This window comes from Thioclava marina (assembly GCF_002020135.1).
In the GTDB taxonomy this organism is placed as follows: domain Bacteria; phylum Pseudomonadota; class Alphaproteobacteria; order Rhodobacterales; family Rhodobacteraceae; genus Thioclava; species Thioclava marina.
The window spans coordinates 1,621,273-1,675,957 of sequence record NZ_MPZS01000001.1; the positions used below are offsets into that span (position 1 = coordinate 1,621,273).

The 54,685-nt window shown below is 64.4% G+C and carries 59 protein-coding genes (2 of these 59 running past the window's edge); 27 read left to right on the forward strand and 32 right to left on the reverse strand.

The genetic code is table 11. The features are described from left to right. A protein-coding gene (locus BMG00_RS07800; protein WP_078526145.1) for a Hint domain-containing protein crosses the window boundary here: on the forward strand, positions 1-165 show its 3' portion. Its footprint begins 936 nt before the window's first position; 165 of the gene's 1,101 nt are visible here — the last part of the coding sequence; its start codon lies beyond the left edge, outside the window; its stop codon occupies positions 163-165. Here the strand turns inward: BMG00_RS07800 and BMG00_RS07805 are convergent. Next, positions 162-920, reverse strand: a complete 759-nt coding sequence (locus BMG00_RS07805) for a sulfite exporter TauE/SafE family protein (RefSeq protein WP_078573841.1) — start codon at positions 918-920, stop codon at positions 162-164. The genes BMG00_RS07800 and BMG00_RS07805 overlap by 4 nt on opposite strands. 192 nt (positions 921-1,112) lie before the next feature. Here BMG00_RS07805 and BMG00_RS07810 point away from each other — a divergent pair, with 192 nt between their 5' ends. The 3 genes from BMG00_RS07810 to BMG00_RS07820 all read left to right on the forward strand — a co-directional run bounded on the left by BMG00_RS07810 (position 1,113) and on the right by BMG00_RS07820 (position 4,728). Further along, positions 1,113-2,777: an acyl-CoA dehydrogenase family protein gene (locus BMG00_RS07810; protein WP_078573842.1), complete on the forward strand. Its 1,665-nt coding sequence runs from the start codon at positions 1,113-1,115 to the stop codon at positions 2,775-2,777. Between the two features lie 395 nt (positions 2,778-3,172). Next, on the forward strand, positions 3,173-4,171 hold the full coding sequence (locus BMG00_RS07815) for an NAD-dependent epimerase/dehydratase family protein (RefSeq protein WP_078573844.1): 999 nt from the start codon (positions 3,173-3,175) through the stop codon (positions 4,169-4,171). Positions 4,172-4,224: 53 nt separating this feature from the next. Beyond that, the gene (locus BMG00_RS07820) at positions 4,225-4,728 is read left to right on the forward strand and encodes a GNAT family N-acetyltransferase (protein ID WP_078574275.1); all 504 of its coding nucleotides are present in this window, start codon (positions 4,225-4,227) and stop codon (positions 4,726-4,728) included. 251 nt (positions 4,729-4,979) lie between these two features. Here BMG00_RS07820 and recO read toward each other — a convergent pair whose 3' ends face one another. Further along, positions 4,980-5,705, reverse strand: coding sequence for a DNA repair protein RecO (gene recO / locus BMG00_RS07825; RefSeq protein ID WP_078526155.1), 726 nt, complete (start codon positions 5,703-5,705; stop codon positions 4,980-4,982). 85 nt (positions 5,706-5,790) lie between these two features. Here recO and BMG00_RS07830 point away from each other — a divergent pair, with 85 nt between their 5' ends. After that, positions 5,791-6,414 (forward strand): Pr6Pr family membrane protein, encoded by a 624-nt coding sequence (locus tag BMG00_RS07830; protein ID WP_078573846.1) that lies wholly within the window; start codon positions 5,791-5,793, stop codon positions 6,412-6,414. Here the strand turns inward: BMG00_RS07830 and BMG00_RS07835 are convergent. From BMG00_RS07835 to BMG00_RS07885, 11 genes are all read right to left on the reverse strand, one after another. Continuing rightward, positions 6,404-6,742, reverse strand: coding sequence for a DUF1491 family protein (locus BMG00_RS07835; RefSeq protein WP_078573847.1), 339 nt, complete (start codon positions 6,740-6,742; stop codon positions 6,404-6,406). The genes BMG00_RS07830 and BMG00_RS07835 overlap by 11 nt on opposite strands. After that, positions 6,742-7,647 (reverse strand): GTPase Era, encoded by a 906-nt coding sequence (era, locus tag BMG00_RS07840; RefSeq protein ID WP_078573848.1) that lies wholly within the window; start codon positions 7,645-7,647, stop codon positions 6,742-6,744. Before era ends, BMG00_RS07835 begins: the two co-directional genes overlap by 1 nt. A 255-nt stretch (positions 7,648-7,902) precedes the next feature. After that, positions 7,903-8,583, reverse strand: a complete 681-nt coding sequence (rnc, locus tag BMG00_RS07845) for a ribonuclease III (protein ID WP_078526163.1) — start codon at positions 8,581-8,583, stop codon at positions 7,903-7,905. Next, complete coding sequence (gene lepB / locus BMG00_RS07850) at positions 8,580-9,365, reverse strand: signal peptidase I (RefSeq protein ID WP_038075136.1); 786 nt, start codon at positions 9,363-9,365, stop codon at positions 8,580-8,582. The genes rnc and lepB overlap by 4 nt, the downstream gene beginning before the upstream one ends. 56 nt (positions 9,366-9,421) lie before the next feature. Beyond that, entirely contained in the window at positions 9,422-9,823 is a 402-nt protein-coding gene (gene acpS / locus BMG00_RS07855; RefSeq protein ID WP_038075140.1) for a holo-ACP synthase, read from the reverse strand. Continuing rightward, positions 9,820-10,275, reverse strand: a complete 456-nt coding sequence (locus tag BMG00_RS07860) for a hypothetical protein (RefSeq protein ID WP_078526165.1) — start codon at positions 10,273-10,275, stop codon at positions 9,820-9,822. The genes acpS and BMG00_RS07860 overlap by 4 nt, the downstream gene beginning before the upstream one ends. 4 nt (positions 10,276-10,279) lie before the next feature. Further along, positions 10,280-10,732 carry an ABZJ_00895 family protein gene (locus BMG00_RS07865; RefSeq protein WP_146642583.1) on the reverse strand — a complete coding sequence of 151 codons (453 nt, stop codon included), beginning with the start codon at positions 10,730-10,732 and terminating at the stop codon, positions 10,280-10,282. A gap of 4 nt (positions 10,733-10,736) precedes the next feature. Next, positions 10,737-11,480: a pyridoxine 5'-phosphate synthase gene (locus BMG00_RS07870; RefSeq protein WP_078526169.1), complete on the reverse strand. Its 744-nt coding sequence runs from the start codon at positions 11,478-11,480 to the stop codon at positions 10,737-10,739. A gap of 75 nt (positions 11,481-11,555) precedes the next feature. After that, positions 11,556-12,203, reverse strand: coding sequence for an RluA family pseudouridine synthase (locus tag BMG00_RS07875; protein ID WP_078526171.1), 648 nt, complete (start codon positions 12,201-12,203; stop codon positions 11,556-11,558). Positions 12,204-12,239: 36 nt separating this feature from the next. After that, positions 12,240-12,692 (reverse strand): GAF domain-containing protein, encoded by a 453-nt coding sequence (locus BMG00_RS07880; protein ID WP_078526173.1) that lies wholly within the window; start codon positions 12,690-12,692, stop codon positions 12,240-12,242. After that, positions 12,689-13,867: a thiolase family protein gene (locus BMG00_RS07885; RefSeq protein ID WP_078573850.1), complete on the reverse strand. Its 1,179-nt coding sequence runs from the start codon at positions 13,865-13,867 to the stop codon at positions 12,689-12,691. The genes BMG00_RS07880 and BMG00_RS07885 overlap by 4 nt, the downstream gene beginning before the upstream one ends. 90 nt (positions 13,868-13,957) lie before the next feature. On the opposite strand from BMG00_RS07885, the gene BMG00_RS07890 reads away from it, so the two are divergent. Both BMG00_RS07890 and BMG00_RS07895 read left to right on the forward strand, forming a co-directional pair. After that, positions 13,958-14,302 carry an STAS domain-containing protein gene (locus BMG00_RS07890; protein WP_078527214.1) on the forward strand — a complete coding sequence of 115 codons (345 nt, stop codon included), beginning with the start codon at positions 13,958-13,960 and terminating at the stop codon, positions 14,300-14,302. Beyond that, positions 14,295-14,798 carry an ATP-binding protein gene (locus BMG00_RS07895; protein ID WP_158521698.1) on the forward strand — a complete coding sequence of 168 codons (504 nt, stop codon included), beginning with the start codon at positions 14,295-14,297 and terminating at the stop codon, positions 14,796-14,798. The genes BMG00_RS07890 and BMG00_RS07895 overlap by 8 nt, the downstream gene beginning before the upstream one ends. 159 nt (positions 14,799-14,957) lie before the next feature. Here the strand turns inward: BMG00_RS07895 and hspQ are convergent, their stop codons facing one another. Beyond that, the gene (gene hspQ, locus BMG00_RS07900) at positions 14,958-15,284 is read right to left on the reverse strand and encodes a heat shock protein HspQ (RefSeq protein WP_078526177.1); all 327 of its coding nucleotides are present in this window, start codon (positions 15,282-15,284) and stop codon (positions 14,958-14,960) included. 192 nt (positions 15,285-15,476) lie between these two features. On the opposite strand from hspQ, the gene BMG00_RS07905 reads away from it, so the two are divergent. Next, positions 15,477-16,055, forward strand: coding sequence for a transglycosylase SLT domain-containing protein (locus tag BMG00_RS07905; protein ID WP_078526179.1), 579 nt, complete (start codon positions 15,477-15,479; stop codon positions 16,053-16,055). Here BMG00_RS07905 and BMG00_RS07910 read toward each other — a convergent pair whose 3' ends face one another. From BMG00_RS07910 to BMG00_RS07925, 4 genes are all read right to left on the reverse strand, one after another. After that, complete coding sequence (locus BMG00_RS07910) at positions 16,056-16,652, reverse strand: LolA family protein (RefSeq protein ID WP_078527216.1); 597 nt, start codon at positions 16,650-16,652, stop codon at positions 16,056-16,058. It abuts the gene before it with no gap. A gap of 200 nt (positions 16,653-16,852) precedes the next feature. Beyond that, positions 16,853-20,017: a DNA translocase FtsK gene (locus tag BMG00_RS07915; protein ID WP_078573853.1), complete on the reverse strand. Its 3,165-nt coding sequence runs from the start codon at positions 20,015-20,017 to the stop codon at positions 16,853-16,855. A gap of 12 nt (positions 20,018-20,029) precedes the next feature. Further along, complete coding sequence (locus tag BMG00_RS07920; protein WP_078573855.1) at positions 20,030-21,208, reverse strand: aminotransferase class I/II-fold pyridoxal phosphate-dependent enzyme; 1,179 nt, start codon at positions 21,206-21,208, stop codon at positions 20,030-20,032. 121 nt (positions 21,209-21,329) lie between these two features. Beyond that, positions 21,330-22,646: an amidase gene (locus tag BMG00_RS07925; protein ID WP_078573856.1), complete on the reverse strand. Its 1,317-nt coding sequence runs from the start codon at positions 22,644-22,646 to the stop codon at positions 21,330-21,332. 82 nt (positions 22,647-22,728) lie between these two features. Between BMG00_RS07925 and BMG00_RS07930 the strand changes: the two genes are divergently transcribed. Continuing rightward, positions 22,729-23,955, forward strand: a complete 1,227-nt coding sequence (locus BMG00_RS07930; RefSeq protein ID WP_078573858.1) for a UbiH/UbiF/VisC/COQ6 family ubiquinone biosynthesis hydroxylase — start codon at positions 22,729-22,731, stop codon at positions 23,953-23,955. Here the strand turns inward: BMG00_RS07930 and BMG00_RS07935 are convergent. The 5 genes from BMG00_RS07935 to BMG00_RS07955 all read right to left on the reverse strand — a co-directional run bounded on the left by BMG00_RS07935 (position 23,952) and on the right by BMG00_RS07955 (position 28,175). Beyond that, entirely contained in the window at positions 23,952-24,152 is a 201-nt protein-coding gene (locus tag BMG00_RS07935; protein ID WP_078526189.1) for a Trm112 family protein, read from the reverse strand. The two genes, BMG00_RS07930 and BMG00_RS07935, sit on opposite strands and share 4 nt — an antisense overlap. After that, on the reverse strand, positions 24,149-24,787 hold the full coding sequence (locus BMG00_RS07940) for an LON peptidase substrate-binding domain-containing protein (RefSeq protein ID WP_078526191.1): 639 nt from the start codon (positions 24,785-24,787) through the stop codon (positions 24,149-24,151). The genes BMG00_RS07935 and BMG00_RS07940 overlap by 4 nt, the downstream gene beginning before the upstream one ends. A gap of 27 nt (positions 24,788-24,814) precedes the next feature. Then, the gene (locus BMG00_RS07945; protein WP_078526193.1) at positions 24,815-25,732 is read right to left on the reverse strand and encodes a thioredoxin family protein; all 918 of its coding nucleotides are present in this window, start codon (positions 25,730-25,732) and stop codon (positions 24,815-24,817) included. 94 nt (positions 25,733-25,826) lie between these two features. Next, a complete protein-coding gene (locus tag BMG00_RS07950; RefSeq protein WP_078527218.1) occupies positions 25,827-26,615 on the reverse strand; it encodes an exodeoxyribonuclease III in 789 nt (262 codons plus the stop codon). Between the two features lie 123 nt (positions 26,616-26,738). Further along, positions 26,739-28,175, reverse strand: coding sequence for an aldehyde dehydrogenase family protein (locus tag BMG00_RS07955; protein ID WP_078526195.1), 1,437 nt, complete (start codon positions 28,173-28,175; stop codon positions 26,739-26,741). A 164-nt stretch (positions 28,176-28,339) separates the two neighbouring features. On the opposite strand from BMG00_RS07955, the gene BMG00_RS07960 reads away from it, so the two are divergent. The 3 genes from BMG00_RS07960 (at position 28,340) to BMG00_RS07970 (ending at position 30,851) form a co-directional block, all read left to right on the forward strand. Continuing rightward, on the forward strand, positions 28,340-28,993 hold the full coding sequence (locus tag BMG00_RS07960; protein WP_078526197.1) for a peroxiredoxin: 654 nt from the start codon (positions 28,340-28,342) through the stop codon (positions 28,991-28,993). Between the two features lie 81 nt (positions 28,994-29,074). Beyond that, on the forward strand, positions 29,075-30,082 hold the full coding sequence (locus BMG00_RS07965; protein ID WP_078526199.1) for a polysaccharide pyruvyl transferase family protein: 1,008 nt from the start codon (positions 29,075-29,077) through the stop codon (positions 30,080-30,082). Between the two features lie 142 nt (positions 30,083-30,224). Then, positions 30,225-30,851 (forward strand): O-methyltransferase, encoded by a 627-nt coding sequence (locus BMG00_RS07970; RefSeq protein ID WP_245794967.1) that lies wholly within the window; start codon positions 30,225-30,227, stop codon positions 30,849-30,851. A 57-nt stretch (positions 30,852-30,908) separates the two neighbouring features. Here the strand turns inward: BMG00_RS07970 and pnp are convergent, their stop codons facing one another. Next, on the reverse strand, positions 30,909-33,053 hold the full coding sequence (gene pnp, locus BMG00_RS07975) for a polyribonucleotide nucleotidyltransferase (protein ID WP_078526201.1): 2,145 nt from the start codon (positions 33,051-33,053) through the stop codon (positions 30,909-30,911). Between the two features lie 260 nt (positions 33,054-33,313). Between pnp and BMG00_RS07980 the strand changes: the two genes are divergently transcribed. Then, complete coding sequence (locus tag BMG00_RS07980; RefSeq protein ID WP_078573860.1) at positions 33,314-34,030, forward strand: NYN domain-containing protein; 717 nt, start codon at positions 33,314-33,316, stop codon at positions 34,028-34,030. A 79-nt stretch (positions 34,031-34,109) separates the two neighbouring features. On the opposite strand, the gene rpsO is transcribed toward BMG00_RS07980, so the two are convergent. The 6 genes from rpsO to rbfA all read right to left on the reverse strand — a co-directional run bounded on the left by rpsO (position 34,110) and on the right by rbfA (position 38,353). Further along, positions 34,110-34,379: a 30S ribosomal protein S15 gene (gene rpsO / locus BMG00_RS07985; protein ID WP_038075202.1), complete on the reverse strand. Its 270-nt coding sequence runs from the start codon at positions 34,377-34,379 to the stop codon at positions 34,110-34,112. A gap of 120 nt (positions 34,380-34,499) precedes the next feature. Further along, complete coding sequence (locus BMG00_RS07990; RefSeq protein WP_078573861.1) at positions 34,500-35,543, reverse strand: calcium-binding protein; 1,044 nt, start codon at positions 35,541-35,543, stop codon at positions 34,500-34,502. 94 nt (positions 35,544-35,637) lie between these two features. Next, on the reverse strand, positions 35,638-36,162 hold the full coding sequence (locus tag BMG00_RS07995) for a DUF1643 domain-containing protein (RefSeq protein WP_078573862.1): 525 nt from the start codon (positions 36,160-36,162) through the stop codon (positions 35,638-35,640). 83 nt (positions 36,163-36,245) lie between these two features. After that, on the reverse strand, positions 36,246-37,148 hold the full coding sequence (gene truB / locus BMG00_RS08000; RefSeq protein ID WP_078573863.1) for a tRNA pseudouridine(55) synthase TruB: 903 nt from the start codon (positions 37,146-37,148) through the stop codon (positions 36,246-36,248). A 52-nt stretch (positions 37,149-37,200) separates the two neighbouring features. Then, on the reverse strand, positions 37,201-37,950 hold the full coding sequence (locus BMG00_RS08005) for a phosphodiester glycosidase family protein (RefSeq protein WP_078573865.1): 750 nt from the start codon (positions 37,948-37,950) through the stop codon (positions 37,201-37,203). Beyond that, on the reverse strand, positions 37,931-38,353 hold the full coding sequence (gene rbfA, locus BMG00_RS08010; RefSeq protein ID WP_078573866.1) for a 30S ribosome-binding factor RbfA: 423 nt from the start codon (positions 38,351-38,353) through the stop codon (positions 37,931-37,933). Before rbfA ends, BMG00_RS08005 begins: the two co-directional genes overlap by 20 nt. Before the next feature lie 98 nt (positions 38,354-38,451). Here rbfA and dapB point away from each other — a divergent pair, with 98 nt between their 5' ends. Beyond that, positions 38,452-39,261: a 4-hydroxy-tetrahydrodipicolinate reductase gene (dapB, locus tag BMG00_RS08015; protein WP_078526215.1), complete on the forward strand. Its 810-nt coding sequence runs from the start codon at positions 38,452-38,454 to the stop codon at positions 39,259-39,261. A 195-nt stretch (positions 39,262-39,456) separates the two neighbouring features. Here dapB and BMG00_RS08020 read toward each other — a convergent pair whose 3' ends face one another. After that, a complete protein-coding gene (locus BMG00_RS08020; RefSeq protein WP_078573867.1) occupies positions 39,457-39,642 on the reverse strand; it encodes a DUF1674 domain-containing protein in 186 nt (61 codons plus the stop codon). Positions 39,643-39,723: 81 nt separating this feature from the next. On the opposite strand from BMG00_RS08020, the gene BMG00_RS08025 reads away from it, so the two are divergent. From BMG00_RS08025 to BMG00_RS08080, 12 genes are all read left to right on the forward strand, one after another. Continuing rightward, complete coding sequence (locus BMG00_RS08025) at positions 39,724-40,995, forward strand: RsmB/NOP family class I SAM-dependent RNA methyltransferase (protein WP_078573868.1); 1,272 nt, start codon at positions 39,724-39,726, stop codon at positions 40,993-40,995. Between the two features lie 89 nt (positions 40,996-41,084). Then, positions 41,085-42,806, forward strand: a complete 1,722-nt coding sequence (locus BMG00_RS08030) for a heparinase II/III family protein (RefSeq protein ID WP_078573870.1) — start codon at positions 41,085-41,087, stop codon at positions 42,804-42,806. A gap of 66 nt (positions 42,807-42,872) precedes the next feature. Further along, on the forward strand, positions 42,873-44,459 hold the full coding sequence (gene purH / locus BMG00_RS08035) for a bifunctional phosphoribosylaminoimidazolecarboxamide formyltransferase/IMP cyclohydrolase (RefSeq protein WP_078573871.1): 1,587 nt from the start codon (positions 42,873-42,875) through the stop codon (positions 44,457-44,459). Between the two features lie 82 nt (positions 44,460-44,541). After that, a complete protein-coding gene (gene lspA, locus BMG00_RS08040) occupies positions 44,542-45,021 on the forward strand; it encodes a signal peptidase II (protein WP_078526226.1) in 480 nt (159 codons plus the stop codon). Positions 45,022-45,093: 72 nt separating this feature from the next. Beyond that, positions 45,094-45,645, forward strand: a complete 552-nt coding sequence (locus BMG00_RS08045) for a DUF3035 domain-containing protein (RefSeq protein WP_078526228.1) — start codon at positions 45,094-45,096, stop codon at positions 45,643-45,645. A gap of 120 nt (positions 45,646-45,765) precedes the next feature. Beyond that, positions 45,766-47,118, forward strand: coding sequence for a M16 family metallopeptidase (locus tag BMG00_RS08050; RefSeq protein ID WP_078574277.1), 1,353 nt, complete (start codon positions 45,766-45,768; stop codon positions 47,116-47,118). Next, the gene (locus tag BMG00_RS08055) at positions 47,115-48,440 is read left to right on the forward strand and encodes a M16 family metallopeptidase (protein ID WP_078573873.1); all 1,326 of its coding nucleotides are present in this window, start codon (positions 47,115-47,117) and stop codon (positions 48,438-48,440) included. The genes BMG00_RS08050 and BMG00_RS08055 overlap by 4 nt, the downstream gene beginning before the upstream one ends. Before the next feature lie 79 nt (positions 48,441-48,519). Then, positions 48,520-50,388, forward strand: coding sequence for a DNA mismatch repair endonuclease MutL (gene mutL / locus BMG00_RS08060; RefSeq protein WP_078573874.1), 1,869 nt, complete (start codon positions 48,520-48,522; stop codon positions 50,386-50,388). Continuing rightward, positions 50,385-51,563, forward strand: a complete 1,179-nt coding sequence (locus BMG00_RS08065; RefSeq protein ID WP_078573876.1) for a DNA recombination protein RmuC — start codon at positions 50,385-50,387, stop codon at positions 51,561-51,563. Before mutL ends, BMG00_RS08065 begins: the two co-directional genes overlap by 4 nt. 51 nt (positions 51,564-51,614) lie before the next feature. Beyond that, complete coding sequence (locus tag BMG00_RS08070) at positions 51,615-52,727, forward strand: aminodeoxychorismate synthase component I (RefSeq protein ID WP_078573883.1); 1,113 nt, start codon at positions 51,615-51,617, stop codon at positions 52,725-52,727. Next, complete coding sequence (locus BMG00_RS08075) at positions 52,700-53,317, forward strand: aminotransferase class IV family protein (RefSeq protein ID WP_078573890.1); 618 nt, start codon at positions 52,700-52,702, stop codon at positions 53,315-53,317. Before BMG00_RS08070 ends, BMG00_RS08075 begins: the two co-directional genes overlap by 28 nt. A 67-nt stretch (positions 53,318-53,384) precedes the next feature. Then, complete coding sequence (locus tag BMG00_RS08080; protein ID WP_078526241.1) at positions 53,385-53,729, forward strand: DUF3775 domain-containing protein; 345 nt, start codon at positions 53,385-53,387, stop codon at positions 53,727-53,729. A gap of 89 nt (positions 53,730-53,818) precedes the next feature. Here BMG00_RS08080 and BMG00_RS08085 read toward each other — a convergent pair whose 3' ends face one another. Continuing rightward, entirely contained in the window at positions 53,819-54,505 is a 687-nt protein-coding gene (locus tag BMG00_RS08085) for a response regulator transcription factor (protein ID WP_078527222.1), read from the reverse strand. 142 nt (positions 54,506-54,647) lie between these two features. Between BMG00_RS08085 and ribA the strand changes: the two genes are divergently transcribed. After that, on the forward strand, positions 54,648-54,685 hold the start of the coding sequence (ribA, locus tag BMG00_RS08090; RefSeq protein WP_078573891.1) for a GTP cyclohydrolase II. Its footprint extends 1,039 nt past the window's final position; 38 of the gene's 1,077 nt are visible here — the first part of the coding sequence; its start codon is at positions 54,648-54,650; its stop codon lies off the right edge, out of view.

The window sequence follows — 54,685 nt, forward strand, 5'->3', positions numbered from 1 at the left end:
CTCGCCCGCCAGCCGCTTCTGGCTGCAACGACCGCGCTTGCGCCGCTTGCAAAGGAAGGGTGGCTGCCGCTGCATCGCAAGCCAGTGCGCAAGATCGTCCATGGCTATGAGGCGAAGACGCTCGCCTCGGCGCGGCGACAGGGGCTTCGGCCCTTCGTGGCCTAACCCATCAACGCGCGTCGCAGAAGGTTCGCCCCGGCCAGTCCCAGAAGGATCAAGGTCCAGCGCCGGAAGCGCACCGGGTCGAGCCGGTCCTGCGCCTTGAAACCGAGCTTCATCCCGACAAGCGCGGGCAACACCATGAGCAGCGACAAGGGGATCGTCTGCGTGTTCAGCACGCCCGAAACCAGATGCGAGGCGGTCAGGATGATCGCGCCCGTCAGGAATACCACGCCGAGGATCCGAACGGCCTCCTGTTTCGGCGCGTCGATCGAGATCAGATAGATGATCAGCGGCGGTCCCCAGATCCCGGAGATCCCGCCGTAGAGCCCGCCAATGATGCCCAGCAGCGTTTCGGTCACCGCGCGATGGCGGGTCGGCATGATGATCTGGCGCCCCGAGATCTGCCAGATCGCGAAAGCGAGGATGGGCCCGCCAAGAAGCGCATACATCAACGCTTGCGGGATCAGATCGACAAGCGCCGCGCTTACGGGGATGAAGATGACAATCATCGCGATGAACAGCCGGTAGCGGCTGACCGAACCCAGCGCGGCGCGCACGCCCTGCCGGAAAGCCTGCATCACGTTGGTCACCAGCGTTGGCAGGATCAAGAGTGCCAGCGCCTGATGCGGCGGCAGGAAGGAAGCAAAGCTCGACAGCATGATCATCGGCATCGCGAACCCCACCGCGCCCTTCACGAAACCCGCGAAAAGCGTGACGCCCAATGCGAGCGCGATCTGCCAAATTTCCAGTCCGAACATGCGCCCCTCTCCCCTGCATCGCTTTTATCGGGACGCGCAGGGCTCCGCATCCGGAATTTGCGGCCGACAAACGCGCAGATTTCAGGGTGTTGCGACATTTTAAGTCGCACAAATCATATACAGCGAATTTTTATTGCGCTGCGGATGCGAAATAACTAGACAGGCTGCAACCGCAGAATAAGGAGCCGACTCATGGCACATGATGGGGCCGACATGCCGACGACGATCATTCTGGACGACCTTCTCTCGCTGACCGAAGCGAGCCTTCCCGAGCTGGAAACGCTGGTCTCTGATGCAACCGCGAGCCTGCGCGCCGCGACCGAAAAGGACGGCCGCATCTCGGCCGCGCTTCTCGAAGAGAACCAGTACCGCGCTCACGGCCTTGCCTGGCTGACCACCTATCAGCAGTCTCTCAAGCAGCTGCGCGCCTGGGCCGGTCGTCTGGCCGAAGAAGGCAAACTGGGCGAAATGGAGAAACTGATCCTCCAGATCGGTTTCGGTGAATACCTCGCGCAGATCGCGGGCGGCATCCAGATGAACCAGGGCGAAATGGTGCGCCTTGCGGATATGGGCGTCAGCTGGAGCCCGTCGGACGCTGCGGCGACGTTGATCGCAGGCGGCAATTCGAACGCCGCGCGGATGCGCCTCGTGGAGCTGATCCGCGACGTTCAGGGCCGTTCGATCTTCGGGCAGTCGGGCCTCGACGAAGACCTCGAAATGATCCGCGAGCAGTTCTACCGCTATGCCGAAGACCGCGTGAAGCCGAACGCGCATGAATGGCACCTGAAGGACGAACTGATCCCGATGGAGATCATCGAGGAGCTCGCCGAACTCGGCGTCTTCGGCCTGACCATTCCGGAAGAATATGGCGGGCTCGGCCTGTCGAAAGCCTCGATGGTCGTCGTGACCGAGGAGCTGTCGCGCGGCTATATCGGCGTGGGTTCGCTTGGCACGCGCTCGGAAATCGCGGCAGAGCTGATCATCTGCGGCGGCACCGAGGAGCAGAAACAGAAATGGCTGCCGGGTCTGTCCTCGGGTGAAATCCTGTCCACCGCCGTCTTCACCGAACCGAATACCGGCTCGGATCTGGGCAGCTTGCGCACCCGCGCAGTCAGGGATGGCGATGACTGGCTGATCACCGGAAACAAGACCTGGATCACCCATGCGCAGCGCACCCATGTGATGACGCTGCTGGCGCGCACCGATCCCGCGACCGACAATTACAAGGGTCTGTCGATGTTCCTGGCGGAGAAAACGCCGGGCACCGATGACAACCCCTTCCCCACCGAGGGCATGACCGGCGGCGAGATCGAAGTGCTCGGCTATCGCGGCATGAAGGAATACGAACTCGGCTTCGACAATTTCCGCGTGAAGGGCGAGAACCTTCTGGGCGGCGAAGAGGGCAAGGGCTTCAAGCAGCTCATGGAGACGTTCGAATCCGCGCGCATCCAGACCGCCGCCCGCGCCGTGGGCGTGGCGCAATCGGCGCTGGAAATCGGCATGCAATACGCGATCGACCGCAAGCAATTCGGCAAGTCGCTGATCGAATTCCCGCGTGTGGCCAGCAAGCTCGCGATGATGGCGGTGGAAACCATGATCGCGCGCCAGCTGACCTATTTCTCGGCCTGGGAAAAGGATCATGGCCATCGCTGCGATCTGGAAGCCGGCATGGCGAAGCTGCTCGGCGCCCGCGTGGCCTGGGCGGCAGCGGACAACGCGCTGCAGATCCATGGCGGCAACGGCTTCGCGCTGGAATACCAGATCAGCCGTATCCTGTGCGACGCGCGTATCCTCAACATCTTCGAGGGTGCTGCCGAGATTCAGGCGCAGGTCATCGCGCGGCGTCTGCTGGGGTGAGTGCCGTCTCGGAGAGGCTCCAGTGGAGCCTCTCAGCGGCGAACGCGCTGCCCGTGGCAGCGCCGGGCTGGCCGCGACTCAGGCGAAAAACAGAACCTGTCGCCCCGTAGGCGGCAGGTTTTTCATTTCCAGAGGCACCGACATTCCCGGGGTGACTAACCCCGGGCCGCGCCCGACCTCCCCCCGGGAGGGCGCTTTTGCACTGTCGCAAATGGCTCGCACGTGCGGCAGGGTGGAGGGATAAAGCGCTGTATCAGCCCCGTGGCACCGCGCCCACCCAATGTCGGGCGCGGCCCTCATCGCTTCCCCCGAAACCCCTCGCATTCCGTCTCCTATTTGACTTCCCGCTTCGCGCCCCCACCTGAACCAAAAGGCTCAGCCACAAGGGGAGGCGCATGGCCCGCACGATTCTCGTCACCGGCATCACCGGCTTTATCGCGAAACGCATCGCCTACGACCTGCTGGCACAGGGCGAAACGGTGCGCGGCACCCTGCGCAAGGCCAGCCGGGGCGCCGAGGTGAACGCGGCGCTCGCCGAACTCGGCCCCGAAGCGCTCGACCGGATCAGCTTTGTCGAGGCCGACCTTTTGTCCGACGCGGGCTGGGCCGAGGCGATGGAGGGGATCGACGCTGTGATCCACACTGCGTCCCCTTTCCCGATCACCAAGATCAAGGATGAGCGCACGATCATCGCCCCGGCAGTCGAGGGTACACGGCGTGTCCTCTCGGCGGCACAGGCGGCGGGTGTGACGCGCGTGGTGCTTACCTCCTCGATGGAAGCGGTGATGCACGGCGTTACCTCCGATCCGATGACCGAGACTGACTGGTCGAACCCGAAGGCGCCCACTTGCAGCGCCTATACCCGCTCAAAGATCTTCGCCGAGGAAGCCACCTGGGAATTCATCGAGGACCATCACGAGATGGAGCTGACGGTGATCAACCCCGGCCTCGTCTGCGGCACGCCGATGGACCGCCACACCGGATCGTCGGTCGGGGTGATCGAGCGGATCATGGCCGGCAAGGACCCGGCGGTGCCCGAATTCGAACTGCCCGTTGTCGATATCGCGGATGTCTCGGCCTGCCACGTGGCCGCGCTCGACACCCCCGCCAGCATCGGTCAGCGCTATATCTGCGCCGAGAGGTTCCTCTCTTTCCCCGAGATGGCGCGCGGATTGAAAGCCGAGTTTCCCGAGCGCCGGATCGCAACGCGACGCGCGCCGAACTGGCTGATCGGGGCGCTGGCCCTGTTCGATAGCCAGATCGCCCTGATCAAACCGATGCTCGGCAAGACGATGCGGCTCAGCCACGCGGCGGCAACGCGCGATCTGGGCGTGAACTTCGTGCCCGCTGAGGAGGCAATTCTGCGCACCGGGCGGTTCCTCGCCGCGAAATAGCCGTTGCGTAGGGAACGCAAGCGCGCCAAATCTGCCTGAAAAGGGAGATGCCGATGATCCGCGACGCCCGCCCCGAAGATGCCGAGGCCATCACCGAGATCTACAATGATGCGGTGCGCAACACGACCGCGATCTGGAACGAGATCGAGGTCGATGCCGAGAACCGCCGCGCCTGGATCGCGGAGAGGCAGGGCGCGGGCTATCCGCTGCTGGTCTGGGACGAAGGCGGGCGCGCCGTGGGCTATGCGAGCTTCGGCCCCTTCCGCCCCCATGACGGCTATCGGCTGAGTGTCGAGCATTCCGTTTATGTGCACCGCGATCACCGCTCGGGCGGCAAGGGCGCGCAGATGATGGAGGCGCTGATCGAACGCGCCCGCGCGGACGGGTATCACGTCATGGTCGGCGCAATCGACGCTGCCAACGCCGTGTCGATCCGGCTGCATGAACGATTGGGCTTTGCCCATGTCGGACTGATGCCGCAGGTCGGCAAGAAGTTCGGGCGCTGGCTCGATCTGGCGCTGTTGACGCTGCTGCTGGATGATCGCGAAAGGCCATGAGCGCTTGGCAATGAGGGCCGCGCCCGAGCCTTGGGTGGGCGTTTTGATCCGCTGTGGTCTGCGGGCCATCTCAAAAGCCCGCATGTCGCTTGAACCCGCGAGCCATCGCCAATGCGCCCTCCCGGGGGGGAGGGGTTAGCCGGGATTGAGCGTCCTTCCAGTGGAAGGACGTCCCGGCGAACGCCTGAGCTTCGCGAAGGCCGGACGGGCGCGGCCCGGGGCTGGTCGCGCCCCGCGCCGAGCTCTATGACCTACCGCGCACTCCGCCCCAGCAAATCCACGAACCGCTGGCGCGCTTCCGGCAAGGGGCGGTCCCCCAGATCCGGCGCCATCCGCTCGCCAAGGAAAAACCCGGTCAACCGGAGCCCCTGCACGATCTCGGCCAAGCTCGCAGGCCCCTGCCCCAAAAGGCACAGCGGCAGCGGCAGAAGTTTCGGAGCCCACTCGCCTGCCCCCGCGCGGCTGACAGCACGACCCGAACGCGGGCTGACATAGGCCAGATCATCGCGCGAGCCGGTCACCGCGCAGGAGGACAGATCGAGCCCGTAGCCCATCTCCTCCAGCAGCCCCAATTCCCAGCGCAAATAGAGCGGCACCCAGTCACCGCCTTCGGCCATCGCGTCGAACAACGCCTCGGACGCGGCGAATAGCGCGTCATGCGGCTCGCGCTCGGGCAGGGTGAAGCGCAACAGCGCCGTCGCCGCGTTCAGCCCCGCCAGCGCCTGCCGGTCCGACAGGATCACGGCACGGCTTTGCAGCGGCTCGAGCGTAAAGCTGCCCAGATGATCTTCCAGTCGCGCCCGCCATGTCGCCATGACCCGGTTTCCCGGCTGCAACATCCCGGCCATCTTGCGCGAAGCCCCGCCCCGAACCACCCCCGCATGACGCCCATGCGCGGACGCGAACAGCTCGACGATCATCGAGCTTTCCCCATGCGGGCGCGCAGAGAGGATCGTGCCGTAGTCTTGCCAGTCCATGCGCGCGACTATCCGCGCCGTAACGTTGCGGCGCAAGCAGCTTCGTGAGTTGCGCGCGCGCCCCGCTCGGCTCTAGCGTCTCGCCATGACACGCGCATCCTATCTTCTAGCGGCCCTGATCGCGCTGATCGAGTTGACTGCTTTCGGGGCGAGCTTCGCCAATAACCTCACGGTGCATCCGAACGCGAAGGTGCCGCTGGGCGTACTGTGGCTGATGTTTCGCTATTTCACGATCTGGACGAATACGCTGGTAGGATTGGCTTTCGCCTGGATGTCGTGGAAGAAGTGCTACCTCTCGCGGCCCTTCCTTGCGGCGCTGGTGCTCTGGATCCTGATCGTGGGCGTGGTCTATCACCTGCTGCTGGCGGGCAATGCGCAGCTTTACGGGCTCGATTACCTGTCGAACCTGCTCTACCACACGATCGCGCCGGTGCTGGTGCCGATCTGGTGGCTGGCGCTGGCCCCGAAAGGGTCGCTGAACTGGCCCCATGCCGCGCTCTGGCTGCTCTGGCCGCTTGCCTATCTGGTCTATGCGGTCATCCGGGGGCTCGAGACCGGCTCATACCCCTATTTCTTCCTCGACCTCGACAAGCTCGGCTGGGGCGGGCTCGCGCTCTGGTGCGTGAAGTTCCTCGTGGCCTTCTGGATCGGTGGATTGCTGATCGTCGCGCTCGGGCGCGGGTTGAAGAGGCTCGGCCTCAGCCGCTGAGCCCTTCTTCGTCGAGAAGCGTACGGCCCTCGCGGCTTTCGATCTCAATCACCCAGAGATCGGGATCGAAGCTGCGTTGCTTGCGGATGCTGGCGTCCACTTCGGCCTCGGGCCCGTCATGCAAGAGCATCCATGCACTTTTGCCTGTCATAAGGTCCGCGCGCCGCTCGTAGCTTTGCGCGGTCCCGTCGAGACGCGCGCATTTCACCATCACGGCGCCCGAGGACGCCTGCCCATGCGCGGTCACATACGCCGGGATATTGGCGAGCTCCAACCGCTTGAGATAGGCGCGGACCCAGAAATCCGTGGTCAGCCGCGCCTCGCTCATCACTTCGAGTCCTTGAAATCGAGCCCCATCTCGGAATAGCGCTCGGCCTCCTCCAGCCAGTTCGGACGCACCTTCACCTGCAGGAACAGGTGCACGGGGCGGTCGAGAAATTCGATCAGCTCCTCACGGGCAGCTTTCGAGATCGCCTTGATCGTCTCGCCGCCCTTGCCGAGGATGATCCCCTTGTGACCGTCGCGCGCGACATAGATAATCTGGTCGATCCGGGCCGAGCCGTCCTTGCGCTCTTCCCATTTCTCGGTCTCGACGGTGAGCTGATAGGGCAATTCCTCATGCAGGCGCAGCGTCAGCTTCTCGCGGGTGATCTCGGCGGCGATCATGCGCAGCGGCAGGTCGGCGATCTGGTCTTCCGGGTAGAGCCACGGCCCCTCGGGCATCTCCCCCGCGAGCCATTCCTTGAGGTCCTGCACGCCATAGCCGCGCTCGGCCGAAATCATGAAGGTCTTGGCGAAGTCGAACGCCTCGTTGAGCTTCGCGGTCAGGCCCAGAAGCTCCTCGGATTTCACCTTGTCGATCTTGTTGATCGCAAGCGCCACCGGCTGCGTGCCTTCACGCCCTCGCAGGGCTTCGAGAATGCTCTCCACTCCCGGCGTCAGCCCGCGATGCGCCTCGACCAGCAGCACGATCAGATCCGCATCGGCCGCCCCGCCCCAGGCGGCGTTGACCATCGCGCGGTCCAGACGACGGCGCGGGCGGAAGATGCCGGGCGTGTCGACGAAGACGATCTGGCTTTGCCCTTCCATCGCGACACCGCGGATGCGCGCGCGGGTGGTCTGCACCTTATGGGTGACGATCGAGACCTTCGCGCCAACCATCGCGTTGAGCAGCGTGGATTTGCCCGCATTGGGCTCTCCGATCAGGGCGACGAAACCGGCGCGTGTGGTCATGGGCATTCCTTCTTGGCGATACGGGCGCGGGGGTAGCGTATTACGCCGCGTGATGCCAGTCATCATGTTGTTGCGGGTTGAGCGAGAAGGTCAGCGCCCGGGCCTTTGCTGGGCGCGACGTTCCGCTTGTGGTCATCGCTTAATCTCGAAATCCCGCGGGTCGCTTGAACCCGCGATATCATCGCCAACGCGCCCTCCCCCTGGGGGAGGCGGGCGTGGCCCGCGGCTGGTCGCCCCCGGGCCATGATGGGCCCTTCAGCCTTCGAGACGTTTCAACAGCGCCTTCGCGGCGGCCATCTCGCCCTGACGCTTCGAGCCGGCCTTGGCGGTCTCGCGCGCGCCATTCTCGAGCGTCACCTCGATCGTGAAATTCGGAGCGTGATCGGGACCGTCGCGATGGGTGATCTCGTAACGCGGTGGCGGCAAGCCGCGCGCCTGAGCCCATTCCTGAAGCGCGGTCTTGGGGTCGCGCGCATCTTCCTCGACGCTCTCCAGACGATCCTGCCAGAGCCGCAGCACAAGGTCGCGCGCCGCCTCGAACCCGGCATCGAGATAGACCGCGGCGATCACCGCCTCCATCGCATCCCCCAAAAGCGCCATCTTGCGCCGCCCGCCGGTCATCATCTCGGACCGGCCAAGCTTCAGCACCGCGCCGAGGTCGATCGCCCGGGCCATATCGGCACAGGCCTCCTTGCGCACCAGCGCGTTGAAGCGCGGGGCGAGCTGGCCCTCGGAAGCGGACTTGTCGGCGAGAAACAGCGCCTCTGCCATCACCAGCCCGAGCACCCGGTCACCCAGAAACTCGAGCCGCTGGTTGTCGGGGCGGGTCGGCGTGGAGATCGAGCTATGCGTGAGCGCGCGCAAAAGCAGCTCGGGCCGTTTGAATGTATGCCCGAGACGCTCTTCGAAAGCCTTGATCTCCGCGCTCAGCTTCAATTGATCGCCTTGAAGAAGCGGTCCGGACGCCAGGTCCAGAAGTAGAAGAGAGAGCGCCCCGCCGAAGAGAACATGATCCGGTCCGCGCGGCCGATCAGGTTCTCGGCCGGGACAAATCCGAGCCCGCCCACCGATTGCGGGAAGCGGCTGTCCTCGGAATTGTCTCGGTTGTCGCCCATGAAGAAATACATCCCCTCCGGCACGGTATAGACCGGGGTGTTGTCCACCGGGCCATTCTCGTTGATCTGGAGGATGTCATGCGTCACGCCATTGGGAAGCGTTTCCTTGAAGCGCTTCTTGAGGCAGGTATCGCCCATGCCCACCGGCGCGTTCGTGCAGCGCGGCAGCAGCCCTTGCGGTCCCTGTCGCTCCATCACCTCCGCGAAATCGGTTTCCGGCTGCATGCCCACGGCCTTGCCGTTGATCTGCAGAACGCCGTCGATCATCTGGATCTGGTCGCCCGGCAGGCCGATCAGACGCTTGATGAAATCGACATTCTTGGTCGGATGACGGAACACCACCACGTCGCCGCGCTCGGGATCGCTGGCAAGGATGCGGCCCGAGATCGGGCAGGCCGAAAAGGGGCAGGAATATTTGGAATAGCCGTAGGCCATCTTGTTCACGAAGAGGAAATCGCCGATCAGCAGCGTGTCCTTCATCGACCCCGAAGGGATCCAGAAGGGCTGGAAGAACAGAGTGCGGAACACGCCCGCAATCACCAGAGCCCAGACGATCGTCTTGACCGTATCGAGGATACCGCCCTCGGAGTTCTTCTTCGCCATGTTGTTCTTACCCTGCCTCAAAAATCCCTGCCTGAATACGCGGCCTCACGCCCGAGTCAAGAAAGCTTGCGGGCCTCGATCACGACGAAGGCCTGCGCCCAAGGGTGGTCATCGGTCAGCGTGACATGGATGATCGCCTCGTAACCCTCTGGCGTCATTTCCTTTAAGCGATCCGCGGCCCAACCCGTGACATGCATCGCCGGCTGCCCGGTTGGCAGATTCGTGACCGCCATGTCGCGCCAGGAAATCCCCATCCTCAAGCCCGTCCCGAGCGCCTTCGAGCAGGCCTCTTTCGCCGCCCAGCGTTTCGCATAGGTTCCGGCCACATCCTTGCGCCGCTCCGCCTTGCGCTGTTCGGTCTCGGTGAAGACCCGGTTGCGGAAGCGATCCCCGAAGCGTTCGAGCGTGCGCTCGATCCGCTCGATATTCGCCAGATCCGTGCCGATGCCGAGGATCACGGCGCCAGCTCCGCCGAGATCGCCCCGCTCGCCTGATTGAGCGTGAAATGCAGGCGACGCGGCTTGGGATTGCCCGTCTCGTCCACCGCCTGAACCGGAAGGGCGAAACTCAACCCCGTCGCCGGGTCGTAGGCCGCCTCGAGCGCCTGGAAATCGACCGAGTAGAAGCCGAAGCCCCGCGCGGGTGAGATCATCCGGCATTGCCGCCCGCCCACCTCGTCGAAAGGGGAAGAAAGAAGCAGGATATGAAAGGCCGCCGCGCCGGGCTCGATCGTATCGAGCAGCGCCACGCGCACCGCGCCATTGGCAAAGGTCCGGCTGTTTTCCTCCCAGGGCTCGACGATGTTCTCCGCACTGGCGCGAAAATCGCACGGCGTGACCTCCTGGGCCGCGCTCGCAACCGGCCCCGATGCAAACCCCGTACAGATCGCGAATGTCAAAAGTCCGCGCATGGCCTCACCCCTTCTCGCGCTGACGCGCGAGGGCCTTGAATTGCGTGCGCGCTCCCAGACCAAAGAAGATCCGGGTCGTGACGAAGAGTACCAGCAGGATCACCGCCATCATCGCGGCGAAAATCGCCAACACGCCCGGGTCCATCATCCCGGCCACCTCGGATTGAAGATCGGGGAAGACCATGAGGAAGCCCGCCGTCAGGACCAGCGTCGCAACCACCAGAAGACCGAAGGCGACAAAGGTGAAGCGCCAGCTCTCGGATTTCTCCGGGACGCGTTCGAAGCGCTTGACGAAACTGATCCCCGAAAGATGGGCCGCGATCATCGCCGGGATGATCGAGACGGCCGAACTGCTTATGTCGAAGCCGGTCACGGCCTCGACCGCCATCAACACGAGTGGCAACCCGATGGTGAGAGCGATGAACCAGGCGAGATAGGTCAGGTAGATCGCGCGCATCCGATCACCCCCGCGCCGCATCCATTAGCTTGCGCATATGCTGGATCGCGGGGCCGAGGCCCACGAAAATCGCCTCGGCGATCAGGAAATGGCCGATATTCAGCTCGCGCACCTGTTTCATCGCGGCGATCGGCTCGACCGTCTCATAGGTCAGACCGTGGCCTGCATGGACCTCGAGCCCGAGACTGTCGGCATAGACAGCCCCGGCCTTGAGCGCTTCGAGCTCGGTATCCCGCGCATCGAATTTGCCTTCGTAATGCAGGTCGCAGTAATGGCCCGTATGCAGCTCCACCACCTGCGCGCCGATCTTGGCCGAGGCCTCGATCTGCGCCGGGTCGTGGCCGATGAACATCGACACGCGGATCCCGGCCTCGACCAGCGGACCCACGAAATCGGTCAGCCGCGAGACATCGCCCGCCACGTCCAGACCGCCCTCGGTCGTCACCTCCTGCCGCTTTTCGGGGACGATGCAGCAGGCATGGGGGATGTGACGCAGCGCGATCGCCTGCATCTCGGGGGTCGCCGCCATCTCGAAATTGAGCGGAACCTTGATCCCCGCCATCAGCGCCTCGATATCGGCGTCGCGGATATGGCGGCGATCTTCGCGCAGGTGTGCCGTGATCCCGTCTGCCCCCGCCTCTTCCGACAGCAGCGCCGCGCGCAGCGGATCGGGATAGGCAGAGCCGCGCGCATTCCGCACGGTCGCGACGTGATCGATATTCACACCAAGGCGCAAGGGTTTGGGCATCGTGGCCTCCGCATCGTTACGCGCCGGAGTATGCCCGCAGCCGTCAGCGGGGGAAAGGGTGCGATTGTATCGGTCTCAGAACGGCACGGGCGCGGTGAAGGTCATGTGCTGTCCGCCGTCCGGATGACGGAACCGCAGGGTCTCGGCATGGAGCATCAGGCGCGGATAGTCTTGCGCTGGCCCTTCGGCGTAAAGCGGATCGCCAAGGATCGGGTGGCCAAGCTCGGCCATATGCACGCGCAGTTGGTGGCTGCGCCCGGTGACCGGCATCAGCCGCACCCGTGTCGTGCCATCCTCAAGGCGCATCACCCGCCAGTCGGTCTGTGCGGGGCGGCCATTCTCGTGATCGACATGCTGGCGCGGACGGTTCGGCCAATCGACGCAGAGCGGCAGATCGACCCGGCCTTCCTTCTCGGCCAGCTCGCCCCAGAGACGCGCCTGATAGGCCTTCTTCGTCTGGCGCTTCTCGAATTGCAGCCCGAGATGGCGCTGCGCATGGGGGGTGAGCGCAAAGACCATCACCCCCGACGTATCGGTATCGAGCCGATGCACCAGCAGAACCTCGGGATAGATGCCCTTGAGGCGCGAGATCAGGCAATCGGCCTTGTCCGGCCCCTTGCCCGGAACGGACAGCAACCCGGCCTGCTTGTCGACCACGAGGATCTCGTGGTCGGCATGAAGGATGCGCGGAGCTTCCTGCGGCGGGTCATAGACATATTCCATGCGCGGGGGATGCACCGCCCCCGCGCGGCGGTCAAGTCAGAGCGCGCCGAATACGTCGCGCAAGATCGCCTCAAGGGCTGCCGCGTCGTCTTCGGTGAAGGCATCGGGCTGGTCGCTGTCGATATCGAGCACGCCAATCACCCCGCGCCTCGCATAGACCGGGATCACCAGCTCCGACCGGGTGGAGCTGGCGCAGGCGATATGGCCGGGGAACGCCTCGACGTCAGGCACGAGCTGCGTGCGCCCCTCGCGCGCCGCCGCCCCGCAGACCCCGCGTGCAAACGGGATCACGAGGCAGCCATGCCCGCCCTGATAGGGACCGATCTTCAGCAGTTCCGGCTCGGTGACGCGGTAGAACCCCGTCCAGTCGAACCGGTCATCCGCGTGATGGATCTCGCAGGCGAGCGTCGCCATCAGCGCGACCTCATCGGTCTCGCCTTCGGTCAGCGCCGCGATGCGCTGCGCGAGATCGTCGTAATCGACCTTCATGGGAGTTCGATCGCGATAGCCGTGCCCTCGCCCCCGCCGATGCAGATCGCGGCTACGCCACGCTTGAGCCCGCGCTTTTCCAAAGCATTGAGCAGCGTCACGACAATCCGCGTCCCCGAGGCCCCGATCGGGTGACCCAGAGCACAGGCGCCACCGTTCACGTTCACCTTCTCATGCGGGATATTCAGCTTGTGCATGAAGGCCATCGGCACGACCGCGAAGGCCTCGTTGACCTCCCACAGATCGACATCCTCGACCGACCAGCCAAGCTTTTTCAGCAGCTTCTCGGCGGCAGGCACCGGGGCGGTCGGGAAATCTGCAGGCGCCTGGGCATGGCTCGCATGGCCCAAAACACGGGCCCGGATCGGCAGGCCCTCCGCCTTGGCTACGGCCTCCGACGCCATCACCAGCGCCGCCGCGCCATCGGAAATGGAGGACGAGTTCGCCGCCGTCACCGTGCCATCCTTGCGGAAAGCGGGCTTGAGCTGCGGGATCTTGTCGGGGCGTGCATTGCCGGGCTGCTCATCCACGGCGACGACAGTCTCGCCCTTGCGGGTCTTCACCGTGACCGGCGTGATCTCGCCCTCGAACGCGCCCGACTTGTCGGCCTCGATCGCCCGGCTGAGCGAGGCCAGCGCATACTCGTCCTGCGCCTCGCGCGTGAACTGGAACGCCTGCGCGCAATCCTCGGCGAAAGTGCCCATCAGGCGGCCCTTGTCATAGGCGTCTTCCAGCCCGTCGAGGAACATGTGGTCGATCACCTGCCCATGGCCCAGCCGCGCGCCTGAGCGCATCTGCGGCAGCATGTAGGGCGCCTTGGTCATGTTCTCCATGCCGCCCGCGATCATCACCCCGGTCTGGCCCAAGGCGATCTGGTCATAGGCCACCATCGCCGTCTTCATCCCCGAGCCGCACATCTTGTTCAGCGTCGTCGCGGGCACCTCTTCGCCAAGGCCGCCTGCGAAGCCCGCCTGCCGCGCGGGCGCCTGACCCTGGCCCGCTGGGAGCACGCAGCCCATGAGCACTTCCTCGATCCGCGAGGGCGCAACACCCGCGCCCTCCAGTGCCGCCTTGATCGCGGCGCCGCCCAGATCGGCCGCGCTCACATCGGCGAATACGCCCTGCATCCCGCCCATCGGCGTACGCGCAGCCCCAACAATCACCACGTTTTCCATCTCGTCCTCCCGAAAATCTGCCCCACGGATACCGAATGGTAAGTATTGGCGTCTAGCCTCGATCTCGAATTCGCTTTGCAGGAGCCCAAGATGAACCTGTCTGCCGAAGCCTGTGAAGGCGCGCTCGTCGTCCATGTCGAGGAGGCGCGTCTGGATGCAGCGATTGCGCTCCTCTTCAAGGAACGCATGCGGGAAGTCACCGCGCAACCGGGTGGGCGTGTCCTACTCGACATGTCAGAGGTCGAATTTCTCGACAGTTCGGGGCTGGGCGCGGTGGTGGCCGTGATGAAATCGCTCGCACCGAACCGGCGGCTCGAATTATGCGGGCTGACAAACAATGTCGACAAGGTGTTTCGTCTGACGCGGATGGATTCGGTCTTCGCGATCCATCCGGATGTGGTCACAGCACTGGAAGAGGGGCGCAAATATGCCTGAACCCGCTTTCTCGCAACATCCGACGCATGGTGAGGCACCGCCGGGCGACCCGCGCATCTTCCATCACAGCTTTCCCGCAACCGCGATGGCCGTGCGCGATGCGCTACGCTCGGCGCTTGCACGATTCATCCGGGTGATGACCGAGGAAGAGGCCGGCACGCTCGAACTCATCCTCGCCGAAGTGCTCAACAATATCGTCGAACACAGCTACCACGACAGCGCAAAGGGTCATGTGACGCTCTCGATCGTGCGCGACAAACGCGGACTGAGCTGCTCGGTCAGCGATGACGGAATCGCGCTGCCGCCTTCCTGTTTCTGTCCCGACGCGCGGGCGAATTGCGACCGGCCAGACCCAGAGAGCCTGCCCGAAGGCGGCTTTGGCTGGTTCCTGATTCGCGATCTGGCCACCGATCTCGGCTATCACCGCCACGAGGGGCGCAACCTGTTCGCCTTCCGGCTTCCCATCGCGCCGCTGCACGAACGCCGGTCGAACTGAAGATGCATGGCGGTAGATAGCGCGGGATCCGGGGACTGCTCTCGCGGCCCCGGCAAACGACAGTTCGAGACGCCAAACCGCCTCTCGGCGCCGCAACTCTTTCTATGCCGGATTTGGCTAGAGCGATCAAAACCCGCTCGGGATCAATTCAGCCGGGAATCAATTCAGCTGGAATTGCAGCGAATAGGTGCCGTTGCCGAATTCGCCGAACAGATCCGGCAGATCGGGATGGCTCACCGGCTCGCCCGACCAGTCGGGAACAAGGTTCTGCTCCGAGACATAGGCTACGTAATAGCTCTCATCATTCTCTGCGAGGAGATGATAGAAAGGCTGGTTCTTGGGCGGGCGCGCATCCTCTGGGATCGCGTCATACCAGTCTTGCGAATTCGAGAAGATCGCATCGACATCAAAGACCACACCCCGAAACGGGTGCTTGCGATGCCGCACCACCTGTCCGATGTGATATTTCGCGCGCGTTGCGTACATGGGCATTCCTCTTTTCTGATTTCTAAATCGTGACCCCGCGGCATGTCCACGATTTCGCCTTATTTTTGCCGGAAACAGATTGTCCGGCTCGGATAGACAGTCACGAATTCCATACCTGTTTGCGGTTTTCGTATCGGCGAAATGCGCTTAAGATGGCCGCAAACAAGGCCGTCAGAGCAAAGTTGAGCAGTAATGAAAAAATTCCTCGCCCTTGGCGTCGTGCTTCTGATTGCCGCCTGCGGAGGCGGCCCATCGAAGCCCCCACGCAACCTTGATGACGCGTGTTCGATCATCAAGCAACGTCCTCAGTATTACGCGGCGATGCGCCGTACCGAAGCCCGGTGGGGCATCCCGGTGGCCGTGCAGATGGCGACGATTCACCAGGAAAGCAAATTCGACGGCAACGCCAAGACGCCGTATCGCTTCGCGCTCGGAATCATCCCGCTTGGCCGCCAGAGCTCGGCCTATGGTTATAGCCAGGCGCTCGACGGCACCTGGGATGAATATCGCGAGGAAACCCGCAGCTTCGGCGCGAGACGCAATCGGATTTCGGACGCGACCGATTTCATGGGCTGGTACATGGATGGCAGCTCCGAGCGGCTCGGGATCTCGAAATCCGACGCCCGGAGCCAGTATCTCGCCTATCACGAGGGCCGTGGCGGCTTCTCGCGCGGCAGCCACAACTCGAAGCCCTGGCTGCTGGCGGTCGCGAACAGGGTCGCGACGCGCGCGCAGATGTACGACATCCAGCTTGAGACCTGTCGGCGCTGATCAGCGCCGCTTGGCCACCTCGGCGTCGATCGAGAACATCAGCTGACTGAAGTTGCCGCCCTTGGTGAGGTTGTTCAGGATCGTCGTGGTCTTCTGGCCGCTCTCATCGGTGATCACCCATTGGCGCAGCTCTGTCGGGTTGTCGGTGAAGACCAGCTGGATCGTGCCGTATTCGGGATGTTCGGGATCCTGGGCAGTGACGATGGTCTTGGTGCCATCCGAGCTATGCCCGACGACCATCCCGCTGCGCGACAGGTCGATATTGCGCCCAAGGATCAGGTTGAGCGGCGTCTTCACCAGCGGATATTGCTCGGGCGGCTGGTTCGATTTCGGATCGAACACCGCAACCCGGTTGGCCGAGGCCAGGACCAGCGTCGCATCGTTGCTGTATTGGAACCGCGCGCGGCCGGGGCGCTTGATGTAGAGCTTGCCGGTCGAGATCGAACCGTCGGAGTTCACCTGCGTGAAATCCGCCGACGCCGATTGCAGCGCGTTGAGATAAGCCGAGATCTCGGAAAGCGAGAGCTTGCCGGCCGAAGCCGGAAGCGCGAACGCCACTGCGAAAACGGCGACAAGCAGGGTGCGGATCAGTTTCATGGCCATAGATTTAGGCACTCCTTGCGAAAGAGGAAGTCCCGCCGTAACGCGCCACTCGGCCAACGGGTCCATAATGGGCGCATTTGTGCCGAAGGGGCGATGTCATGCAATAACAGCCTGCTCGTATCGTCTAGCAGGGATGGAAAACGCCCCGAGGAGATCCCCCGGGCGCTGGTTCCCTGCTCGGTCCGAGCCTGACCTTATTGCTCGGGCACGAGGATCTCGCGTTTGCCGACATGGTTGGCGGCCGAGACGACGCCTTCATCCTCCATCTGCTCCACGAGGCGCGCAGCCTTGTTGTAGCCGATGCCCAGCTTGCGCTGGATGTAGGAGGTCGAGCATTTGCGGTCCTTGATCACGATGCCCACGGCCTGATCATAGAGCGCATCCTCGCCATTGGTGTTGCCGCCCGTGTTGAGGCCGAGCACCTGATCGATATCGGATGCAACCTCGTCGTCAGGCCCGTCCACCACGCCGGACATGTATTCCGGCGGGCCGAAGCTCTTGAGATGGTTGACGATTTCTTCAACTTCCTCATCCGACACGAAGGGGCCGTGACAGCGGGTGATCTTGCCGCCGCCCGCCATGTAGAGCATGTCGCCCATGCCCAGAAGCTGCTCGGCGCCCTGCTCGCCCAGAATGGTGCGGCTGTCGATCTTCGAGGTGACCTGGAAGGAGATCCGGGTCGGGAAGTTCGCCTTGATCGTGCCGGTGATGACGTCGACCGAGGGGCGCTGCGTGGCCATGATCAGATGGATCCCCGAGGCGCGCGCCATCTGCGCGAGACGCTGGATGCAGGCCTCGATTTCTTTCCCTGCGACCATCATCAGGTCGGCCATCTCGTCGACGATGACGACGATATAGGGGAAGGGTCTGGGCTGGAATTCTTCCGTCTCGAAGATCGGCTCGCCGGTTTCCTCATCGAAGCCCGTCTGCACCGTGCGCTTGAACATCTCGCCTTTCGCGAGGCTTTCCTTCACGCGCCCGTTGTAGCCCTCGATGTTGCGCACACCCATCTTGGACATCTTGCGGTAGCGCTCTTCCATCTCCGAGACGACCCACTTCAGCGCCACGACCGCTTTCTTCGGGTCGGTCACAACCGGGCTCAGAAGATGCGGGATGCCGTCATAGACCGACAGTTCCAGCATCTTCGGGTCGATCATGATCAGACGGCACTCTTCCGGCGTCAGACGGTAGAGCAGCGACAGGATCATCGTGTTGATCGCCACCGATTTACCAGAGCCGGTCGTCCCCGCGATCAGCAGGTGAGGCATCTTGGCGAGGTTCGTCACGATCGGCTCGCCGCCGATCGTCTTGCCGAGCGCGAGCGGCAATTTCATGTTCGTGTCGCCGAAATCGCGCGCCGAGAGAATCTCGCGCAGCACAACCTTTTCGCGGTGGTCGTTGGGCAATTCGATCCCGATCACCGAGCGGCCCGGCACGGTCGAGACGCGCGCGGAAAGCGCCGACATCGAGCGCGCGATATCATCGGCCAGACCGATCACGCGCGAGGCTTTCAGACCCGGCGCGGGCTCCAGTTCGTACATCGTGACCACCGGACCGGGGCGGACCGAAACGATCTCGCCCTTCACCCCGTAATCGTCGAGCACGGTTTCGAGCATCCGGGCATTTTCCTCGAGCGCCTCGTCGGAGAGCTGGTGACGCTGGATGGTCATCGGGTTGGTCAGCAGCGAGAGCGGCGGCGGCTCGTAGGGTGCGGCTTTGGGCGTCTCGAAGGAGAGTTTCGGCTGGGCCTCTTCGATCGCACGGCGCGAAGGGGTGATCGGCTTCTTCGCCGGCTGCACGACGCGCTTGGCCTCGCTCGACTGCTTGATGACCTGACGGTCGAGCCCGCGCGCGGCCGCGGGGATCTCGGGAACGGTATCTTCCTCGACCCATTGCGGCGCACCGGTTTCGTCAAAGGAGTCGGGCTCACCGGCATAGAAATGATCGGTGTGCATCTCCAACGGATCGTCCTCGACCCCGTCGAACCCCTGATATTCGGGATGGGTCCAATCCCAGCCGTCATCGTTTTGCGACTCGAGCGCGATCTGCTGCGCAGCAGTCAGCTGCGGCTCTTCGATGCCTTCGAATTGGGTAACATAGGCTTCGGGCATCGGCGCGGGTTCGGGCGCGGAAGCTGTGGCGCGCGGCATGAAGCGGGGCTTGGCATGGAGCGGCGGTTCCGCGCGCAGCTGGGGCTCCGCCCGCAGCGGCGGTTCGTTGTGAACCACTTGCGGCTGGCGCGGCGCGCGCGCGAGGCGCTTGGCCACCGCGGCCAGAACCGAAGCCGGAGCGCGCGGGGCCTCCACTTCGGGCGTGGTAAAGTTCTCGGGCGCATCATACGCGACGAGCGACGGCTCTTCGGGCGCATAGTCGGGCGCGATCGGCGCAGCCTTGCGGCTTTGCACTGCCTGCGCGATTCGGGCGCGAATGCGATCCTCGCTCGGCGTATTCTGCTCGGCCCAGTCGGGTTCGATTTCGAACAGTTCGGGCGTGGGATCATACGCGTCATATTCGGGCTCGAGCGGGCGGCGGATGCGCGACAGGAGCGACGGCCGTGCGCTTGGTGCGGGTTCCACCTCGGGCGCCCAGCCGGCGGCCATCGCCTGCTGCTCTTCCCATGCGGCAAGCTCCGCGGCACGTTCGGCCGCCTCAGCGCGGCGTTGCCGTGCCCGCTCGGCAGCAGCCCTCGCGCCGCTCACCGAGGCCGAGGCCCCCTTGCCCAGAAGGTTCGAAATCCCGACATAGGCCGCGACCGTACCCAGCCACATGAAGCGTGTGATCGCGCGCAACTCGGGCTTGGTGAACCCCAGAACGAAACCCGCCATCGCGAGCATCGCCACAGCGAGCACCAGCGAGAGCAGCTTCAGCCCGACCGTCCCGGAAACCGGCACGATCCCCAGAAGCGTGCCCGCGATCATGTCACCGAAATGCCCGCCAAGACCGAAGGCCTGTCCCCACTGATCGTCTGGCACCAGAAGCGCGGCATAGACAGCCGCGACTGCCACCGCGATCGGGAAGAAGATGATCCGTCCGGCCAGACGCTCCTCGCCGCGATGGGTGATCATCCGCGCGCCCCAGGTCAGAAGGGCCGCAGGCAGAAGCCAGGCTCCGTGCCCGACGATCACGAAGAGCGGCGAAGCGATCCCGGCCCCGATCCGGCCCAGCCAGTTCTGCACCGGCTCGTCGGAGGCGGCCATCCAGCTCGGATCCTCGGGGTGATAGGAAAACAGCATCATCGAGGCGAGAACGCCAAGCAGGACGAGAAGCCCGCCCACCAGCTCCTTGCCACGGCGTTCAAGGACCGCCTGCGTGTCCTGATCGAAAAGCGGGTCGCGCTGTCGTGCCTGATAAGATGCCATAACCTACCGTCCTCAACCGTAAATGCAGTCGCGAAGCTGGATCAGCGCCCGCTGCGTTTCTTCTCTTGGGGCGACCAGGGCCACCCGGATGAATCCCTTGCCGGGATTGTCCCCACTCACCTCACGCGCCAGATAGGCGCCCGGCAGTACCCTGATCCCGGTCTCTTGCCAGAGTTTCAGGGCAGCCGTCTCTCCGTCTTCCACCGGCAGCCACAGGAAGAACCCGCCTTGCGGCAACCGGAAGCTGTTCACACCGGCAAAGATCCGGCCGGCATCTTCGTATTTCTCCGCATAGAGGCGGCGGTTTTCCTCGACATGGGCTTCATCTGCCCAGGCGCGCTCGGCCACGCGTTGCAGCGGCTGGGGCAGCGGCGCGCCGGAATAGGCGCGCAGACGACGGATATGCTTTATGCTTTGCGGCCCTGCGGCCAGAAAACCCGAGCGCAGCCCGGGGAGGTTCGAACGCTTCGAGAGCGAATGGAAGATCACCACGCGCTCCGGGTCGATCCCCTCTTCCTCGGCTACCTGAGCGGCGCCCGGCGGAGGCGCCTCGCGCCAGATCTCGGAATAGCACTCATCCGCGAAGACGACGAAATCGTGCTTCTCGGCCAGATGCAGCAGCTCGGCGAGATACTCGCGCGAGGCAACCGCACCCTGAGGATTCGACGGCGAGCAAAGATAGGCGATCGACACGCGGTCCAGGATCTCGGGCGCAAGGCCCGCGTAATCGGGCAGGAAACCGGTCTCGGCCCCTGCGGGCACGAAAACGGGTTCGGCACCCACGGCAGCGGTGGCCACCGCATAAACCTGATAGAACGGGTTCGGGATCAGGATCACCGGCTTGCGGCCCCGCTTCTCCTCGGGGCTCAGCGCCATCGCGGCATTGTAGAGCCCTTCGCGCGTGCCGTTGAGCGCCATGATCCGCTCCGGCCCGATCTCGACATCGAATCGCCGCCGCAACCAACCCGAGATCGCGTCGAGAAGTTCGGGCGTTCCGTCATTGGCCGGATATTTTGCAAATTCGCCAAGATGTTGAGCGATCACTTCGCCAACGAAACCGGGCATCGCATGGCGCGGCTCGCCGATGGACATCGACAGAACCTCGCCACCCGGTTCATGCGAATCGAGCAACGCCCGCAGCCGCGGGAATGCGTATTCGGGCAGGTTCGAAAACCGCTCGGGAAAGTCCATCTGTGCCTCATCGAATGGGGTCTATTTCGCCCCTTATTGAGAATGAGGTTACAAAAGCCGCGCGGTTTCGTCCAGAAAAAGACTGAGTCCAGAGCGGGTTGACGTCGCAAAATGTGACTTTTCAGGCAAGCGCCCGTTCCGCCGCCATCCCGAGTCGCAGCAGACGATCCTCCTGCATCGGCGCAGCCATCAACGAGATCCCGCAAGATGGCACGCCGGTCGGCAGGGTCAGAACGCAGAGGCCAAGGATGTTGCCGATCCGGGTATTGCGTAGCGCGAGCAGGTTCTCGCTCTCGAAATAGGCCTTGTCGGTGAGCAGGCGCTGCGCGTCGGGCGGCTCGATCGGCGCGGTCGCGACAAGCACAGCGTCATATTCCGCCGTGGCTTCCAGATATTGCGCGCGATACTCGGCCAGCGCATGCCAGCCAGCCACGTATTCCGAGGCCAGCACATCTCGCCCGGTACGAAACCGGTCGCGGATCACCGGATACATCTTCTCGGGCGCGGCCTCGATCACGTGCTTCCACTCGCCATAGGCCTCGGGCGCGAACAGGATGCCAGAGAGCTCCATCGCAGGGCGCACCATCGGCAGACCGCGTCGCTCGATCACCGCACCGGCTTTTGCAAGCCGATCGACGGCGCCCTCGAACCCTTGCACCGGCTTTTCGCGCGCACCCTCGAAGGGCAGCCCTTCGAGCACCAGAAGCCGCGTTCCCGCAAGGCTCGCCTCGCGCAGATCGGGCACCGCGCGCCCCTCGAGCAGGGCCAGCACATGGGCGCAATCTTCGACATTGCGCGCCAGAGGCCCGACCGTGTCGAAAGACCGGCAGAGCGGGACAACACCCTTTGTCGTCACCCGGCCATGCGTCGTCTTGAGCCCCACCAGATCGTTCCAGGCGGAGGGGATGCGCACCGACCCGCCCGTATCCGACCCGACCGCCGCTGCCGCCAGCCCACGCGCGACCGACAGCGCCGCGCCCGAGCTAGAGCCCCCCGGCGCCAGCTTGGGGTCACGGATATTCGGCGGGGTCGCGGTCATCGGATTGATGCCAAGTCCCGAAAAAGCCAGTTCGGTCATATGCGTCTTGCCAAGGCAGACCGCGCCACCCAGCGTCGCCTGTACCAGCACCTCGGCATCGGCGTCGGGCACCCGGCCATGCAGCAACCTCGACCCGGCCTCCGTGGCCACGCCTGCCGTATCGAAAAGATCCTTCCACGACAGCGACACCCCGTCGAGCGATCCGCGGCGTCGCCCCTGTTTGGCCCGCTGATGGGCGGCCATCGCCTCGTCACGGGCGCGTTCCGGCGTCAAGCGCGCATAGATGTCGCCGACGTCCCGCGCGGCCTCGAGATAGGCCTCGGCCAGCTCGACCGGATCAAGCTCGCCCGCCGCAATCGCCCGTCCCTGTTCGGCTGCACCCGCCAGACGCCATTCCATCGCTTACTCCATCGCCGTTTTCGTCACGCTAGCGACAGTCCCGCGCATGGACAATCCCGGTTGCCGCGCCATAGTAGGCGCCATGAAACACGATTCCGATGTCATCATCGCCGGGGGCGGTCTCAATGGCCCCGCTCTGGCCCTCGCGCTGGCCTCGGCCGGGCTCTCCGTCACGCTGGTCGATGCTGCCCCGGCCCGACAGCGAGCCACCGATACGTTCGACGGGCGCGCCTATGCGCTCGCCATCGCCTCGCAGAAACTGCTCGCGGCAATCGGCGTCTGGGAGCCGCTGGCCGACCAGGCCCAGCCGATGATGGAGGTGAAGGCGATGGACGGCCATGCGGGCGAAGGCCCCGCGCTGTTCTTCCTGCATTTCGACTCGCGCGAGCTGGACCAGTCGCCAGTCGGCTACATGTTGGAAGATCGTTTTCTCTATCGCGCCTTCCTCGACGCGATGGAGGCCAGCGACAAGATCACCCTGCTGCATCAGACGCAGGTCGTGGGCCAGGAGGTCCAGCCCGGCGGCGTCCTGGTGACGCTTTCGGACGGCAAGACGCTGTGCGCAAAGCTGCTGGTCGGCGCCGATGGCCGCCGCTCGGGCGTGGCCGAGCGCGCGGGCATCACCCGCGAGGGCTGGGGCTATGGTCAGACCGCGCTTGTCGCCGCGATCGAGCACGAGAAACCGCATGACGGGATCGCCTACCAGTTCTTCATGCCGACCGGCCCGCTGGCGATCCTGCCGCTCAAGGGCAACCGCTCCTCGATCGTATGGAGCGAGACGGACGAAAACGCGAAGACAATCTCGGCCCTGAACGACGAGGATTTCCTCGCCGTTCTGCGCCCGCGCTTCGGGGATTTCCTCGGACCGATCAAACTCGCAGGCCCACGCTTTTCCTACCCGCTGAACCTGACGCTGGCGAAAGCCTATGCCGCAGAGCGCGTGGCGCTGGTGGGCGACGCGGCACATGGCGTGCACCCGATCGCGGGTCAGGGCCTGAACCTCGGATTGCGGGATGTGGCCGCCCTTGCGGAAGTCGTGGTGGAAGCAATGCGACGCGGCGAAGACATTGGCGCGCAGGATGTGCTCGAGCGTTACCAGGGATGGCGACGCTTCGATTCCACTTCGCTCGCGCTTGGCATGGATACGGTCAACAAGCTCTTCTCGAACGACAACCCGCTTTTGAAGGCCGGCCGCGATCTCGGGATGGGTCTGGTTCAGGCGATCCCCGGACTACGCCGGGGCTTCATGCGGCAGGCCGCAGGCCTGTCAGGCCCCCTGCCCCGCCTGCTGCAGGGCCGCGCGCTTTAATCGTCCAGACGCCGCGCCTCATCCACGAGAAGGATCGGTATCCCGCCGCGGATCGGGAAAGCGAGCTTGGCCGGCTGCGAGATCAGCTCCTGCTTTTCGGCGTCGTATTTGAGCACCGCATGGGTGAGCGGGCAGACCAGAGCTTCGAGCATGTGCCGGTCGAACAGTTGCTTTTCCGCCGGAGCCTCGTCACTCATTGCAGCCTCTCCTCTCCGCCGCCATGCAGCGCGTATTCGATCAGTGTCACCAGCGTCTCACGCCGGGTCGCAAGGCACGGCGCCTCCAGAAGCGCCTGCTTGTCCTCGGGTTCGAGCGGCAGCAACATCCCGAGCGAGTTGATCAGCAACTCGTCATCAGCATCCTTGAGCGTCTCCCAATCGGTATCAAGCCCCTGCGCGTGAAAGAACTTCGACAGCAGGTCCAGGAACTGGTCGCGATTGAAGGCAGTGTCGTGCTCGACCGGCCCCAGATCGCGCTCGAACCCGTCCCAGCTCACCTCGGCACGGATATAGGGCGTGAACCCTTCGATCTGCCGCCGCAGACGGAAGCGCGAAATCCCCGAAAGGGTGATCATGTAGCGCCCGTCCTCGGTCTCGGAGAACCCGGTCAGACGGCCCGCACAACCGATCGCATTGAGATGGCTCTGCCCCTCCGGACCCTTGAGCGGCTGGATCATCCCGATCAGCCGCGTCTTGGTCTTCATGCAATCCTCGATCATCTGCAGGTAGCGTGGCTCGAAGATATGCAGGGGCAGCCGCGCCCGGGGCAGCAGCAATGCGCCGGGCAGCGGAAAGAGCGGGATCGTATCTGGCAGGTCGCCTTGCTTCATCATGCGCAAGGAACTAGCGCGTCCCAACGCTCAGGCAAATATCATAGAGGACAGCTTGCGGCGACCTTTTGCCACAACCGGATCGGTCGGCTTGAGCGCATCGAAGATCGTGAAGAGCTGAGTCTTCGCCGCACCGTCATTCCACTCGCGGTCACGGCGGAACAGCTCGAGCAGTTGATCGACCGCCTCTTCGGCTTCGCCCGCCGCATATAGAGCCTGCGCATAGTCGAAACGCGCCTGATGATCGTTCGGATCGGCCTCGACCTTGGCCTTGAGATCGTCGGCAGGGCCTGCCGATTGCGCCTGCTTGGCAAGATCCAGCTGCGCGCGCGCGGCCTCGATCGGTGCGGTATCCGCGAGCTTCGCCGGAACCGCGGCCAGCGCCGCCTCCGCCGCATCGAGATCGCCCAGAGCGATGCGCGCGCGGATCAGACCGCCATGCGCCTCGGCCAGTTCGGGATCCTCTTCCAGAATCGCGGCAAAGGTCTCTGCCGCATCTTCGGCCGCGCCTTCGCCCAGCATCGCCTCGGCCGCCTCGACCGCTTCCGACAACCCGCCATCGGCTGAACCGCCCGCCGCTTCGATCAGCTTTTCGACGAATTTCTTGATTTCCGAGCCGGGCAGCGCCCCCTGGAAGCCGTCGATCGGCTGACCTTGCCAGAAGGCGTAAACGGTCGGGATCGACTGAATGCGCAGCTGACCCGCGATCATCTGGTTCTCGTCGACATTGACCTTTGCCATCACGACCGCGCCCTTCGCGGCCTCGACCTCGGCTTCGAGCGCCGGGCCAAGCTGACGACAAGGGCCACACCAGGGCGCCCAGAAATCGACGATGACCGGCACTTCTTGCGATTTCTCGATCACCTCGGCCATGAAGTTGGCCTCGTTCACGTCCTTGACGTAGTCGCCTTTCGGCGCGGCATTCGCGTTTCCACCAAGTTCCAGCATGTCTGTCTCCCGATATTGCGGAGGATTTAATCCCTATATGGACCCGGACGCACGAAACGCAAACCCGTTTCCGCGCGGCGTGGCGCCGCAAGCCTCACAGGTCGAAGGTCGCGAAAACCGGCGCGTGATCGGAGGGCTGCTCCCAGCCGCGCGCGGCGCGCAGAACCCGGCTGCCATGGGCGGCATTCGAGATATCGGGCGTGGCCCAGATATGATCGAGCCGGCGCCCCTTGTCGGCCGCATCCCAATCGCGCGCACGATACGACCACCACGAATAGAGCAAGCCCTCGGGAATGTCCTGCCGGGTCACATCGACCCATTTGCCCGCTTCCATCACGTCGGTCAGATGCTCCACTTCGATCGGCGTATGGCTGACGATCTTGAGAAGCTGCTTGTGGCTCCAGACGTCATCCTCGCGCGGCGCGATGTTCAGATCGCCCACGAGGATCGATTTCTTCGCACCCTCCGCGGCGAAATGATCGCGCATCTGGGTGAGATAATCGAGCTTCTGGCCGAATTTCACGTTCACCTCGCGGTCCGGCACATCGCCGCCCGCAGGCACATAGAAATTGTGAACCGTCACCCCGTTCTCGAGCGTCGCGGCGACGTGGCGCGCATGGCCGAGATCGGCGAAATCATGCGCCGAGACCTCCGCCATCGGGATCTTGGAAAGGATCGCGACCCCGTTGTAGCCCTTCTGGCCGCGCGCAACCATGTGGGTGTAACCGAGCGCCTTGAACGCTTCGACCGGGATCTTCTCGACCGGGCTCTTGCATTCCTGCAGGCAGAGCACGTCGGGCGATTCCTCCGCCATCAACTTGCAGACAAGCCCCTCGCGCAGCCGCACCGAGTTGATGTTCCAGGTCGCCAGCGTGAAGCTCATCATTCTCTCCCGTTCCAAAAGCCGCGCGATCATGTCGAAGGGCGGCCGCATGCGCAACCGCCCCTCTTCTTCTTGATCAAAATATCTCGGGGAGTCTCCGAAGGAGACGGGGCAGAGCCCCTTTTACTCCGCCCAGCCCGAGATCGATTTCACGTCGCAGAATTCCTCGATGCCCCAGCGGCCGCCTTCGCGCGCCCGACCCGAGGCGCCAACGCCGCCAAAGGGTGCGCCCGCACCGCGATCCTGCCCGTTCATCTCGACCATGCCCGAGCGCAGCGCCCGCGCGAGACGGTTACGACGCGCGCCATCACCCGACTGCACGTAGTTGGTCAGCCCGTAGGGCGTCGCATTCGCGACCTCGAGCGCCTGCTCTTCGCTGTCAAACGGCATGATCGACAACACCGGCCCGAAGATTTCCTCGTTCATGATCGTCATCGAGGGATCGCAATCCGCAAACACCGTGGGCCGAACATAGAAGCCGCGATTGAGGTGTTCGGGCCGGCCCGGACCGCCTGCAAGCAGCTTCGCGCCTTCCGCGATTCCGGTCTCGATCAGCCCCTGGATCTTCTCGAACTGCGCCTTGTTCACCACCGGGCCGATATGCTTGCCCTCTTCGCGCGGGCTGCCAACCTGCGTTTCCTCTGCGGTCTTGCGCGCGATTTCCACCGCGCGGTCATAGGCAGCACGCTCGACCAGCATCCGGGTCGGCGCATTGCAGCTTTGCCCGGAGTTCTGGAAGCAATGCCGCACGCCGCGCGCCACCGCATCGTCATCCGCATCGGCAAAGACGAGGTTCGCGCCCTTGCCGCCCAGTTCCAGCGTCACCCGCTTGAGCGTATCCGCCGCCGCTTTCGAGATCGCCCGGCCCGCGCGGGTCGAGCCGGTGAAGGAGATCATCTCGATATCGGGATGGGTCGAGAGCTGCGTGCCAACGCCCACGCCATCCCCGTTGACGAGGTTGAACACGCCCTCGGGCAGCCCCGCCGCGTCGACGATCTCGGCAAAGAGCATCGATGAAAGCGGCGCCTCTTCCGAGGGCTTCAGCACCATCGTACAACCCGCAAGGATCGCCGGGATCACCTTCAGCGTGACCTGGTTCATCGGCCAGTTCCAGGGCGTGATCAGCCCCACGACGCCGACCGCCTCATAGGAGATCATCGCGCCCGGCGTACCGTCCCCCAAGGGGTGAACCCAGTCGAACGCCTTGGCAGCGTCGATGAAATTCTTGATGTGATAGGCGCCCGCGCCCCACTGGTTCTTGCGCGCCAGGTCAATCGGCGCGCCCATCTCGAGGCTCATCGCCTGCGCCATGTCCTCGGCGCGTTCGGCATAGACCTTGGCGATGCGCTCGACCGCCGCGATCCGCTCGGCCGGGTCGGTTGCCTTCCAGCCCGGCAGCGCCGCCTTGGCCGCCGCGACGGCGGCATCGGTATCGGCCTGATCGCCCAGCGAGATCACCGCGCAGGGTTCCTCGGTGGAGGGGTCGATCACCTCGCAATCGCGTGCGACTTTCGGAGCAACCCAAGCCCCGTTGATATAGAATTCACGCTTCTCGATCATGTGCGCCTCCCGCCTGTTTTCCGCGTGAACCCTCTCACTCTGGCGCGAACTGCGCAAGCCTGTGCGAAGAAGACTTAAAAACATTCTAAACCGTCTGGAAGCCCGCTGTCCCAACGCCTATATTCGCCCCGGACAGAAATTCTGCTGCTGACTGGAGGTTGCCCATGGGCCTGCGCATTAACGACATTGCTCCCGATTTCACCACCGACTCGACCGCTGGCGAGATCAAGTTCCACGACTGGATCGGCGACAGCTACGCAATCCTGTTCTCGCACCCGAAAGACTTCACCCCAGTCTGCACCACCGAGTTCAGCGCCGTCGCCCAGCTCGCCTCCGAATTCGAGAAGCGCAACACCAAGGTGATGGGCGTCTCGGTCGACAGCGTCGAAGAGCACATCAAGTGGAAATCGGACATCGAGAAAGTCGCCGGCGCGCCCGCGAACTTCCCGATCATCGACGACACCTCGCTCAACGTGTCGAAGCTCTATGACATGCTTCCCGCCGATGCCTACATGCCCGACGGCCGCACCGCAGCCGACTCGGCCTCCGTGCGCACCGTCTTCATCATCGGCCCGGACAAGAAAGTCCGCCTGACCATGTCCTACCCGATGTCGGTCGGCCGCAACTTCGCCGAGATCCTGCGCGCTCTCGACGCGATCCAGGCCACCGACGGCCATCCCTTCGCCACCCCGGCGAACTGGGTTCCCGGCCAGGACGTGATCGTCGCGCTGTCGATGTCGACCGACGAAGCAAAAGAGAAGTTCGGCGAAGTCGACGTCAAGCTTCCCTACCTGCGCACCGTCAAGTCGCAAGGCTGATTGGACAAGACAAGAGCCTGCCGTAGTATCTGCGGCAGGCTTTGATATCCTCATTCAATTCAGGAAGCAGGTAATCGGGTAATGGCTCGGAACATCGAGACAGTGAAGCCGAGGCGCGCGCTCCTGATGGGCGCCTTAAGCACTGTCGGCGATGTCGAAGTTCTTCATCAGGTCACTCGGCGCCTTCGCGACCTAGGAGTGCCCTTTGAAGTAGCGCCCTTCTCGAAGCGCAGAACAGAGATGTTTGATGAGTGGGTCGACGTGTCGACGCTCGATCCACGAGACTATTCGCACGTTGTCTTCGTCTGCGGTCCGTTGACCCGAAAGATGATGGAAAAACGCTGGGAGACGCTGCGACACTTTGAGCATTGTGCCTTCATTGGCGTCAACCTCACGATGGTTGCAGACCTAGAAGCATTCAACCCCTTCGACGCGCTGATCGAACGCGACAGCAACAGGGTGACGCGCCCTGATCTGAGCTTTCTGCAAGAAGAACCGCGCGTTCCGGTTTTGGGGCTATGTCTCGTCGATAGCCAACGCGAGTATGGCAGCCGCCAAAGACACGCCAAGGCGAAAGACCTTCTGGAAGGGCTCATACGCCGCTCGGGTGCGGCGTGCATTGAAATCGATACCGTTCTCGCGCCGAACCGCCAGCAGCATGTCGAGAACGGCTTCTATAATGCCGCCCAGTTCGAATCTGCGGTTGCCCGCGTCGATGTGCTGTTGACGACGAGGTTGCACGGCACGGTTCTTGCCCTGAAAAATGGCGTTCCCGCTATTTCCATTGATGCCGTTCTCGGGGGCGACAAAGTCAGTCGGCAAACTCGGGAAATCGGGTGGGAAGAAGTCTTTGAAGCTGACAGCGTGACTGAAGAAGAGCTTGATCGCGCATTGGAAAGATGCCTTTTACCTGACGCCAGAGAGCGGGCACGGGCCTGTGCCGATCATGCGCGAAACAGTCTGGCGAACTTCGATGCCGGCTTTTCCAGCGCGATGAGCGTGCTGCCGGATCCCGCCCTCCGTTCGGGCCTGAGGTCTCGGCAAGGCTTGGTAAGAAAATTCCGCTCCCTACTAACAAAAGCACGCTGAAACCAGGTCGCTAACTTCGAATTATGCAAGACACGCTCGGCGTCTTTGCCCCCGCCAGCCTGACCCATTCCTTCCGCCCTCAGCCACAAGGAGCAGAAGCGCTGCCCGATAAGGTCACTGCGACACCATTAGCAAAAGGGTCATGTGCGAGATGAGTGGCGCTCCAGCACCCCGATCGGAACCCGAACTCACCTTCCCGCAAGAGGTTCAGGATTATCTCCGCGGAGCCTATTCAAAGGCCGACACGATCCTGGAATATGGCAGTGGCGGCTCGACCCTGCTGGCTGGACGTCTCGGCAAGCGAGTGTTCAGCGTGGAATCCGATCCTGACTGGGCGCAGATGATGCGCGAGCGACTGAGCGCGGCGGGCGTGGCCAAGAAAGCTGAAGTCATTCACGCCGATATCGGCCCCGTGGGCGCCTGGGGGCGGCCGATCGACGAACGTGCCTTCGGCCGGTTCCACACCTATCCGCTCTCCGTCTGGGACCGTCCGGACTTCATCCATCCCGACCTGATCCTGATCGACGGGCGGCTTAGGGTCGCCTGTTTCGTCTCCGCTGTGCTCCGGATCACACGCCCGGTCACCGTTCTCTTCGACGATTATCTAGAACGGCGGAAATACCATAAGGTCGAGCGATTGATCGAACCCGTCGAAACGATCGGCCGCATGGCCCGGTTCGAGCTCACCCCTGGCCTCGACATGTCAAAGCACTGGGGCTGGGCCATCGGTTCATTCAGCGACATCGCCTTCGCGCGCCGAAAGACGTAATGAAAAGCCCCGGCGCTTGGCCGGGGCTTCCTGATGTCGCAAACGGAGATCAGCCGATCACTCGGCCTTCTCGTCCTTCTTCTCCGGCGCGATTTCCTCGCCGGTTTCCTGATCGACCATCTTCATGCCGAGGCGGACTTTGCCGCGATCGTCGAAGCCGAGAAGTTTCACCTTCACTTCCTGACCTTCCTTGAGCACGTCGCTCGGGTGGTTCAGGCGCTTGTTGGCGATCTGCGAGACGTGCACGAGGCCGTCACGCTTGCCGAAGAAGTTCACGAAAGCGCCGAAATCGACCAGCTTCACCACCTTACCGGTGTAGATCTGGCCCTCTTCGGGCTCCGCCACGATCGCGTGGATCATGTCGTAGGCCTTCTTGATGGCATCGCCATTGGCCGAAGCGATCTTGATGATGCCGTCGTCGTTGATGTCGACCTTGGCGCCCGACACTTCCACGATCTCGCGGATCACCTTGCCGCCCGAACCGATCACTTCGCGGATCTTGTCGGTCGGGATCTGCATCGTCTCGATGCGCGGAGCATGAGCGGAGAATTCCGAACGGCCCTCGGAGAGCGCCTTGTTCATCTCGCCGAGGATGTGCATCCGACCGTCCTTCGCCTGCGCGAGGGCTTTCTCCATGATCTCGGGGGTGATGCCCGCGACCTTGATGTCCATCTGCAGCGAGGTGATGCCTTCGGCGGTACCAGCAACCTTGAAGTCCATGTCGCCGAGGTGATCCTCGTCGCCAAGGATGTCGGTCAGCACGGCCCAGGAGCCGTCATCTTCCAGCACGAGGCCCATCGCGACGCCTGCGACGGCGGCTTTCAGCGGCACGCCCGCATCCATCATCGACAGCGACCCGCCGCAGACCGAAGCCATCGACGAAGAGCCGTTCGATTCCGTGATCTCGGAGACCACGCGGATCGTGTAGGGGAAGTCGGTCGCCGCCGGCAGCACCGCCTGCAGCGCGCGCCATGCCAGCTTGCCGTGACCGATTTCACGACGGCCGGGCGAACCCACGCGGCCCACTTCGCCGACCGAGTAGGGCGGGAAGTTGTAGTGCAGCAGGAAGTTCGAGCGCGAGTTGCCGTGCAGCGCGTCGATGATCTGTTCGTCATCGCCGGTGCCGAGCGTGGTCACGACCAGCGCCTGCGTCTCGCCACGGGTGAACAGGGCCGAACCGTGGGTGCGTGGCAGGATGCCGGTTTCCGACACGATCGGGCGCACTTCGTTGAGCGCACGACCGTCGATGCGGCGGCCGTTCTTCACGACGTCGCCACGCAGCACGGCCGATTCCAGCTTCTTCATCGCGGTGCCGAGCGTCGGATCTTCGAGCTGCTCTTCGGTCAGCTGCGCCTTGATCTCTTCCTTGGCGGCGGCGACGGCGGCCACGCGCTCCTGCTTGTCGGTGATCGCATAGGCGGCGCGCATCTTCTCTTCGCCGAGACCTTTGACCACGTCGAGCATCGGCTTGTAGTCGGGGGCCTGGAAGTCGAAGGGCTCTTTCGCGGCGGCTTCGGCGAGGTCGATGATCAGGTCGATCACCGGCTGCATCGCCTCATGGCCGAACTTCACGGCGCCGAGCATTTCCTCTTCCGAAAGCTCGTAGGCTTCGGATTCCACCATCATCACGGCGTCCTTGGTGCCCGCGACGACGAGGTCGAGACGCTGCTCGGGGTTCTCGCGCAGCTTCTGCATGTCGTCGACTTCGGGGTTCAGGATGTATTCGCCATCCGAGAAGCCGACGCGCGCAGCGGCGATCGGGCCCATGAACGGCACGCCCGAAATGGTCAGCGCAGCCGAAGCGGCGATCATCGCGACGATGTCGGGCTCGTTCACGAGGTCATGCGAGAGAACGGTGCACATCACGAGCACTTCGTTCTTGAAGCCTTCCACGAAGAGCGGACGGCACGGACGGTCGATCAGGCGCGCCGTCAGCGTCTCTTTTTCGGACGGACGGGCTTCGCGCTTGAAGAAGCCACCCGGCACTTTACCGGCGGCGTAGTATTTTTCCTGGTAGTGAACCGTGAGCGGGAAGAAGTCCTGACCCGGCTTCGGTTCCTTGGCGAAGGTCACGTTGGCCATGACGCTCGTCTCGCCCAGAGTGGCGATGACCGAGCCGTCAGCCTGACGGGCAACCTTGCCGGTTTCCAGCGTGAGCTCTTCTTCGCCCCACTGGATGGATTTTTTCACAACATTGAACATTCAGCGTATCCTGTCTGGGAGCACTCACAGGCGTATCCCGTGTCTCCCGTTTGCATGGCGGCCCCATTGCCGCCGCCCCCAATCCTTATGCACGCGCCCGGGGGCCTTGGGCGTCACGTCTCAGATGGGGCTGCCCTTACAGGAAATGAAGGGGTTTGGGAAGGATTGAGTTGGGCGCTCCGGCGAGGGTGCGCCCAAATCTGGCCGCAATGACCTGTCACTTTGAATTCAGATAGCTAAGAAAGAATTACCGATCCTTCATGAACAAGCGCACTGCCCTTTTTATCGACGCCGAAAACATCTCCCCGAGCCTCGCCGCCAAGATCCTGTCACGCGCAAGATCGGGTGGAGAGCCTTTCTTGCGGCGTGCCTATGGGGATGTGGCAAAGATCAAGGGATGGGGCGAGCATCCGGCGATCCGCCTGATCCATTCGGGATGTGGCAAGAATGCGGGCGATCTCCTGCTTTCGCTCGACGCGCTCGAGATCGCGCTCGCTGATCAGGCGGAGCGGTTCGTGATCGCAAGCTCGGATGGCGACTTCACCCATCTCGCGACGCGCTTGCGCGACAAGGGCAAGGAGGTGATCGGGATCGGAGAGGGCAAAACGCCCCCCACATTCCGCGAGGCCTGCTCGATCTTTCACTCACTCGAAGCCCCGGCGACCAAACCTCCCGTGAAAGCCGCGACCAAGACCGCAGCGCAACCATCCAAGCCAACCGCGCCCCAGCCCGCCAAGGCGCTCTCTCTCGATCACAAGATCCGTTCGACAATTGCGCAGCACAGCAAGGCGGGGCGCGGCATGCTGATCACCCATCTCTCGTCCGCGATGAAAAACGCGCATGGCGTCAAGATCAGCGAGCTGCCCGAAAAGCGCTGGCGCTCCTATCTGGCCGATCGTCCCGCGCTTTACGACCTCGACCCGAAAGGCCCGGAGGCGCTGGTGCGTTTTCGCCCCGAGGGTTTCGCCAGCGCATAGATCAACGCGCCCCGGCGCAAAGCAAAACGCCCGCCTCTTGACGAGACGGGCGTTGCGTATTCCGACGAACCGGACGGTCTTAGCGACGCAGGCCGAGACGCTCGATCAGCGACTGGTAGCGTGCCACGTCCTTGGCCTTCAGGTAGTCGAGCAGCTTGCGGCGCTGCGCGACGAGCATCAGAAGACCACGACGCGAGTGGTTGTCTTTCTTGTGCTCTTTGAAGTGCTCGGTCAGGTTGGCGATGCGCTTCGAGAGGATAGCGACCTGAACTTCGGGCGAACCGGTGTCGCCTTCCTTGGTGCCGTATTCCTTGATGAGCGCGTTCTTGTCTTCAACGGTGATCGACATCGGGATCTCCTGTATTGAGGGTTCGGGCACGAGCCGGGATGTCGTCCAGCAAGGTCCATATATCCACCCCGAACGGGGCAGATGCGCGCATATAGACGCGAATCGACGTGATGAAAAGCCTTATTTTGCTGCCTCCGGCAGGGCGGCTCCCGGCAGATCCGACGGGACCATCAAGGTAACATCCTCGGCGCGCAGATCCCCCGCGTTCAGCACCTCGGCCAGCCGCACCCCATCGAGAAGCACAAAGGCCGCGCCGTCATGCGCCTCGGAGGGTTCGATACTGATGGTGGGCTCCGGCGCGCCCGCCGGATCGTAGAGCACCGCAATCCGGTCCTCGCCGGGGGTGTAATCGGCAATCGTCGCGGGTGCCGCGGGATCGATTTGATCGCTCAATGCGAAGAGATCCGCCTCTTCTCCGCCCTCGGCCCAGTCGCCTAGGCCCGCCAGAAGCGTATCGGCCCCCGCGCCGCCATTGAGCGTATCGGCGTCCATCACTGCCCGATCTGCGCTGCTCCCGATCAAAAGGTCGTCTCCGGCATCGCCGTTGAGTTCATCATCACCGGCACCGCCCAAAAGCGTATCGTCGCCGTCTGCCCCGCAGAGCGTGTCATCCCCTGTCCCGCCCGAGAGCCAATCCGCCCCGGCCCCGCCCAGTAGCCTGTCTGCCCCCGCATCGCCCGAGAGGGTATCCGCCCCGAAACCGCCCGAGAGCACGTCATCGCCTTCGTCCCCGCGCAGCCGATCGTCACCGTCGCCGCCTTCAAGTGTATCCGCCCCGGCGCCACCGCTCAGATCATCCGCGCCCGAATCTCCGAAAAGGCGATCGTCGCCGCCTTCACCCCAAAGCGTGTCATCGCCTGCATAGCCCGCGATCTGATCCCCGCCGGTGCCGCCCGCAATCTCGTTCGCCGCATCGTCTCCCCAGAGAATGTCATCGCCATCGCTGGCTTCGGGCGAGGCGACAGGATCAGTTCGCATCTCGCCCGCGCTGACATCCGCGTAATTCTCGGAAGCGACGTCGAGCAGATCGGGTCCCTCGACCTCTGGCCCCTCGTCGTGAGGTTCGTCCGGCTCTGCATCGTCTTCGTCGGGCGTCGAAAACGCGATGAGCCCCGCCGACGCCCCCGCGACGAACAAGCCCAGCAAACCGGACAGAAACAGCATCTTGCTCACCCCCGTGAAAACAGGGCGATTGTAGCGTCGGGAAGCGTTCTTCCCCTAATTCTAAAGAGTTAAATGCTTAACGATCCGTGGCCGGTCACGGCGCGGGCCAGGGCTCGGGCTGATGCTCATAGGCGATATAGAGCGGATGTTTGGGCGCGCCTGCCTTGGTCAGGCCAAGGTGATGCAATTCGCGCCCCGTCGCGCGCAAGAGCCGCTCCACAGCCGCGCCGCGATCCAGATGCGCGCCATGCGCCCCCCAGGCACAGATGATCCGGTCGCTTGGCCCACCGGCCCAATCGAGGCTCTTGCGGATCGCCGTATCGTTCTCCGGCCCGACCGGATCGGCCTGCGCGCGCATCACCTTCGGGTCGGTGGCGCGATAGGCGAAGATGTTCGTCACACGGAACGCGCCGAAACCGAGCGCCCGGGCGCGGCGTTCGCAACGCTCCACGGTGGGATCGTTCTGCACCTCGGTCGCAGTCGAAGGGTTAAGCATGATGAAAAGCGCGCGCGGCGCTTCGTCATCCCAGACCCGAGTAAGCAGGTAGCGGTAGGCCTCGCAATCGGAATAGACCGCGACGGAGGGGGCGTCGCCCTTGATATGCTCGCGCGTGATCATCGTGCTCGTCGTTCCCTTCCTTGCGCTTCTGGTCGCGTCGGATGCCTCCGGCGGGGATATTTGGACCAAGTCGCGGGGGCGCGTCAAAGATTGAAGACGCGGCTCGGATGCACCTCGCCGGATTTGTAGATGCCCACGGCGAGCGGCTGGCCCTCGAAGCTGACCCAGACCTCATCGCCCCATTCGGCCTCGCCCGGCAGAACCATGCCCGGGTTGCCGTTCTTCAGCCGCACCGCGCCCTCGGGTGTGGCCTTGAGCTGCGGCAAATCTTCCAGGCCCAGCTCCACCGGCAAAAGTTTCGCGTCGAGCTCGGGCGTCTTTGCCAGCTCGTCGATCTGCTCGATCGTCATCCCGTCGCTTGCCTCGAAGGGCCCCGACCATTCGCGGCGCAGCCAGAGTACATGACCGAGACAGCCCAGCTTCTGCCCCAGATCGCGCGCGATGGAACGCACATAGCCACCCTTGCCGCAAACCAGTTCCAGCTCGACCGTATCGGCATCGGGGCGCGCCAGCATCACGAGGCTTTCCACGTAAAGGGGCCGCGCGGCGAGATCCATTTCCTCGCCTGCACGCGCAAGCGCATAGGCGCGCTCGCCATCGACCTTCACGGCGGAGAATTGCGGCGGGACCTGTTCGATATCGCCCTCGAACGCCTTGAGCGCCTCTGCGATCTCGTCATCCGTGGGGCGCAGATCGGAGGTCTGGGTCACCTCGCCCTCGGCATCGTCGGTCTTGGTCGCCGCCCCGAGCCGCACCTGAAACCGGTAGCATTTCAGCGCATCGGTGATGAAAGGCACGGTCTTCGTGGCCTCGCCCAGCGCCACCGCAAGAACCCCCGTCGCCGCCGGATCGAGCGTGCCTGCATGGCCTGCCTTCTTCGCACCCAGCGCCCAGCGCACCTTGTTCACCACCGAGGTCGAGGTGATGCCTGCGGGTTTGTCCACGATGAGCCAGCCGGAAATATCGCGGCCTTTCTTGCGTGCCATGGGGCCTCCTTCGCGTTCGAGCCGCGCCTGCTAGCCCAAGGGGCGCGCCGCGTCAATCGGCAGGGCTTGGCGGCGCAGGCGCGATCAGCGCCACGATCGGCCCCATCGGCAGCCCCAGATCCTCACGCCCCTGATCGGGGATTGTGAGCCGCGAGACCTTGCCATCGAGGTAAAGCGCGTTCGGCGTCTTCAGGTCATCGCGGAAGAGCCGCGCGAATTCGTGGAAGGTGACGGGCGCATCCGAGATCGCGAAATAGGCGGTCTGGCCGTCCGCCGAAACGCCCACCCCGTTGCGAATATGTTTCGACGTGCCGTCTTCGAGGAACTTCGGATGCAACGCCCCGTCGATCACCAGCATCGGGCCCGATTGGGTCGCATAATCGCAGCTTGGCGGATCGGCGGCGAAAGCGCGCGATTCCACCACCGAAAACCCTTTGCCGATACAGAACACACCATTCGGCAGCAGCCCGAAATTCCCCGGCCCTTCGGAAGTGACGATCTTGTGCAGCTCCTCACCGCCTTCGATGAACAACCCCACCGGCTTTCTATCGGGATGATACATCCCGGCATTCATCGCGAAGACGATTTGATCGCCTGCGGGGATCACTTCGGAAAGCCGCTCGGGCGTGCCGATCAGATTGCCATCCGCATCATCGAGGAAAAGCCGCAGGTCATCCCCGGCATGGGCCTCGCAGACCGTATAGCGCGTGTCATCAAAGCTCAGATCGCGACAGGGCGCCTGCGCGAAGGCAGGCCCGGCCAGCAGCGCCAGCGCCGCCGCCCTATTCCAGATCGTCGTCATCTTCCTCGCGCGCGGCGATGTCGCGCTGCACAGTCTCGTCGGAAAACAGCCGCCGCGTCTCGTCCAGCCGGTCATAGGTCTCGTCCAGCCGGAACCGCAGGTCGGGGCTGTATTTCGCGGTCATTTCCTTGCCCAGCAGGTGCCGCAACTCGCCCTTGTTGCGCGCCAGCGCCGCGATCAGCTCCTTAGCACCCTGCCCACCCAGCGGCGTGACGTAAGCGGTCGCCACCTTCAGATCGGGCGAACAACGCACCTCGCCCACCGTCACCGAGATCCGGTTGAGATCGGGGTCATGCACATCGCCACGCAACAGGATGTCCGACAGCGTGCGCCGGATCAGTTCGCCCATGCGGAGCTGACGTTGCGAGGGGCCTTCGCCCGAGGAGAAGCGGTTCTTTGCCATGGCGCTCACATAGGGCGTCTGAAGCCCTTGCGCAACTGCGCCTTTGCCAAGCCCGCCTGCACAAGCTAGAGAACGCGCAACTGCGTAAGGAGAGAGACATGAGCGATCTGCCGGGCATCGTGATCACCGGGGCGTCGGGCCGGATGGGCCAGATGCTGATCCGCACCGTGACCGAGAGCGACAAGGCGCGCCTGGTCGGCGCGGTCGAACGTGCGGGCCATGACTGGATCGGTCAGGATCTGGGCACGGCCATGGGCGGCGCGCCCAGCGGCGTGATCGTCACCGACGATCCGCTCGAGGCGTTTTCCGGCGCGCAGGCCGTGATCGACTTCACCGCTCCCGCGGCCACGCGTGAATTCGCGAAACTCGCGGCTCAGGCCCGGCTCACCCATGTGATCGGCACGACCGGTATGGACGAAGATGACATCGCCGCGCTGAAGCCTTGCGCGCGCCACGCGGTGATCGTGCGCGCGGGCAATATGAGCCTCGGGGTGAACCTGCTGACGCAACTGACGAAGAAGGTCGCTCAGGCGCTCGATGCCGATTGGGATATCGAGGTGATCGAGGCGCATCACAACAAAAAGGTCGACGCCCCCTCCGGCACCGCGCTGATGCTGGGCGAGGCCGCCGCCGAAGGCCGGGGCATCGCTCTCTCGGAAAACCGCGAATCGGGCCGCGACGGCATTACCGGCGCGCGCAAGCGCGGGGCGATCGGCTTCTCGGCCATCCGTGGCGGCGATATCGTGGGCGAGCATGACGTGCTTTTCGCCGGCCTTGGCGAGCGCATCATCCTGCGTCATGTCGCGACCGACCGCGCGATCTTCGCACGCGGCGCGCTCAAGGCCGCGCTCTGGGGTCAGGACAAGGCCCCCGGCGAATATGACATGATGGACGTGCTGGGGCTCTGAACCGCGGCCCCTTCCTCTTGGTTCAAATATCCCGGGGGTGAGGCGCATCGCGCCGAGGGGGCGGCGCCCCCTCTCTGTCTGAGAAATGTCGCCATCCGGCGACGGGGGGCAGCGCCCCCTCTTTGTCCGGAAAATGTCGCCATCCGGCGACGGGGGGCAGCGCCCCCCTCTCCGGCCGCTCCGCCGGAACAACGCTCAGAAGTCGATCGCGATACCCTTCTTCTCCCAATCGCCGTAGCGCACGGGTTCGGGACCGTCGCGACCGCCAAGCTCGGTCGGCAGCTCCATCTCTTTGGCTTTCCTGCGGCGTTCTTCGGCCTCGGCCAGCGCGCGGATCGCTGCGGGTGGCAGCTCGCGCTTTTCTTCGGGCTGATCGGACATTGCCCTGTCCTTCCTTGTCTGCGGATCGGGGCATGATATAGGCCTGCGCTCAAGCCGCAACAAGCCAGGAAGCCGCAGCCCATGTCCAGACCCGACCCCGCGCGCCGCGCCGCCCTCGGCCTGATTGTCGGCGTTCTCGAGGATCACGAGAGCCTTGCCGACCAGATCGGTGCGGAGGCGCTCGACGGGTTGGAGCCCGCGCAACGCGCCCGCGCCCAGCGCCTCGCAACGACGACGCTGCGCCATATGGGCCGCGCGGACCGGATCCTCAAACCGCATCTGCGCCGCCGCGCGCCGACCGATGTGATGGCGCTGCTGCGATTGGCGACGGTCGAACTGCTGGAAGAGAAACAGGCCCCGCATGGTGTGGTCGATGCCGCCGTGACGCTGGTGAAATCGGCCGGACCGAAGGTGCGCAGCTTCTCGGGGCTGGTGAATGCGGTGCTGCGCAAGGTGGCCGAGGAAGGCGACAAATGGGAGGCCATCCCGGCCCCCGAGATGCCCGGCTGGCTGCGTGGGCGCGTGATGTCTGCCTTCGGCAAGAAGGCCGCGCAGGCGATGGAACTCGCGCATCTGGCCGGGGCGCCGCTCGATCTGAGCGCGAAGGAAGATGCGGCAGGCTGGGCGGAACGGCTGGGCGCGGAACTGCTGCCTACCGGCTCGCTGCGCTTGCATGAGGCCGGCAAGGTCTCGGACCTGCCCGGTTTCGAGGACGGCGCATGGTGGGTACAGGACGCGGCGGCGGCCCTGCCCGCGAAGCTGCTCGCTCCCGCAACCGGCGCCAGTGTGCTCGACCTTTGCGCCGCGCCGGGCGGCAAGACGCTGCAACTGGCAAGCGCCGGGGCGGAGGTCACCGCGCTCGATATTTCCGAGGCCCGTCTGGAACGGCTCGCCGAGAACCTCGACCGGATGCAGCTCGAGGCCGAGGTGATCGCAGCCGATGCGCTGGACTGGGAACCCGAGGCACCGTTCGATGCGATCCTGCTCGACGCGCCATGCTCGGCCACCGGCACGATCCGCCGCCACCCCGACCTGCCCTTCATCAAGGACGGCGGCTCGATCAAACCGCTCTTTGCCCTGCAGGAACAACTCCTCGATCGCGCTCTGCAATGGCTCAAACCCGGCGGCACGCTGGTTTATGCAACCTGCTCGCTTCTGCCCGAAGAGGGCGAGGCACAGATCAAGGCGGCACTCGCGCGTCATCCAGACCTCAGCGTCATTCGCCCCGACCTTCCCGGCATCGAACCCGACTGGATAACTGAGGAAGGCGGCCTGCGCCTGCGGCCCGATTATTGGCCCGAGCGCGGCGGCATGGACGGGTTCTACATGGCGAAGCTGCAACGCTCGGCCTGAACCCGCATCGCAGACGGTGACAGGTCGCGCCTGCGTGAGTAACGTGAGCGCATCCCCCCGACAGAAGGGCTTCTCGAGCGGCAACAGGAATGGGCAAGGACACTTCCGGATCGACGGCGAAACTCGACACGGCGCTCAACCGCCTTGCCGCCGCACGCGCGGGACGCGCCCGCCCCGCCACCGGGTTCGTCAGCCAGCCCGAGCCGCGCACGATCGGCTCCTTCGCCAAGGGGCGGCAGCTCATTCAGGGAAATTTCCTCTTCGCGGGCTTCCTGATCGAAGGCCCCGGCGTGAACATCTGGGATCTGCCGATGCCCGATCCCGCGTTTGAGGAGGCGTTGCAGGGTTGCGGCTGGCTCGATGACCTCGCCGCCGTGGGCGACCGAGAGGCGCGGATCCGCGCGCAGGATTGGGTCTTTGGCTGGATCGACCGCTTCGGCGGCGGCAAGGGTCCGGGCTGGACGCCTGATCTGACCGGTCGACGGCTGATCCGCTGGATCAACCACGCGATCTTGCTGCTCAACGGGCGCGAGCGCGACGATTCCGACCGGTTCTTCCGCACGCTCGGCCAGCAGACGATCTTCCTGTCGAAACGCTGGACCAGCACCGCGCCCGGCCTGCCGCGCTTCGAAGCTCTGACGGGTCTGATCTATGCAGGTCTCGCGCTGACCGGGATGGAGCGCCACGCGGCCCCCGCGATCGAGGCGCTGACAAAGGAATGCGAGGCGCAGATCGACGCCGAGGGCGGCCTTCCGACGCGCTGCCCCGAAGAGCTGCTCGAAGTCCTGACGCTGCTCAATTGGGCGAATGAGGCCCTGATCACCGCGGGACGCACCCCGCCGGGGGCGTTGCGAGACTCAATCTCGCGGATCGCGCCCACCCTGCGCGCGCTGCGCCATTCGGACGGGGCGCTGGCCCGCTTTCACGGCGGCGGGCGCGGGCTCGAGGGGCGGCTTGACGCCGCACTCTCGGCCACCGGCATTCGCGGCGTTCGGCGCGAGCCGATGGCGATGGGCTTCGTGCGCATGCAGGGCGGACGCAGCTCGCTCATCATCGACGCGGCACGACCGCCGCAGGGGCTGGCCTCGGCCAATGCCCATGCCTCGACGCTGGCTTTCGAGCTTACCTCGAGCCGCCGCCCGATGATCGTCAATTGCGGATCGGGCGCGCATTTCGGCCGTGACTGGCATCGCGCGGGCCGCGCCACGGCCAGCCATTCCACGCTTTCGATCTATGGCTATTCCTCCTCCCGTCTCGGGCCGGAACGGCTCTTTGGTCGCGCCCCGCGCGCCTATCTCGACAAGACGCCGAAAGATGTCTGGGCCCGCACCGACGACGCGACCGAGTCGGGCATGATCTTCGGCCATGACGGCTATACCGAGACCCACGGCATGACCCATATCCGTGAGCTCGACCTGAGCACGGACGGACGTGAACTGCGCGGGCGCGACACGCTCGGCGCAATGACACCCCAGGATATCGCCCGCTTCGAGCAGATCTTCGAACGCGAGGGGCTGCGCGGCATCCCCTTCGACATCCGGTTCCACCTTCATCCTGATTGCGACGCGACGCTGGACATGGGCGGCACCGCCGTCTCGGTCGCGCTGCGCTCGGGTGAGATCTGGGTTTTCCGTCACGATGGCGTGGCCGATCTGGCGCTGGAGCCTTCGGTCTACCTCGAAAAGGGACGCATTCGCCCCCGCGCGAGCCTGCAAATCGTGCTTTCGAGCAAGGTTCTTGATCGCGCCTGCCAGATTGGCTGGACCTTTTCGCAAGCACGCGATAACCCCTCGGCCATCGTCGCGCCCTGACCTTGGGGCAGATCCCGAGGCTCACAGGGTGCCCCCTGACCTGAGCCTTGCGAGGAGCTGCTGCCCGTGACCCGCCCGATCCCCCTCACCCGTGCGCTGATTTCCGTTTCCGACAAGACCGGACTGGTCGAGTTCGCCCAGGCGCTCGCCGCGCGCGGCGTGGAACTGCTGTCCACCGGCGGCACCGCCAAGACGCTGCGCGAAGCAGGCCTGAGCGTGCGCGACGTGGCGGACGTGACGGGCTTTCCGGAAATGATGGATGGCCGCGTGAAGACGCTGCACCCGAAAGTGCATGGCGGCCTGCTCGCGCTGCGCGACAACGAAGAACACCTCGCCGCGATGAAAGCCCATCAGATCGAGGCGATCGACCTGCTGGTGGTCAACCTCTACCCGTTCGAGGAAACCGTCGCGAAGGGCGCCGATTACGAGACCTGCATCGAGAATATCGACATCGGCGGCCCGGCGATGATCCGGGCTGCGGCGAAGAACCATGCTTTCGTCTCGACCGTGGTGGATGTGGAAGATTACGCCACCGTGTTGGCCGAGCTTGACGCCAATGACGGCGCGACCTCCTACCCCTTCCGCCAGCGCCTCGCCCAGATCGCCTATGCGCGCACCGCCGCCTATGACGCGGCCGTCTCGACCTGGATGGCGGGCGCCATCGGCGAAGAGACCCCGCGCCGCCGCGCCTTCGCGGGCAAGCTCGCGCAGACGCTGCGCTACGGCGAAAACCCGCACCAGCAGGCGGCCTTCTACCTCGACGGTACGAACCGTCCGGGCGTGGCGACCGCCAAGCAGATTCAGGGCAAGGAACTGAGCTACAACAACATCAACGACACCGATGCCGCGTTTGAACTCGTCTCGGAATTCGGCACCGACAAGCCCGCCGTCGCCATCATCAAACACGCCAACCCCTGCGGCGTGGCGACCGGCGAGACCGTGATCGAGGCCTATAAGCGCGCCTTCGACTGCGACCGCACCTCGGCCTTCGGCGGCATCATCGCACTGAACCAGACCCTCGACGCGGCCACCGCCGAAGAGATCACCAAGATCTTCTCGGAAGTCATCATCGCGCCCGCCGTGGACGAGGCGGCGAAGGAAGTCATCGCGAAGAAGAAAAACGTGCGCCTGCTGGAAACCGGCGGCCTGCCCGACACCACCGCGCCGATCACCACCTACCGTCAGGTCGCGGGTGGCTTCCTCGTGCAGGACAAGGACAATGGCGTGATCACGCTCGACGACCTGAAGGTCGTGACCGAGCGCCAGCCCTCCGAGCAGGAACTCAAAGACCTGCTGTTTGCGTGGAAAGTCGCGAAACACGTCAAGTCGAACGCGATCATCTACGTCAAGGACGGCGCGACCGTCGGCGTGGGCGCAGGCCAGATGAGCCGCGTCGACTCGACCCGGATCGCCGCGCGCAAGGCCAAGGACATGATGGAGGCCTGCGGCATGGCCGAGACGCCCACCAAGGGCTCGGTCGTGGCCTCGGATGCGTTCTTCCCCTTCGCCGACGGCCTGATCACCGCGGCTGAGGCGGGCGCCACCGCGATCATCCAGCCGGGCGGCTCGATGCGCGATCAGGAAGTGATCGACGCGGCCAACGAGCGCGGCCTCGCGATGGTCTTCACCGGAATGCGCCATTTCCGCCACTGATCTGTCGATTTCTGCGCGTAGCCCGGCGACACCGGGCTGCGCGGAGAATGCAGCGCGGACAAGGGACAGGACAAACAGAACAATGCGGCTTGCAGCGAAAGTGACGGCGGGGGTGCTGATCCTCGATCAGGTCACCAAATATATCGTGGTGCAGGGGCTCCATCTTGACCGGTTGGGCGCGATCGACGTAATCCCGCCCTTCCTCAATTTCCGCATGGCCTGGAATCGCGGCGTCAATTTCGGCCTGTTCTCGGGTGAGACCGATGCGATGCGCTGGGTGCTGATCCTCGTGGCGCTGGCGATCTCGGCCTGGGTCTGGTTCTGGATCGCGCGCGAGCCGCATAGCCGCAAGGTTCATGTCTCGGCGGGGCTTCTCGTCGGAGGCGCCCTTGGCAATGTCGTCGATCGGCTCGTCTATGGCGCGGTGGCCGATTTCCTCAACATGTCGCTGCCGGGCTGGACGAACCCCTATTCGTTCAACGTGGCCGACATCACGATCTTCCTAGGCGCGGTGGGGCTTGTTCTCTTCACCGGCAAGGACAATCGCGCGACCGAGCGCTAGGTTGGTTTTTCGCAGGTGACGCCGCCTTCGTGTTGCGCTAAGACGGGGTCGGAACTGGGAAGGGAGTGGTCCATGCAGGCTCGGATCGGCACGCTCGGAATCGCAATGATGGCGGTTTTGACGCTGGCTGCCTGCGGCAACAACCGCGAGCCCAGCCTGATGAATCTGCGTTCCTCGCATCAGGGGCCGGACGAATTCGGCGTGTTGCCGACGAAGCCGCTCGAGATGCCAAAGGATCTCAGCGCCCTGCCCGCGCCCACGCCGGGCGGCAAGAACATCACCGATCCCACCCCCGAAGCCGATGCCGTCGCCGCACTTGGCGGAAATCCGCGCCGCCTCGACGAGAGCGGGCAGGTTCCCACAGGCGACCGCGCACTGGTCTCGGCCGCGTCGCGCTATGGCAGCCAGGCGGGCATCCGCCAGACCCTCGCCGCCGAGGATTACGAGTGGCGCAAGGATCATGACGGCCGCCTGCTCGAGCGTCTGCTGAGCGTCTCGGTCTATTACAAGGCCTACAAGCCGATGGAGCTCGACCAGTCGGCCGAGCTTGAGCGTTGGCGCCGCCTTGGCATCATCACCCCTGCCGCTCCGCCCTCGGGCGAGGCGCAGCAGGAAGTGAAGTAACACGAAATCCCATCACGAGACCGTCAGCGTGCTTTGCACGGCGCGCGGGAGTGCCTATCTTGCTCGCAACTGTGTCTTGTGAGGAGTTGGGCATTGCGCGCGTTCCTGTTCGCCCTGCTGATGCTGGCAGGTCTGAGCCCGGCAGTCGCCGGTAACGTCTCTACCTTCGAATTGGAGAACGGCCTCAAGGGCGTCGTGATCGAAGATCACCGCGCCCCGGTCGTGGTCCATATGGTCTGGTACAAGGCCGGATCCGCCGATGAAAAGCGCGGGAAATCGGGCATCGCGCATTACCTGGAACACCTGATGTTCAAGGGCACCGACACGATGGCGCCGGGCGAGCTGTCGAAGACGGTCGCCGCGAATGGTGGCTCGGACAACGCCTTCACGAGCTACGATTACACCGCCTATTTCCAGCGCATCGCCGCCGACCGTCTGCCGCTGGTGATGAAGATGGAAGCGGACCGGATGCGCAACCTGCGGATCTCTCCCGATGACGCGAAGACCGAATTGCAGGTAATCCTCGAAGAACGCGCACAGCGCACCGATTCCAACCCTTCGGCGCTGTTCAACGAGCAAGAGCGCGCCGCCCAGTTCCTCAACTCGCCCTATGGCACGCCGGTAATCGGCTGGCGCAAGGAGATGGAGGGGCTGACGCGGCAGGACGCGCTGAACTGGTATCACGAATATTACGCACCGAATAACGCGGTTCTGGTGGTCGCAGGCGATGTGAAGCCCGATGAGGTCAAGGCGCTGGCCGAAAAGTACTACGGCGCCCTGAAGCCGACCGAAGATCTGCAGCCGCGTGCGCGCCCGCAAGAGCCGCCGCAACGCGCCGCGCGCCACATCACCTTCCGCGATGACCGCGTGGCCCAGCCCTATCTCGTGCGCTCCTATCTCGCCCCCGAGCGCAACCCTGGCGATCAGAAGCGCGCCGCCGCCCTGACCGTGCTGTCGGAAATTCTCGGCGGCAATCAGGCGACCTCGGTGCTTGGCCGCAAGCTGATCTATGGTGACGGCACAGCGATCTATGCCTCGACGTATTACGACGGCATGTCGATCGACCAGACCACCTTCAACATCTCGGTCATGCCGGCGAAGGATGTAAGCCTTCCCGAAGCCGAAAAGGCGCTCGATCATGCGATCGAACAGTTCCTCACCGAAGGGATCGACCCCGATCAGTTCGCCCGGATCAAGACGCAGGTGAAAGCCGCCGAGATCTATTCGCGCGACAACACCCAGGGGCTCGCGCGCCGCTATGGCGAGGCGCTGGCCTCGGGCTTTTCCGTGCAGGATGTCGATGCCTGGCCCGATGTGCTGACCTCGGTCACCGAAGAGGACGTGATGGCCGCCGCCCATGATCTGTTCGAGGCGCGCAACTCGGTCACCGGCTACGCCGAACCCGCGAGCAAGCCGCTCGCCGCTGCGGCCCCGGCCGTCCCGCCCGCCCCCGCGCAGGAGGTCACGCAATGATCCATACCCGTTTCCCGATCGCCGCGCGTCTCGCGATGGCGACCCTTTTCGCGCTGATCCTCGCCCTGCCGGCCCGCGCCATCGAGATCCAGGAAGTGACCTCCCCCGGCGGCATCAAGGCGTGGCTCGTCGAGAATCACGACATCCCCTTCACCGCACTCGACATTGCCTTCAAGGGCGGTGCGAGTCTCGATGCACCCGGCAAGCGCGGCGCGATCAACCTTATGACCGCAACCCTCGAAGAGGGCGCCGGTCAGATGGACAGCCAGCAATTCGCCGAGGCGCAGGAGGCGCTCGCGGCGCAGTTCAGCTTCGACGTCGGGGATGATTCCCTCGAGGTTTCGGCCCGGATGCTGAGCGAAAACCGCGACAAGGCGGTCAGCCTGCTGCGCGAGGCGCTGGTCAATCCGCGCTTCGACCAGACCGCGATCGACCGCGTGCGCCAGCAGGTTCTCGCGATCATCGCCTCGGACAAGCAAGATCCCAACGCCATCGCCGCCGAGACTTTCCGCAAAATCGCCTATGGCGACCACCCCTATGGCAGCTCGCTCAACGGCACCGAGGAGAGCGTGAAGGGGCTGACGCGCGAGGACATGTTCGCGGCCAAGGACCGCGTGATGACGCGCGATCACATGGTGATTTCGGCCGTGGGCGATATTACGCCCGAAGAGCTCGGCCCTATGCTCGACAAGCTCCTGGGGGATCTCCCCGAAACAGGGGCCGAGAAGCCGCCCGCCGTCGCACCCGAACTGAAGGGCGGCGTGACGACGGTTGATTTCGACAGCCCGCAATCGGTGGTCATGTTCGGCCAGAAGGGTATCGCGATGAGCGATCCCGATTTCTTCCCGGCCTATGTGCTCAACCAGATCCTCGGCGCTGGCGGTTTTTCGTCGCGGCTGATGGATGAGGTGCGCGAGAAGCGCGGCCTGACCTATGGCATCGCCTCCTACATCGTCGACAAGGACCTCGCGAAGACCTGGCAAGGCAGCTTCGCCTCGGCCAATGAAAAGGTCGCCGAGGCGATCTCCGTGGTGGAAGAGGAATGGCGCAAGGCAGCCACCGGAAAGGTGACCGACAAGGAGCTTGAAGACGCCAAGACCTACCTGAGCGGAGCCTATCCGCTGCGCTTCGACGGCAATGGCACGATCGCGGGGATCCTGACCGGCATGCAGCTCAACGGTATGGATCGCAGCTATATCGACACCCGCAACGACAAGGTGAACGCGGTCACGAAAGAGGATATCGCGCGTGTCGCGGAGCGTATTCTCGACGCGAAAGAGCTGACCTTTGTCGTGGTCGGGCGCCCGCAAGGGCTGAACTGATTTAGTCGGCCAGATTTCGCTGGGGATAGATGGCGCGAATCTCTTTAGATGAGACCTCCGCCATGCTATCCCTAGTGGAATGAACCAGCACAACCGCAACATAGGCACGGGCGAACGCCCGGTGATCCGTCAACTCGATGACGCTGCGGCAAACCGCATCGCGGCGGGCGAGGTGGTCGAGCGCCCGGCCTCCGCAGTCAAGGAGCTGGTGGAGAACGCTTTGGACGCGGGCGCCACCCGGATCGCGGTGGATTACGCCGATGGCGGCAAGACCCTGATCCGCGTGAGCGACGATGGCTGCGGGATGACCGCCGAGGATCTGCCGCTGGCGCTCTCGCGTCACGCCACCTCGAAGATCGACGGCTCGGACCTTCTGAATATCCACACCTTCGGGTTTCGCGGTGAGGCGCTGCCGTCCTTGGGGGCGGTGGGCCGACTGACGATCACCTCGCGCGCGGACGGGTTCGACGCCTGCCAGATCACCGTCGCCGGCGGGCAGATCGGCCCGGTGAAACCTGCGGCACTGAATCGGGGCACGGTGGTCGAACTGCGCGACCTGTTCTTCGCGACCCCCGCGCGGCTGAAATTCATGCGCACCGACCGGGCAGAGGCACAGGCAATCACGGACGTGATGAAGCGCCTCGCGATGGCGGAACCCTATGTCAGCTTCACTCTCACCGATGTCTCGAATGACAAATCGCGCGAGATCTTCCGCGCCGATGCCGAACAGGGCGAGCTGTTCGACGCGCTCGCGGCGCGGCTCGGCCGGGTGATCGGCCGCGCATTTGCCGATAACGCCGTGAAGATCGAGGCCGAGCGCGAAGAGATCCGCCTGACGGGCTATGCCGCGCTGCCCACCTATTCGCGCGGTGCGGCGGTGGAGCAGTTCCTCTTCGTCAACGGCCGCCCGGTCCGCGACAAGCAGCTGATCGGGGCACTGCGCGCGGCTTACATGGATTTCCTGAGCCGCGAGCGTCACCCCGCCGCCTGCCTCTTCATCACCTGCGACCCCGAGCGCGTCGACGTGAACGTGCATCCGGCCAAGGCCGAGGTGCGCTTCCGCGAGGCGGGCACCGTGCGCGGACTGATCGTGACCGGGCTGCGCCACGCGCTTGCGCAGGCGGGCCATCGCGCCTCCTCGACCGTAGCCGAGGCGACGCTGGGCGCGATGCGTCCAGAACCTACCGCCGACCAGCCGCCGCGTATCTACCAGATGGACCGCCCGAGCTATGGCGCGATGCGCACGTCCTATGCTGCGCAGGCCCCGCTGATCGAGCCGGTTTTCAACGAGGCCCCCGCCCCGCGTTTCGACTATGCGCCCTCTGCGCGCGCCGAAGCCACGGCCCCCGCAGAGCCGACCCTGACCGAGAAACCGCTCGGCGCCGCCCGCGCGCAGGTGCATGAGAACTACATCATCGCCCAGACCGAACGCGGCATCGTCATCGTCGATCAGCACGCGGCGCATGAGCGGCTGGTTTATGAAAAGCTGAAAGCTCAGATGGCCGAAAACGGCGTGCCCGCGCAGGCCTTGCTGATCCCCGAGATCGTGGAGCTGTCCCAAGGCGACGCGGCACTGCTGCTGGAACATGCCGAGGCGCTTGGCCGTCTGGGCCTGACCATCGAACCCTTCGGCGGCGCGGCCATTGCCGTGCGCGAAACCCCTGCCGTTCTCGGCGAGATCAACGCCGAAGCGCTGCTGCGTGACGTGCTCGATGAGCTTGCCGATCTGGGCGACAGCCAGCTGGTGCAGGCCAAGATCGAGGCGGTTCTGAGCCGGATGGCCTGCCACGGCTCGATCCGCTCGGGCCGCCAGATGCGCGCCGACGAGATGAACGCGCTCCTGCGCCAGATGGAAGCCACCCCCCATTCCGGTCAGTGCAACCACGGGCGCCCGACCTATGTCGAACTGAAACTCAGCGATATCGAAAGGCTCTTCGGGCGCACATGATCCAGATCGGCGATATGACCCTGAACCTCGGCGACCCGCTGACCCTCGGCCTTCTGGCCGGGGCGGCTGCGCTTGTGATCGTGCTTTTCCTGATGATCGCCATCCTGCGCGCAGCGGGCCGTCAGACCCGCGCAATGGACCCGATGATCGGCCAGATGAACCTGCTCGCGCAGCGCGTTCAGAACCTCTCGGACGGGCAGCAACAACTGACCGGCGGGTTGCATCATGTCTCCGAGGCGCAGGCCGCGAGCCAGACCAAGGTGCTTGCCCTGATGGAACAGCGTCTCGCCGATGTCTCCCGCGCGATGGGCGAGAGCCTGCACGGCACCGCGACCCGCACGGCGCGATCCCTAGGCGACCTGCATCAGCGGCTCGAAGCGATCGACAAGGCGCAGGCCAATATCGAGAAGCTCTCGGGCAATGTGCTGAGCCTTCAGGACATCCTGTCGAACAAGCAGACGCGCGGGGCGTTCGGGGAAATCCAGCTGCACGATATCGTGGGCAAGGCGCTGCCGTCGGACAGTTTCACGATGCAGGCGACGCTGTCGAACGGGAAGCGCGCGGATTGCCTGATCCACCTGCCCAACCCGCCCGGTCCCATCGTGATCGACTCGAAATTCCCGCTGGAGGCCTATGAGGCGCTGCGCCGCGCGGACACCCAATGGGAACTGCAAGAAGCCGCCCGCGCGATGAAGTCGGCCGTGCGCGCGCATATCAAGGCGATCTCGGAGAAATACATTCTCGAAGGCGAAACCGCCGATGGCGCACTGATGTTCCTGCCCTCGGAAGCCGTCTATGCCGAGCTGCACGCGAACTTCCCCGAGCTGGTGCGTGAGGGCTTTGCCGCAAAGGTCTGGATCGTCTCGCCCACGACCTGCATGGCGACGCTGAACACGATGCGCGCGGTTCTGAAGGATGCGCGGATGCGCGAACAGGCAGGCGCGATCCGCAAGGAACTGGCCGCGCTTTACTCGGATGTCGACCGTCTCGGCACGCGCGTCGAGAACCTCGACCGACATTTCGGCCAGGCTGCGAAGGATATCGCGGAGATCAAGATCTCGGCCGAGAAGGCCGGAAAGCGCGCGCGCCGCCTGGATAATTTCGATTTCGAGGAGCTTGCCCCGGATGTCCCCGCGCAACCGCAGCTCGTCTCGGTTAGCGAAAATAAGAGCTAAGCGTCGCTTTTCGGCTGCCTGAGCCTTCGGAGACTGGCATAGAGTGCGCCCATGAATGACGAGGTCCGTTTCGACAGGGGGCCGGACGGTCGGCGCTGCCGCTTCCGCGACCCCCACGAGGTCATCCGCGCCGATGCGCCGGAGGATCTGCCCGCAGCTTTCGCGGCGATCACGCGCGCGCAGGCCGAGGGGCGCTGGCTGGCCGGGTTCGCCGCCTATGAGCTGGGCTATTGCCTGACCGAACGCCTCGCGCCGCTCTTGCCGGAACATCGCGATCTGCCGCTGCTGGCCTTCGGGGTTTACGACGCGCCCGAGGACCTGCCGCCGCCGGTGTCCGAGCACGCGCCGCAGATCGAGCTGGGCGAACCGCTCTGGTCCGAGGCGCGTTATGCCGAGGCATTCCAGACGGTCCACGACTATATCGGCGCGGGCGATTGCTATCAGGTGAACCTGACCTTCCCGGTGCCCGTGATGTGCGACGCCCCGCCCGAGGCGCTTTACGCTGCCCTGTCCAGCGCCGGCCAAGTCCCCCATGGGGCCGATGTCGCGCTGGCCGGGGTGCGGCTGCTGTCGCGCTCGCCCGAGCTCTTCTTTCGGGTCGAGGGTGGCAAGATCGTCACGCGCCCGATGAAAGGCACCCGCCCTCGCGGGGCGACGCCCGAAGAGGACGCGGCGCTGAAGGCCGATCTGATGGGGGCCGAGAAGGATCGCGCCGAGAACCTGATGATCGTCGATCTGCTGCGCAACGACATCTCGCGGATCTGCGCGCCGGGCTCGGTCAAGGTGCCGCGCCTCTTCGAGGTCGAAACCTATCGCTCGGTCCACCAGATGATCTCGGAGATCGAGGGCGAACTGGTCCCCGGCACCGATCTCCCCGAGATCCTGCGCGCGATGTTCCCCTGCGGCTCGGTGACAGGCGCGCCGAAGATCCGCGCGATGGAGATCATCCGCGAGCTGGAGCCGGACCCGCGCGGCATCTATTGCGGCGCGATCGGCTGGACCGCGCCCGACGGCCGGATGGAGTTCAACGTCGCAATCCGCACGCTGATGCAGACCGGCCCCGGCCAATGGCGGGTGAATGTCGGCGGCGGGTTGGTCTATGATTCCACCGCCCATGGCGAATATGAGGAAGCGCTTTGGAAAACCCGGTTCCTGCAGATCTGAAGTTGATCGAGACCTTCGGCTGGCACCCCGGCGAGGGAATCCGGCGCCGCGCCCGCCATATCGCGCGGCTGGCCCGCGGGGCCGCGCAGCTCGGCTACCCGCTCGACAAGACTGCCTTGACCGCAGCCCTCGCAGCGCTTTCGGGTGCAAGCCCCCTGCGCGTGCGCCTGACCCTTGATGCCAAGGGAGCGATCGAGATCACCTCCGCGCCCCTGACCCCGACCACCGCCTGGCGCGTTCATATCTCGAACGTCACGCTCGACAGCCAGGACCCGATGCTGCGCCTGAAGACCACGGCGCGCGCGCCCTACGACGCCGCCCGCGCCGCCCTGCCAGACGGTATCGACGAGGCGATCCTGCTCAACGAGCGCGGCGAGATCTGCGAGGGCACGATCACCAACCTCTTCCTGAAACGCGGCGGGATCTACCTGACCCCGCCACTCGCCTGCGGCTTGCTGCCGGGCATCCTGCGCGAAGAGCTTCTGGAAACGGGAGCGGCGCGCGAAGCCCTCCTGCGGCCAGAGGATCTGGCACAGGGCGAGATCTTCATGGGCAACTCTCTGCGCGGCCTGATCCCTGCGCGGGCTTGACGCGACACGCAAACGCTTGCACACGCCGCGCATTGACGGGATTATAAGCCCATAAACGGAGGGACCCATGCTCACCATCAGCCCGGCCAAGATTGCCCATGTCATCATCCGCGCGCGCAAGTTCGACGCGGACGTGCCCGGCTCGGGTCAGGCCCGTGAGCTGCGCGCCTTCATCGCCGCCCTCAACGAGGACGAACAGGCGGCGCTGACCGCCGTAATGTGGATCGGCCGCGACACCTTCGACGCTTCCGAACTCGACGAGGCGATGCAGACCGCCAAGGCCGAGGCCACCGCGCCGACCGAGGATTACCTGCTCGGCAATCCGATGCTCGCCGATCATCTCGAAGACGGGCTGAACGCGCTCGGCATTAGCCTCGAAGAGGCAGAGGAAGACATCTACCCCTCCGTCTGATTTCGTCGACTGAAACGACAAAGGCGGCCCCCGCAGGGACCGCCCTCGTCACTTGTTACCAAGAGACACTGACACAAAGAGAGACGGGATCAGGCTACCAGACGGTAGCCGCCCGATTCGGTCACAAGCAGACGCGCGTTCGAGGGATCGGGCTCGATCTTTTGACGCAGGCGATAGATATGCGTCTCGAGCGTGTGGGTCGTGACCCCCGCATTGTAGCCCCAGACCTCATGCAGCAGCACGTCGCGCGGCACCACGCCATCGGTGGCGCGATAGAGGAACTTGAGGATGTTGGTTTCCTTCTCGGTCAGGCGCACCTTGCGGTCCTTGTCGTCGACCAGCATCTTCATCGCCGGCTTGAACGTATACGGGCCAAGCTGGAAGACAGCGTCCTCGGACTGCTCATGGGTGCGCAGCTGGGCGCGCAGGCGGGCGAGGAGCACGGGAAACTTGAAGGGTTTGGTGACGTAGTCATTCGCGCCCGAGTCGAGGCCGAGGATCGTGTCGGCATCGGTATCGTGGCCGGTGAGCATGATGATCGGGCATTTCACGCCCTGCTTGCGCAGTTTCTTGCACAGCTCGCGGCCGTCGGTATCGGGCAGGCCCACATCGAGCACGACGAGATCGTAAAGCGCCGACTTGGCCTTATCCACGGCTTCGTGACCGTTCCCGGCTTCGTACACATCGAAATCGTCCGTCGCGATCAGCTGCTCGGCCAGCGCCTCGCGCAGATCGGTATCGTCGTCAACCAAAAGAACTTTCTTCAAGGTCGCCATCTGTTCCGCCTCCACTTGCATTTGACGCATAGCTGTTGCGCATTCGCTTGCATGGCAAGGGGAGTGAAACCAATCTCACGCGGACGTGTCAAATCGCGTGGAGATATTTCAATTTGTTACAGTCGGGGCTATCTCAGAGCGCATGAGCGGCAAATTCACCCTTGGGCCCAGCCCCACCGA

Excerpts from the sequence above, each read along its gene's own strand:
- BMG00_RS07995 (WP_078573862.1), bottom strand. The coding sequence starts at position 36,162 with ATGATCACGCGCGAGCATATCAAGGGCGACGCCCCCTCCGTCGCGGTC.
- BMG00_RS07885 (WP_078573850.1), bottom strand. The coding sequence starts at position 13,867 with ATGGAAAACGTGGTGATTGTTGGGGCTGCGCGTACGCCGATGGGCGGG.
- BMG00_RS08020 (WP_078573867.1), bottom strand. The coding sequence starts at position 39,642 with ATGTCCGATCAGCCCGAAGAAAAGCGCGAGCTGCCACCCGCAGCGATC.
- BMG00_RS07860 (WP_078526165.1), bottom strand. The coding sequence starts at position 10,275 with ATGCGCGGACTTTTGACATTCGCGATCTGTACGGGGTTTGCATCGGGG.
- BMG00_RS08005 (WP_078573865.1), bottom strand. The coding sequence starts at position 37,950 with ATGACGACGATCTGGAATAGGGCGGCGGCGCTGGCGCTGCTGGCCGGG.
- BMG00_RS08055 (WP_078573873.1), top strand. The coding sequence starts at position 47,115 with ATGATCCATACCCGTTTCCCGATCGCCGCGCGTCTCGCGATGGCGACC.
- BMG00_RS07940 (WP_078526191.1), bottom strand. The coding sequence starts at position 24,787 with ATGATGAAGCAAGGCGACCTGCCAGATACGATCCCGCTCTTTCCGCTG.
- BMG00_RS07965 (WP_078526199.1), top strand. The coding sequence starts at position 29,075 with ATGGCTCGGAACATCGAGACAGTGAAGCCGAGGCGCGCGCTCCTGATG.
- BMG00_RS07950 (WP_078527218.1), bottom strand. The coding sequence starts at position 26,615 with ATGAGCTTCACGCTGGCGACCTGGAACATCAACTCGGTGCGGCTGCGC.
- BMG00_RS07990 (WP_078573861.1), bottom strand. The coding sequence starts at position 35,543 with ATGCTGTTTCTGTCCGGTTTGCTGGGCTTGTTCGTCGCGGGGGCGTCG.
- BMG00_RS07815 (WP_078573844.1), top strand. The coding sequence starts at position 3,173 with ATGGCCCGCACGATTCTCGTCACCGGCATCACCGGCTTTATCGCGAAA.
- BMG00_RS07935 (WP_078526189.1), bottom strand. The coding sequence starts at position 24,152 with ATGAGTGACGAGGCTCCGGCGGAAAAGCAACTGTTCGACCGGCACATG.
- BMG00_RS07925 (WP_078573856.1), bottom strand. The coding sequence starts at position 22,646 with ATGGAATGGCGTCTGGCGGGTGCAGCCGAACAGGGACGGGCGATTGCG.
- BMG00_RS08050 (WP_078574277.1), top strand. The coding sequence starts at position 45,766 with ATGCTGGCAGGTCTGAGCCCGGCAGTCGCCGGTAACGTCTCTACCTTC.
- lspA (WP_078526226.1), top strand. The coding sequence starts at position 44,542 with ATGCGGCTTGCAGCGAAAGTGACGGCGGGGGTGCTGATCCTCGATCAG.
- BMG00_RS07980 (WP_078573860.1), top strand. The coding sequence starts at position 33,314 with ATGAACAAGCGCACTGCCCTTTTTATCGACGCCGAAAACATCTCCCCG.
- rbfA (WP_078573866.1), bottom strand. The coding sequence starts at position 38,353 with ATGGCAAAGAACCGCTTCTCCTCGGGCGAAGGCCCCTCGCAACGTCAG.
- BMG00_RS07960 (WP_078526197.1), top strand. The coding sequence starts at position 28,340 with ATGGGCCTGCGCATTAACGACATTGCTCCCGATTTCACCACCGACTCG.
- BMG00_RS08070 (WP_078573883.1), top strand. The coding sequence starts at position 51,615 with ATGAATGACGAGGTCCGTTTCGACAGGGGGCCGGACGGTCGGCGCTGC.
- rpsO (WP_038075202.1), bottom strand. The coding sequence starts at position 34,379 with ATGTCGATCACCGTTGAAGACAAGAACGCGCTCATCAAGGAATACGGC.
- BMG00_RS07945 (WP_078526193.1), bottom strand. The coding sequence starts at position 25,732 with ATGCTGGAACTTGGTGGAAACGCGAATGCCGCGCCGAAAGGCGACTAC.
- BMG00_RS08085 (WP_078527222.1), bottom strand. The coding sequence starts at position 54,505 with ATGGCGACCTTGAAGAAAGTTCTTTTGGTTGACGACGATACCGATCTG.
- pnp (WP_078526201.1), bottom strand. The coding sequence starts at position 33,053 with ATGTTCAATGTTGTGAAAAAATCCATCCAGTGGGGCGAAGAAGAGCTC.
- BMG00_RS08065 (WP_078573876.1), top strand. The coding sequence starts at position 50,385 with ATGATCCAGATCGGCGATATGACCCTGAACCTCGGCGACCCGCTGACC.
- BMG00_RS08080 (WP_078526241.1), top strand. The coding sequence starts at position 53,385 with ATGCTCACCATCAGCCCGGCCAAGATTGCCCATGTCATCATCCGCGCG.
- recO (WP_078526155.1), bottom strand. The coding sequence starts at position 5,705 with ATGGACTGGCAAGACTACGGCACGATCCTCTCTGCGCGCCCGCATGGG.
- dapB (WP_078526215.1), top strand. The coding sequence starts at position 38,452 with ATGAGCGATCTGCCGGGCATCGTGATCACCGGGGCGTCGGGCCGGATG.
- BMG00_RS07905 (WP_078526179.1), top strand. The coding sequence starts at position 15,477 with ATGAAAAAATTCCTCGCCCTTGGCGTCGTGCTTCTGATTGCCGCCTGC.
- BMG00_RS07835 (WP_078573847.1), bottom strand. The coding sequence starts at position 6,742 with ATGAGCGAGGCGCGGCTGACCACGGATTTCTGGGTCCGCGCCTATCTC.
- BMG00_RS07890 (WP_078527214.1), top strand. The coding sequence starts at position 13,958 with ATGAACCTGTCTGCCGAAGCCTGTGAAGGCGCGCTCGTCGTCCATGTC.
- BMG00_RS07830 (WP_078573846.1), top strand. The coding sequence starts at position 5,791 with ATGACACGCGCATCCTATCTTCTAGCGGCCCTGATCGCGCTGATCGAG.
- BMG00_RS07805 (WP_078573841.1), bottom strand. The coding sequence starts at position 920 with ATGTTCGGACTGGAAATTTGGCAGATCGCGCTCGCATTGGGCGTCACG.
- era (WP_078573848.1), bottom strand. The coding sequence starts at position 7,647 with ATGACCACACGCGCCGGTTTCGTCGCCCTGATCGGAGAGCCCAATGCG.
- BMG00_RS07865 (WP_146642583.1), bottom strand. The coding sequence starts at position 10,732 with ATGCGCGCGATCTACCTGACCTATCTCGCCTGGTTCATCGCTCTCACC.
- BMG00_RS07955 (WP_078526195.1), bottom strand. The coding sequence starts at position 28,175 with ATGATCGAGAAGCGTGAATTCTATATCAACGGGGCTTGGGTTGCTCCG.
- BMG00_RS07870 (WP_078526169.1), bottom strand. The coding sequence starts at position 11,480 with ATGCCCAAACCCTTGCGCCTTGGTGTGAATATCGATCACGTCGCGACC.
- BMG00_RS07910 (WP_078527216.1), bottom strand. The coding sequence starts at position 16,652 with ATGAAACTGATCCGCACCCTGCTTGTCGCCGTTTTCGCAGTGGCGTTC.
- BMG00_RS08045 (WP_078526228.1), top strand. The coding sequence starts at position 45,094 with ATGCAGGCTCGGATCGGCACGCTCGGAATCGCAATGATGGCGGTTTTG.
- hspQ (WP_078526177.1), bottom strand. The coding sequence starts at position 15,284 with ATGTACGCAACGCGCGCGAAATATCACATCGGACAGGTGGTGCGGCAT.
- BMG00_RS08030 (WP_078573870.1), top strand. The coding sequence starts at position 41,085 with ATGGGCAAGGACACTTCCGGATCGACGGCGAAACTCGACACGGCGCTC.
- BMG00_RS07895 (WP_158521698.1), top strand. The coding sequence starts at position 14,295 with ATGCCTGAACCCGCTTTCTCGCAACATCCGACGCATGGTGAGGCACCG.
- BMG00_RS08025 (WP_078573868.1), top strand. The coding sequence starts at position 39,724 with ATGTCCAGACCCGACCCCGCGCGCCGCGCCGCCCTCGGCCTGATTGTC.
- BMG00_RS07880 (WP_078526173.1), bottom strand. The coding sequence starts at position 12,692 with ATGAAGGTCGATTACGACGATCTCGCGCAGCGCATCGCGGCGCTGACC.
- lepB (WP_038075136.1), bottom strand. The coding sequence starts at position 9,365 with ATGGCGAAGAAGAACTCCGAGGGCGGTATCCTCGATACGGTCAAGACG.
- BMG00_RS07810 (WP_078573842.1), top strand. The coding sequence starts at position 1,113 with ATGGCACATGATGGGGCCGACATGCCGACGACGATCATTCTGGACGAC.
- BMG00_RS07930 (WP_078573858.1), top strand. The coding sequence starts at position 22,729 with ATGAAACACGATTCCGATGTCATCATCGCCGGGGGCGGTCTCAATGGC.
- mutL (WP_078573874.1), top strand. The coding sequence starts at position 48,520 with ATGAACCAGCACAACCGCAACATAGGCACGGGCGAACGCCCGGTGATC.
- truB (WP_078573863.1), bottom strand. The coding sequence starts at position 37,148 with ATGGCACGCAAGAAAGGCCGCGATATTTCCGGCTGGCTCATCGTGGAC.
- BMG00_RS07920 (WP_078573855.1), bottom strand. The coding sequence starts at position 21,208 with ATGGACTTTCCCGAGCGGTTTTCGAACCTGCCCGAATACGCATTCCCG.
- BMG00_RS07820 (WP_078574275.1), top strand. The coding sequence starts at position 4,225 with ATGATCCGCGACGCCCGCCCCGAAGATGCCGAGGCCATCACCGAGATC.
- BMG00_RS07875 (WP_078526171.1), bottom strand. The coding sequence starts at position 12,203 with ATGGAATATGTCTATGACCCGCCGCAGGAAGCTCCGCGCATCCTTCAT.
- BMG00_RS07915 (WP_078573853.1), bottom strand. The coding sequence starts at position 20,017 with ATGGCATCTTATCAGGCACGACAGCGCGACCCGCTTTTCGATCAGGAC.
- BMG00_RS07970 (WP_245794967.1), top strand. The coding sequence starts at position 30,225 with ATGTGCGAGATGAGTGGCGCTCCAGCACCCCGATCGGAACCCGAACTC.